Below are 54,727 nucleotides of genomic sequence, written 5' to 3' on the forward strand. Positions count from 1 at the left end.
CCCCGTCCTGGCTGGGCCGAGCAGCGCAGACGGAGGAGGGATAAGGGCTGGCGTTGTTTGAGCGAAGCGCAGCGTAGCGAGTTTAGCCAGACCCCCTCCGCAGTCGAGCAGCGCAGGTTGCCCGTAGCGCAGCGAAGGGACCCAGACTGCGGGTCGCCTTTTCTTTTGCTTACTTTTCTTTTGGCGAAGCAAAAGAAAAGTGAGTAGCTGCCGGGCTACCCCCGGCTCCGGAACTCAAACACCCGCAAGCGCCGCTAAGCCCCACTCAATCAGCAACCGTCACAACGTTATTGGCAAAACTGATCCGGTTGCCGACATCCGGCACCAACTGAATAGCCGGTACGTTGGCCAGCGTGATCGGATTGGCAACAGTACCAGTCTGCCCCCGCGGCACAGTCCGCACCACCTGGCTGCCCGGCAGCGGCGCGCCGCTCTTCAAATGCGCATACATCATGTCCATGGCCTGGATGAAGTAGCGGTGCAGCGGCACCAGGCGCGCGCCGTACCCCGGAAATCCCAAAAAGGCATCAAAGTGCTGGGCGTTGGTGACTTCGATGTAGGAGAGCTTGCTGGCTTGGCCTTCGACCATTTTGTTGAGGCCGAAGTAAGGCCGTGAGGTCAGGGCCACCGGCACCAGGGTGTCGGAGCGGCCGTGCACGATGAGGGCCGGCTTGCCTTGCAGGTTGGCGGTGCGCAGCACTTGCTGTATGCCTTCACGCACGCGCAAACTTGCGGGGCTGTTGCCGGCCACCAGGGCGCGCAGGCACAGTGCGCCCTGGCTGTTGTAGTCCTGCACATTGCCGGCCGATACCGAGGCTGCGTCCAGCAGCGGGCCGCCCACGCTGAGGTTGTTGACGATGCTGACGCCGGCCGTGGGCGGCACGCCGTTGCCGGTGCCGAAGGAAGTCGCCAGCGCGGCGGGGGACACCGGCACCGGCACATTGGGTGTGGGTGTGGTGGCCGGGGCCGTGGCGGCAAAGCTGTAGCCGCAGAGGTTGTCCTGCACGCCGAAACGGCCATAAGCATTGGCATAGGTCAGCGCCACCGGCAAGGTGGCGAATGAATAGTGCGAGGCCTGCAGGTCATTGCTTTCGGGCTGCCAGCCCGCGGCCTGCAGCACCGCCATGGCACCTGCCGCCTGCTCGGCCGGGGTGTTGCCGTTGACGAGGCCCTGGGCCTTGAGCGCCGCGCAGCGGTTCGCGGCCATCGCCGGGTTGATGGTGTTGAACACATTGGTCGCGGGCGAGAGCAGCGCGGCGCAGGGTTGCAGCAGATTGGCCAGCGTGGTGTAGTCATACAGCGGCCGGCCGGTGCCGGCCAGCGTGACGTTGCCGCGCCGCACGCTGAGCCGGTTGTCGGGCACCAGCTGCACCTGCGGCTCGCCGACCGCCACACCGCTGATCAGCCCGCGCGTGTCGAGCTCGGCCGCGGCCAGCGCCGCGCCCGCGCCGTTGGACACGCTGGAGGCAATCACAATCGTGTTGGCCGGTGTCAGCGTCCGCAGGCGCGACACACCATCGCGCGCCGGCGCGCCATAACGCTCGTTGAGCACGTAGTAGGCAAACTCCACCGCCTGCAAGGTAAAGCGGCCCCAGTCTTTTTCGGAGTTCTGCTGCGAATGCGCATGCTTGACGGCAAAACGGTTCGGCGTGGCCGCGTTAAAGGCCGTGCGTTCGGCCGGGCTGATGGCGGCCGTGAAGTTGGAGGTGATGCCCGCCGCCACCGCGTCGGCGCGCAGGCCGTTTTGCAAATGCACCGTGTTGTTCTGCAGGTCGTGCATGCCGCTGCCCGTGCCCTTGTCGGTATAGGCCACGGCGCAGCCGTTCTTCAAGCCCCATTCGCCCGAAGAGCCAATCGCGCCGTAAACACCGCGCGAGCCGCTGGAGGTGCCGGTCACGATGCAGGCGCTGGCCGGGTTGAAGCTGGCCGGCACCTGCACCATCATGGTCACGTTGTGGCGGCCGCTGCCGTCGTCCGAGTAGGCGATGTATTCGCTGCCGGGGATCTTGCCTTCGCTGGTGGTGGCCACGCCGCGCGCATCCACATTCGGGCCGTAAAGCGTGCCGTAGCCGCCGGCCGGCGAGATGTCGAGAATCGCGCGGTAGTTGTTGTAGATCGCGATGCGCCGCAGCTCGGCCGGCGTCGGCTTCAGCGGGTCCACCGGCTGCGGCGCCGCGCCGCCCAGGCCGGTCTTGCCCAGGCCCGCGGTCAGCAGGTCGTCATTGCCGCCGTCGTACACACCGACGCTGATGGGGCCCAGGTAGGCCGGCTTGGTGTTCTTGGGTTCGCCCGCGCCGCTGCCGCAGCCGGCCAGCAAGGCGGCCGCCGTGAGCAGGCCCAGGCCTGTGGTGATGGTGTTTTGCATCTCGTCCTCCGTGGTGTTGTCCGGCTGCTGCCGCGACCATCATCATCGGGTCAAGCGCCGTGATTTGCACGACGGGGACGATTTGATTTGTAAGGGTTTTGCCTCTGTGCGATGGCCGGGCCGCCAACTACCCGCCGCCGAATCCCTACTTCGCGTCGCTGTACACGGTCGCCCGCGACACCCCCATGTGCGCGGCCGCAATTTCCGCGCCGCGGCGTATCTCCAGGTAGCCGGCCTTCTTCAGGTCCTGCACCAGCTGCTTGCGGTCCGCCGGCCGCAGCGATCGCGCGGTCGTCGCGCGCGCGGCGGCGAACTCGTCTATGCACTGCTGGATGCGGTCGGCATTCGCCGCGTCCAGGGTCTCGGTCACGGCGCTGCTTTCAATCGCGGTGAACTGCCCCATCGCGGCCTGGAAGCCGTTGAACAGGGTCAGGTCCACATTGAGGCAGATGGCGGCCACATAGTCGCCTTCCTCATTGCGTATGCCCACCGAGGTGCTCTTGACCTTGCGGCCGTCGGCGAACTGGTTGGCGTAGTTGGCGATCACCGCCGGGTAGTCCGGGTCCTGGATGCGCGCCAGGCCCAGCTCGGTCGCGGGCTGGCCCACGCGCCGGCCGCTCAGGTTGTTTTCAATCGCGAGGATGGCGTTCTTCGGATGCGTGAGGTCGTGCACCACCACCTCGCAGAAGGGCGCAAAAGTCTTGCCCAGGCCTTCGGCGATGTTTTTCAGCTCGGCGAGCAGGTGCTTGTTGCTGGGCTTGCCGGCGGGCTGGGGGGGCTTGGCGGGTGCTTTGGGCATGGCGGTGGTTTTCAGAATTCAGACAAATTGTCTGGCTTTGATCGTATCCCAGCGCCTCTGCCTTGGGGGAATATTTGACGATTTATCCAATATTGGATATATTTTCCAATACATGGACAAACCCCTCAAGTCCGCGAAAGCCCCATGCAAGCCCACTACCTAGACCCCCGCACCGGCAAACACTACCCGCTCAGCGACCGCCGCTGGCGCTCCGACGCCGGCAACCCACTGATGCTGAGCGCGCTGCCCGGCATAGGCCGCGACGAGATCGACACACGCGAGCGCTCCCTCTGGCGCTACCGCGCTGCCTTGCCGCTGGCCATCGACAGCCGCGCCAGCATGGGCGAAGGCTGCACGCCCCTGGTCGAAAAATCCTGGGGCGGGCTCTCGCCCCTGTTCAAGCTCGAATGGTTTAACCCCACCAGCAGTTTTAAAGACCGCGGCGCGAGTGTGATGGTGTCCTTCCTCAAGCAATTGGGCATCAGCCACATCCTCGAAGACAGCTCGGGCAATGGCGGCGCGGCGATTGCGGCCGCGGGCGCGGCGGCCGGCATCCAAGTCAAGATCCTCGCACCCAGCTACACGCCGCTTCCGAAGGTCGCGCAGATACGCGCTTTCGGCGCCGAGGTGCAGCTGGTCGAAGGCCCGCGCGAAGAATCCGAATACGAGGCGATTCGCCAGTCGGAAAACATCTTCTACGCCAGCCACAACTGGCACCCCTTCTTTTTGCAGGGCACCAAGTCCATCGCCTATGAACTCTGGGAAGACCTGGGCTTCAAGGCGCCCGACAACATCATCATCCCGGCCGGCGCCGGCAGCAATGTGCTGGGCTGCCATATCGGTTTCAGCGAGCTGCTGGCCTCGGGCCAGATCAAGAAGCTGCCCAAACTCTTCGCGGCCCAGCCCCTCAATTGCTCGCCGATAGATGCCAGCTTCAGGGCCGGCAGCGACGGCCCCGTGGAGCGCGCCGTCAAACCCACGATTGCCGAAGGCACGGCCATCAAGCGGCCGATACGCCTGCTGGAACTGCTCAAAGCGATTCGCGAATCGGGCGGCGGCACCGTGGCCCTGACAGAAGAGCAGATCGCCGCGGCCGTGCGCCGCCTGGCCGGCATGGGCCTGTATGCCGAACCCACCAGTTCCTCGGCCGCCGCGGCGCTGGAGGTCTTGCACGCCTCGGGCGCCATCCAGGCGAATGAAACCACGGTGGTGCTGCTGACGGGGACGGGTTTGAAGTCCACGCAGTTCATGACGGAGCTGTTTGCCGGCTAGCGCCCCCGGAAAAACCCCTCCACCCCATGCCCCAATTCCCTCATAATTTCCCTGTCTACTAAAGGACTACAAACGCCAGCGTGGGGCCCAACCCGCGCGGCGATGACAACAACACCATTTCCTTGGAGGGAAAGAACCATGATGACTTTGGGATTGAAGGCGCTCGCCGCCAGGCTGGCGCTGGGCATGTTTGTTTTGTTCGCGGGCGGCCAGGCCCTGGCCGCCGGCTCGCTGGCCATCGATTCGCTGCAGGGCGAAAAATACGGCTTCTCGTTTAACCACCCCAGCACCGACCAGGCCGACGCCCGCGCCATGCGCGAATGCGGCACTGACTGCGCCGTCGTGCTGCGCTTCGGCGGCGGCCAATGCGGCGCCTATGCCGCCGACCAGGCCAAGGGCTCCAACGCTTATGGCTGGGGCACGGCCGCCAACAGCTCCAACGCCCAGGCTCGCGCCATGTCTGAATGCCGCGAAAGAGGCGGCTCCAGCTGCAAGGTGCGCTCCTGGGGCTGCGATGCCACCAAGACCTCGGTAGACGCAGCATCCACCCCCCAGGGCAACAACAACAGCAATAACAACAGCAAGCCGGCCGCCGGCGGCTTTGCCATACTGGGCGAATGGCTGGTGGACTACGTCTCGCCGACCGGCTACACCGCCAACGGCAGCCTGCGCGTGACCCAGAGCACCGGCAGCAACAGCTACCGCGGCGTGCTGGTGCAGGCCTTTGTCAACACCGAAGGCATCGCCAAACGCGTGCAGCAGGATGTGGCCATTACCGTGCAGGGCAACACCGTGATCGTCAATGGCAGCAACCCGGTCTACCTGCAGGGCACGGGCGTCTACAACGCCGACAACTACACGCTGACCATCGCCAGCCCCAACCTGATGCGCGGCAGCAACTCCGACGCCAAGGGTGTGGGCGGCGCGGTAGTCATTAGCCGGAAATAGAGCCCCCACGCTTTTCACTGCGTCTTCGACTTCGTGTAATGCGCTGCCCCCCGAGGGGGCCGCTGCGCCTGCGGCCCGGCAAAGCCGGTTCCGCGGCCCCGGCTGGCTTGAAGAGCCCGCCTTCAATCGCCGCGCCCGACCCCGCGCCTGTGGGGAAAGGGGTAGTGCTCCCTCCCGCGATTTGCGAAAAAAGTCTTAAAAAAAGAGGCCGCGCACGCGCAACAAACCGCCTCAACAACAAGCAAACGCAAACACGCTTTTGCCCCTCTTGAAATTCGCGGGCGAATTCCTAATTCCTCCATCCGGGCGCCGAGCCGCCGGTCCGGCGCCATTCATGACCATGTTCAACCTGAATGGAGGTAATCGCCATGTTTCGATCCCTGTTTCCCTACGACATGTTCGGGGAGATGGACCGCCTGCAACGCGAGATTCAGCAGGCGCTTGAGCTGTCTCCCAACATACGCGGCTTCGGCCGCGGCGGCTTTCCCGCCCTCAACATAGGCGGCACACCGCAGACCGTGGAGGTCTATGCCTTCGCCCCCGGCGTAGACCCCAAAACCCTGGAAATTGATTTAGAGCGCGGCATGCTCACCATCGCCGGCGAGCGCAAGTCCGAGCTGCCCCAGGCCCAGGCCGGCGCGCAGTCCACGCTGCACATCAACGAGCGTTTTGCCGGCAGCTTCCGCCGCGTGATCAGCCTGCCCGAAGACGCCGACCCCGACGCCGTCGAGGCCAGCTTCAAGGACGGCCTGGTCCACATCAGCATCCAGCGCCGCGCGGCCGCACAACCGCGCCGCATCACCATCCACTAACTCGCACACAGATTGGCAAACAAGGAAAGGAGGCCAACCATGTTCGGCAGCAAATCCACCCAAAGCACTACCAGCACCACCCGCAACGGCAACGCCGCCATGCAACACGGCGACCCGTCCACCGAGCTCACGCAGCAGCAAGGCCGGCAGCCGGCGCGTTATGCCAATGCCACGCTCACGCCGCCCGTCGACGTGATCGAAGACAGCACCGGCATCACCCTGTATGCCGACCTTCCCGGCGTGCCCAAGGAAAACCTCAAGCTGCAGGTCGAGGCCGACACCCTGACCATTGAGGCCGACTCCGCCCTGGCCGCACCCGAAGGCTTGCAGTCCAGCCACACCGAGGTGGGCCTGGGACGTTTTCACCGCGTCTTCAGCCTCAGCAAGGAACTCGACACCGAGAACGTGAGCGCCGAGCTCGCCCAGGGCGTGCTCAAGCTGCGCATTCCCAAGGCTGCGCACGCGCAGCCGCGGCGCATCAACGTCAAGGTGGCTTAAGCGGAAAGAAAGGGGCGGGGCGCTCGCCCTGTCCCCTCCCTTGATTGACTTCCCTCTCCCTCTGCGGAGAGGGAGTTCTCCCGGCTAAGGCTTCTTGGCCCCCGGTTCCGCCAGCGGGTCCGCATGCCGGTGCACCAGCTTCCATGCATCACCCTCCAGCCGAAACACCTCGGTCACCCGCAAGGTCATGGGAATGGTTTTTTCCTGGCCCTTCATATGGGCCTGCGCCTTCTGGTAGCCCGTCCAGTAGGCAACGGTGTCACCCGCCGCCATGTCCAAAATTTCAAACTCCGTCGTGCTGCCCGGCTCAAACAGCTGGGCATCGTGCTCATAACGCGACCACACCGCGTCCGCGCCCTGCACGGTACCGCCACCCGGCCCCATAAACGTGGCCGGCGACGCATGCGCCACCACACGCGCAAGCGGCGCGGCATTGCCGCTGACATACGCGCTCGCGGCATGCTGGCGCGCTTTCATAAAGGATTGGAAGTCCTGGTGCTGGCTCATGGCTTGTCCCCTTAAAAGGAGCACCGTAAGCCGGGCGTGCGGGCCATGGCGTAGGACAAAGGATGAGGGGGAAAGCGGAGAAGTCGGACGGAGGCGGGAGTTTTGGTGAATATTCACATCTGAAATCCGGCCAAATTCGTACGTTCCACCTATCGGCCCGCAGAAGCACTCTAGCTCTGCGCATATTTAACCGTCATGATGGTTGTCACAAACTGTTAGTGAGTTAGTGACTTCTGCATGGCGACTCTTATTCCCTCGATCGGTAGCTGCATCTCCCGGATGACCAACGGCGAGAAGCGATTGGCGGAGCGGCTGGAGCAAAAGCTCGACGACGACTATTTGCTCTGGTACGACGTACCGGTTGGTCCCAAGTACGCACACCCTGATTTTGTGGTGATGCACCCCCGGCGCGGCTTGATGGTGTTGGAGGTTAAAGACTGGCGGCTGAGCACCATCCTGCGAGCCGACAAACAGACCTGGGAAATCCTTCAAGACGGTATTCCCAAAAATGTCCTGAGCCCTCTGGAGCAGGCGCGCCAACATACACACCAGGTGATCGATGCCTTACAGCGCGACAAACAGCTGGTGCACGAAGACGGCAGATACAAAGGCAAGCTGGCCTTTCCGTGGAGCTACGGCGTAGTATTTACCGGCATTACCCGTAAGCAGTTCGATGATGCAGAACTCGGCAATGCCATAGAACCTCACCGCGTGATCTGCCAGGACGAGATGCTGGAGTCGGTGAGCGCGGAAGAGCTTCAAAGCCGGCTATGGGACATGTTCCCCTACATGATGGGCGGCGTCATGTCGCTGCCGCAACTGGACCGCGTGCGCTGGATCATGTTTCCCGAAGTACGCGTGCAAACGCAGGGCGCACTCTTCAACGACAGTGATGAAGAAGCCGAGTTGCCCGACATCATGCGCGTGATGGATTTACAGCAAGAGCAACTTGCCCGCAGCCTAGGCGACGGCCATCGTGTGATTCACGGCGTGGCCGGCTCAGGCAAGACCATGATCCTCGGTTACCGCGCCGAATACCTTGCCAAGGCACATACACCAACGTCAAAGCCCATCCTCGTCCTGTGTTTCAACGAGCCGCTGGGCGTAAAGCTCCACAGCGTGATGAACGCCAAAGGTTTGAGCGGCAAGGTGCACGTGCGTCACTTCCATAAGTGGTGCCGCGACCAATTGGTAGCTTTTGGGCAAACCCTGCCGGGACAGCTGGGCCGCAATCAGTTTGTGGAAGAGCTGGTGCAGCGTGTAATTAACGCTGTAGACCGCAAGCACATTCCAGGTGGCCAGTACCAGGCGGTCATGATTGACGAGGGCCACGACTTTGCGCCTGAATGGCTCAAGCTCATCACGCAGATGGTCGACCCGGCCACCAACAGCTTGCTACTGCTCTTTGACGATGCGCAAAGCATTTACGACCGCAGCCGCAGCCGCAGCAAACAGTTCAGCTTCAAAAGTGTGGGCGTGCAAGCACAAGGCCGCACCACCATCCTGAAAATCAACTACCGCAACACCAAGCAGATCCTGCAAACCGCCAATCTGATTGCCGCCGATTTGCTGACTGCGGACGATCGGGATGACGACGGCATTCCGCTGCTCAAGCCCATCAGCTGCGGCCGCGATGGCGAAGCGCCGCTCATCATTCGCTTACCCACGCTGCGCGATGAAGCATTCGCCATTGCCGACCACCTAGCCAACTCCCACAAAGACGGCTTTGCCTGGGGAGATATGGCAGTACTGTGCGCGGACACGAAGACACGCGACCTGTGCGCACAGGCGCTGGCGCAACGCAAGCTGCCCGTGGAGAACCGGCTTGGCCCTGGAGACTTCGACCCCACCAGCAACAAGATCAAGGTCATGACCATGAAGGTTAGCAAGGGTTTGGAGTTCCCCGTGGTCGCGTTACTCGGCGTGGGGAACATGCCCGCGCCAGGGGAAGACGAGAAGGAGGCAGCGCGGGTGTTTTATGTCGGCGCCACGAGGGCGACACAAGCACTGCTAATCACATTAAGTGGCACCGCGAATTTTGCAAAACGACTCACGACACAAAATTAGAGGGAAAAAATGGCAACCATACCGAAAGACCGTTTCCGACAATTGCTCGCGCAAATAAGGCAAAAATACTCTCTAAGCGAGCTGAGGGCGATTCTCAAAGAAGAAGGATTGGTCACTGCTGTTGGTTGGGATCAATTAGCTGAGCGATTTGAGGAGGGAGATGCCGCCCTGCAAATCAAGGGAGAAAAAATTCTCAAGCAGATTCATGGTGACCTAATTTTGGGGGGAACCAAGGATGTTCATATTTTTGATCTTCAGAAGGGAGAGGCATCTAAGATTGCTGAAGTTCTAAAAGACATCGAGCCTGCCTCGCCCAGCTACGGAGCAATTTATCCGTTGGCATTGTCAGAAACAGCTCTTCGCGAGCTTCCTTATGACTATGAATTGGCCGGCAAAGTGGCGTACCCGAATGGCGATATCTCGTTGGTCTACTGCGCAAAAAGGACCGTTGAAGAACAGGTGCGATACGGCACAAACGAGGTTGCCGCTGCGGTACGTGATGCCTTTGCTGGCTTCGATGAGTTTATTGCGATCCGCAAGATGGACTTTCAAGTATTCGACGTTCTGACTGTGCGCCCCAAACTCGATCGAATTGAAATTTTGATTGATTACCCGGATCGAATTCGAGGACCGGAAACATCTGAGGGGCGCTGCCTCTCAATACTGGGGCGTACAGTGACGCTAGTCCCAAGCTTAAACTCCACCTACGAACACAATAAACCGCTAAACCTCCTTGCCTGCATAAATAATCTTTATCAGAAAAAAAACGAGGGTCGCGTCTCTCGCCTTCTTTTCCGATCCCCAACGGACTCCGTAAAAAAGGAATCGATGACTTCATCAAAGGATCTGCGAATCGAAACTTTTCACGCTGCAGGAGTCGTGGCAGTTGGCACAATCACTCCTTACGATGTCACTGTAACTTGGGACAAACTTATTGGCGTGCAGGGAACAGTGGGAGTGCGGGTTGGCACTCCGATATCCAGCTTGTCTTCCGAAGAGCCTTACGTGAGAACTGCACGAATCTTTGATGCTCGATCAGATGCGGCAATTCTTGCTGTCGTAAATAAGCTCGTTAGCTATTCAACCTAACCATGGCGACTACCGCCCAACTGTTAGATCGTCTGGAGCGAACGTTCGGAGTGGGCACCGAGCGCTTAATCGCCATTTCACTCCTCGATTTTCTCGCTGCTCATGCGGGAACGTCCCATATTAACTTGCAGTTGGTGCGTCAGCTAACGCCGCAAGCCGAGTCCGGAAATCTTGATCACGTAATTTTGCGCACGTTGCAGTTTCTCGCTGGAGACGCAATCGGCATTTTGGACACCAGGTTTGAAATCTTTGATGAAGACCAGCACCCCCATGGGCTGGAGAAAAGCATGGTCAAAGAAGCTCTCTCATCACAAATAAATCCACTAACTGGAGACGCAGATCCAGAAGTGTCGAGAAAAATTTATATGTTCTTCACTCCAGTGCCGGAAGCCTTGAGTTTGCTTTCCGAACTGCCCCGGTAGAACAGATTCAATATGCAAGCTTCCTTTTCCTTAGCCGCAGTGGAAGAAGCCGCCAAGAACGACTTCTACGTAGCAAATCTGTTGCGGCGAGTTACCGTTTCGACGTACGACGAATTTCTTGATGTTTTGTATGACGACGTAAAGCTAGTTATCGAACGACTGGAGGATAACCCTCAGAACTACCCTGACGAATCAGAAGACGCGACGACACAACGCATAGCCGACATTCTTTGGGGTATGCAGTATGACGCCAGCCATAACACTCAAGCCGGTGGAAATGTTGACCTCACTGTAAGTAACCCACGGAGGCAGTTCAAATGGATTGCAGAGGCGAAGAAGTTTGCCGATATCGGGGATATGCGTGAAGGATATCTTCAACTAGCCACCAGATATCGGCCTGGAATGGCACCCGGCGGAGTGATGTACGGAGGACTTATCGGATACCTACACCGACCGAACGCTGCCGAACATATTAGGAGCTGGAGAGATGCTTTCGCAAGCCTACCAGTGGCAAGTGGGAACGTCTTAGCAGACTGCGCTCGTCGATACGCGCTTGGATTCAATTCAGAGCACAATCATCAAACCTTTGGTATCCCATTGCGTGTTTGGCACACATGCGTCGTCCTTCACTTTGCGCCCGAAGACAGAAGCGGTCGCACGGCCAAGCGATACAAAGCCAAGTAGAGGCCTCAGGGTATGAGCGACGGAGTGTGAGAGGCCGGTTCATTTGGATTTTCATTTTTTTTGAATAGCTAAGCCAACCTACCTAGCGGGGTCACATACAGTCGGCCATTCCAACCGAAGTTTCGCCCAAGATCGACCTCATGCCCCACGCCGTCTCCCGCCTGCGCACAGCCCGCCTGGCGCGCGCCTCCAAACCTTTTTTAGCCCGTGGCGGGCCGCGCAACGTTCGTTGTGCCGGCTGCCGGCTGGTGCCCAGCCATTGCATGTGTGCTTTGCGGCCGGTGACGCCGGCTGTCAATGCCGGTGTGTGCCTGGTGATGGCGGATATCGAGGCGCTCAAGCCCAGCAACACGGGCTGGCTGATTGCCGATGTGGTGGCCGACACTTACGCCTTTGGCTGGGCGCGCACCGAAGTCGAGCCCGGCTTGCTGGCTTTGCTGGCGGACCCGCAGTGGCAACCTTATCTGGTCTTCCCCGGCGAGTTTGTGGCGGCGGAGCGGGTGGTGACGGAGTTGCCGGCCAGCATCGCTTCAGCCGATGGCAGCAACAAACACAAAGCCAAACGCCCGCTGTTTGTGCTGCTGGACGCGACCTGGCCCGAAGCGCGAAAAATGTTTCGCAAAAGCCCTTACCTGAATCATTTGCCGGTGCTGAGTTTGCAGAGCGAGCAGCTGTCGCGCTACAAGCTCAGGCGCTCGCAGCGCGATGAACATTTCTGTACCTCGGAAGTCGCGGCTTTGTGTTTTGCGCTGGCCGGTGAGGCGCAGGTGGCCGAGACGCTGGAGGCTTATCTCGACGTGTTCACGAATCACTATTTAAAAGCCAAGCAGCAGCAACCGCTGGACCTGGAAGACGCGGCGCACCAACGTTTGCGCGGCTTACGTTTGTAGACAAGTCTCGGGTGGCGAACACTGGCAGGCCGGCGCCTGCCCGGCGCACAATGGTGGCCCTTCGAAAGGGTCACGCCCATGGTGAACGAAGCCTCTTCCTCATCTTCTTCTTTCCGGACGATCTGCTGGCAGCCCACATGGAACCCGGCTTCGCGAGGCCTGGGGCTGGAGCATTTGCTGCTGGCACAAGGCCAGGCTGACAGCGTGGTGCTTGCGGTCGACGAACACCAGCAGCCCTTTCGCCTGGCCTACCGGCTCTACTGGGACGAGGCCTGGCAGCTTCGCAGTGCTGATTTTTTTGTAGCCAAAGCCGGCATCAACCGGCTGCTGAGCCTGCGCACGGACGGCAAGGGTCATTGGCAGGATGGCGAGGGCCGGCCCCTGGCCGAACTGGACGGATGCCTGGACATCGACATCTGGCCGACGCCGTTGACCAACAGCTTTCCTATCCTTCGTGAGCCCATGGCCGTGGGGGAGCGGCGCAGCTTCCGCATGGCCTGGGTTGACGGGACTGCCTTGACGGTGAAGGCCCAGGCACAGGCCTACACACGCGTGGGCGAGAGGCTCTACCTTTTTGAGAGCCTCGATGGGAGCGGCTTCAAGGCCGAACTGCGGGTGGATGAAGACGGCCTGGTGCTGGACTACCCGGGCTTGTTTCGGCGCGTGAAGGCCTGAAATACTGAGACAGGCGTTCGCCCTTGCACCCGGGCGCGCGAGCCGGTAAGGGCTGCGCGCGCCGCTGTAATACAGTCACTGGCTTATCTACCCACCGCAGGACCTCATGCGCCCAAGCTTCTTTTTTGCTCCTTCCGCAACCCTTGCCACCTTCACCCTGAGCTTGCTGCCCTTCGCCGCCGCGCAGGCGCTGACCGAGGCCGAGAAGCCCTATGTGGGCGGCTACACCCAAGGCTCGGTGGATTCGCGGGCGCAGCTGATGCTGCTGGACGACAACACCTTTTGTTTTGCCTTTATGGGCGGCTCGCTCGACATGCTGGCCGGCGGGCGCTGGAAGGCCGAGGGCAATGGCGTGCGCCTGGAGGAAGTGCGGCAAATCGGCTCCGTCTTCCCCGCCTTTGGCCGCGCGGCGGTTGAGCAGAAGGCGAGCGTGGCGTTTGACTTTCATGGCAGCTCGCTTTCTGACGCAACGTCACCGGTGTTTGCCACCTCGGGCGACGAAGCGCTGCCCACCACGATGCGCCCGCTGTTCAACGCCGACCACAACGGCTGGTCTTCAAGCTACAAGCTGCCGCCCATGCCGGCGGCGCAGGTGCGCTACTTCTACATGGGCGACGTGGAAGGCGATGACATGCGCCAACCCAAGCGGCTGCGCGTGGTGCAGTACCGGCGTGGCGATGTGAACATGCTGCGCGTGGGCTACAACCGGGCGTTTGGCAGCCCGCCGCTGGACTTGCGCGCCACACTGAAAGACGACGAGGTGCTGCATGTGGACGGCCGCCGCTTTGGCGTGCGCAAGGAACTGCCCGAAAAAGCGCTGCAAAGGATTCGCAACGCCTGCATACAGCCAGCGCTGGCCGAGGCCAAACGCCCCAGCGATGAAGAAGCCGCAGAGATAGCGGCCGGACGCGCGACATCCGTGAAACCGCCGCCACTGGTGCCGGTGAAAACTTTTTATCTGCCACTGACGGCGATACAGGGCGCGCCTTACTTTCCCGGCACGGACAGGTAAACAAGCGATCGGCCAGGCTGCTTGCCTGGCTTTTTTTTTGCGCGCGGCCTCATTCATCGCTTGCGCCCGCGCGCCGCGCCGGGCTTGCCGGCCCATGCGCCCAGAAAGTACATCGCAAAAAGCGGCAAAGCGGGCGGGGCGCAGGGCTCGCGCTTGAGCGGGCGTGGGCTTGTTTCGGCGCGGGCAAGAACGGCGGGCCTGGCGGCCGCCGAAGGGGAAAGGGCGGCGTCAGGGCGGGTTTGGCGTTTTGTCATCCTGGTGTGTCCGGTTTCAAAAAAGGAAAGGAAAAGGGAAAGCAATAGCGGTGATGGTGGGCGCTGGCTGTCGCCGGGATGTCGCGATGCGTGTTTTGCCGCCGCGACATCTCCGCGACAGCGGGGCGGCACAGTGCGTGCAGCCCGGCGGTCCGCCGGCGGCCTTTTTCCAGAAACCGTCCAGGAGGAGTTCCCTATGAAGCGCAAGTCTGTTGTTGTTCCCGCCGCTGTGGTGTTGCTGTCGGCATTGACGGGCGCGTATGCGCAGCCCAGGCCCGAGCCCGGGGACTCACCCTGGGGCCTGGGGCTGGGCGTGGCGGCCAGGACCGACATTTACGCGGGGGAAAGCGCCAGGCTTCGCGCGGTGCCGCTGGTCAGCTACCAGGGCGAGAAGTTCTTCTGGCGCGGGATCAGCGGGGGTTACCACCTGCTCAGCCGCGACGGGTTCACATTCGATGCCACCCTGGGCGCCCGGCTGGGCGGCATCAAGAAAGAGGATTTCGGCGCGGCCGAGCTTGCAGCCCGGGGCATCAACCGCAGCCTGCTGGAAGACCGCGACAACGGACTGGACCTGGGGATTGCCGGGTCCTTCAAGGGCGGGATGGGCGTGGTGGAGCTGGCGCTGAAGGCCGATGTGTCGGGCGCCAGCAAGGGCTACGAGGCCTCGGCCAAATACGGCTATCCACTGCAGTGGGGGCCGGCCACGATCACGCCCCACGTCGCGGTCAGCCATTACTCCAGCAAGCTGGCCAATTACTACTACGGCACGCTGGATGCGGAAGTGGCGCGGGGTGTGGTGAATTACAAGCCGGGCAGCGCGGTGATTCCGCGTGTCGGGGTGGACGTGATGCGGCCCTTCGCCGACAAGTGGATTCTGGCGGGCGGCCTGTCTTACAGCGCGCTGCCGGGCAAGATCCGCAACAGCCCCTTGGTGGACAGGGACGCCAAGGGCGTAACCTCCGTGTTTGTCGGCGTTACCCGGAAATTCTGAAGCCAGCGGGCGCCGGACCGATAGGGGACCGAGATGAAGGACCGAGATGGAGATGATTGAAGGCCCGCTCAGCATCCTGATCGTTGAGGACAACGCGCCGATGGCGGCGAACATCTACGACTACCTGGAAGCCTGCGGCCACAAGCCCGACGCCGCGCCCGACGGCAGGTCGGGCCTGGGCATGGTGCGGGCGAACCACTACGACGCGATCGTGCTGGACTGGATGATGCCGCGCATGGACGGCCTGGCCATGCTGACGCAGCTGCGGGACGAACTCAAGTCGAGGACGCCGGTGATCATGCTGACGGCGAAAGACCAGCTGGACAGCAAGCTGCAGGGCTTTGAAGCCGGGGCCGACGACTACCTTGTCAAGCCGGTCGCGCTGCCCGAACTTGAGATGCGGCTGCGGGTGCTGGTGACGCGCAGCCATGCGGCGCAGGCCCCGGGGCAGGTGCTGCAAGCCGGCGACCTGCGCTTTAACCTGCAGTCGCTGGTGATCACCCGGGGAGACCGCGAGCTGTCGCTGTCGCCGATACGGCGGCAGATACTGGAGGTCTTGATGCGCCGCTCGCCGCATATCGTGAGCCGCGAACACCTCGAAGCGCAGATCTGGGGCGAGCGGACCCTGGACAAGGACATCCTGAGGTCGCACATGCACTTGCTGCGAAAGGAAGTCGACGGCGAGGGGGACCGCAAAATCCTGCACACCGTGTTCGGGCAGGGCTACAGCATACGGGTGCAGGATGGCGAATAAAACACGCCTGTTCGACCTGCACTGGCGCATCAGCGCGCTGTTTGTCGCGTTCGGTGTGCTGCTGGCCGTGGGCGTCACCGTCTCGGTGGGCTTCGGCCAGGTGATGATCACCCACCCGGTGTGGGAGCAGATACTGCGCTCGACCACCCAGCATTACATAGCCGGCAGCACGGGCCACACGGGCAGCGCGCCCGTCTCCTTGCCGACGCAGGGGGCCTACAAAGGATGGCACGTCAGGAACGGCACGGCCTTGCCCGCCGACATGCCGCCCTACCTGGCCACGCTGCCCGCCGGGTTCTACAGCGAACAGGACCTGGACCGGTTTGACGAGCACGACTACGCGGCCCTGGTGACGCCGGTCGCGGACGGCCGCGTGGTCACCGTCATCGACATGACCGACATCGAGCAGCTGCAGAACAAGGTCGGCGTCGGGGGCTTGATCTTTGTGCTGGTCAACCTGGCGCTGGTGGGCGCAACGCTGCTGTGGCTTCACGGCAGCCTGCGCAAGCCGGCCAGGGCGCTGGCGCAGCGCATGGAGGCCCTGGACCCGGAGCAGCCCTCGCAGCGGCTGTCGGTCGACTACCCGCAGGCGGAGCTGCACGACATCGCGGTGCAGGTCAATCGCCACCTGGAAAGGGTGGAGCGCTTTATCGAGCGGGAACGCAGCCTGCTGGACCAGGCCAGCCATGAGTTCCGCACCCCGGTCGCGGTGATCAGCGGCGCGGTGGACGTGCTGGCCCGGCAAACGCTGCCCGCACAGGCGAAAGGCCCGCTGGAGCGGATTCGCGGCACGGTCGACAACCTGACCGAAACCATGGGCGCGCTGCTGTACCTGTCGCGCGAGCCGGATGGCAACGCGAGGATGGAAAGCACCCGGGTCGACCTGCTACTGCAGGAGCTGATGCAGGACCATGAACACCTGCTGGCCTTCAAGCCCGCGCGCTTTGTGCTGGTGGAGTGCGTGAGCCTTTCGGTCAACGCGCCGGAAGCGATGGTCAGGATCGTCATTGCCAACCTTTTGCGGAACGCGGCCGAGAGCACCCAGAAGGGGGACGTCACGGTCAGCCTCACGCCGCAAAGGCTGCGGGTGAGCGACTCCGGCGAAGGCTTCGACGCGGTGGAGGCCGCGCGCAGCTACAGCGCGGCCTTGCAAACCTCCATGAAGCCCGGCGGCGGCCGGGGGTTGGGGCTGTTTTTGACGAAGCGGATTTGCGAGCGCTTCAAATGGTCGCTGGCCATTTCATCGGCGGTGAGCAAAGGCTCGGTGGTGGATATCCGCTTCTAGCGGGCTGTAGGAACACCCCTATTGGCACTCACTTCGTGTAGTGCCCTTTCCCCTTGCAGGGGACAGGCGCCTGCGGCCTGGCAAAGCCAGTTCCGCGGCCCCTGCTGGTGAAGGTGGTTCAGACGTTGACCAAACCCAAAAACGACGCCGGATAGCGCAAACCGGCGGCGGCATCGGGCGGGAAAGCCTTGTCCAGCTCGGCCAGTTCGGCGCCACTCAGCTTCACATCGAGCGCGGCGATGTTCTGGTCCAGATAGCTGCGGCGTTTGGTACCAGGAATGGGGATGATGTCTTCGCCCTGGGCCAGCACCCAGGCGAGTGCGACTTGCGAGGCGGTGACGCCCTTGGCCGCGGCCAGGCTTTTGACGGCGTCGACGAGGGCGAGGTTGCGCTTGAAGTTTTCTTCGGCAAAGCGCGGCGAGAACTTGCGACGGTAGTCGTCGGCGGGCAGGTCTTCAGGCTTGCTGAAGGCGCCCGTGAGGAAGCCGCGGCCCAGCGGCGAGTAGGCGACAAAGGCCACGCCGTTTTCGCGGCAGGCGGCCAGGGTGCCTGTGGCCTCGGGGTCGCGTGTCCACAGCGAATACTCGCTTTGCAGCGCGGCTATCGGGTGGACCTTGCAGGCGCGTGTGAGGGTGGCGGCCGAGGCTTCGGACAAGCCCAGGTAGCGCACCTTGCCGGCCTTCACCAGCTCGGCCATGGCGCCCACTGTCTCTTCAATCGGCACGGTTTTGTCGACGCGGTGCTGGTAGTAAAGGTCTATCTGCTCAATGCCGAGGCGTTTGAGGCTGGCCTCGCAGGCGGCTTTGACGTACTCGGGCCGGCCGTTGACGCCGCGCACCGCGTCATTGGCCGGGTCGCGGGTGATGCCGAACTTGGTGGCGATGAACACATCCTTGCGGCGGCCGGCGATGGCCTTGCCTATCAGTAGCTCGTTGGTGTGCGGGCCGTAGATGTCGGAGGTGTCGAGGAAGTTCAGGCCTTTGTCCAGCGCATGGTGAAGGGTGGCGATGGATTCGGTGTCGTCGCGGTTCGCATAAAACTCGCTCATGCCCATGCAGCCCAGGCCGATGGCGGAAACTTGCGGGCCGTTTCGGCCCAGGGTACGGGTTTTGATCATGGTGTGTGTCCTTTGAGTGGGTTGAGTGGATAGGGTTATGGGGTTCAGGCGCGTTTTTTGGCAGGCTTGGCTTCGGTGCGCATCTCTTCATAGAGGCGGATTTTTTTGCGTATATAGGCCAGGGTTTCGCGCTGGGTGCGGATTTCGGCCTCGAGGCGTTCGGCGTGGGCCTCCAGCAGGGCCTGGCGTTCGGCCGTGCTGGCGGCGGAGGTATTGCCTATGCGTAGCAGCTGGGCATAACGCTGCATGTCGCGCATGGACATGCCGGTGGCGCGCAGCCGCACCAGAAAGTCCAGCCAGCGCATGTCGGCATCGTTGTAGCGGCGCGCGCCGCTGCGCCTGTCTATGGGGGCGATCAGGCCTATCTGCTCGTAATAGCGCAGGGTGTAGGCGCTCAGGCCCGAGGCCTGGGCGGCTTCGGCGATGGTCAGGGAAACAGTGGGGAGTGCGGCAGTCATGAGGGGACTGTAAGACTTCGAGCGCGCTCGAAGTCAAGCGGGTCCCCGCATAAAACCCTGCTGGCGGTGTGGCACCGCCTTGCGTTTGTTCAGCGCGTGATCACCACCAGCACACTGCAGGGCGCATGCGCGATCAGTGATTTGGAGACCGAGCCGCGCCACCAGCGGGCGGCCCAGCCTTCGAGGTGTTTGTGGCCGACGACGATCAGGTCGGCGTCCATCTGTTTGGCGTAGTTGACGATTTCATCGACGGTTTCGCCGTAGAGCACTTCGCCCTGGGCCTCATGGCCGGCTTCGATGAGCCGGCGCAGGCCGTCGTTGAGGACGCCCTGGTACCTGGCCTTGTCTTCCTCGATGATGCTTTGTTCGTAGATGACGCCTTCGGCGGCGACCACCCGCCGCTGCAAGGACATCACGGCGACCAGCGTCAGGGAGGCGCCGCTCCACTGCGCGATCTCGCGGCAGTCCAGCAGGGCTTTCTGGCCGGGTTCGGAACCGTCGTAAGCCAGCAAAATTCGTTTGTACATGATGTGTCTCCCGAATGAAGTGACTGGGCGATTCCAGAATAGGCCCGCGCCCGGAGCCGGTCAAATGATCGCCCCTGCGCCAGAAGGGTCGCCGCGCTGGCGGCGGGGAAACACACAGGCGACAATCGGAACCCAGCCCCGATTTTTCCCGACCCCACAAAGCAGCCCATGACCCAAGACCCCCAGCGCGCACAGGAACTCAAGAAGATGGAGCTTTGCGATTCCTGCGCGGGCATACAGCGCCATTGGCGCAAGGCGCCCGGCCACCCGGAGCTGGTACAGGGCGACCCGCGCCACGAAACGCGCCGCCATGGCCTGATCACCATCACGCGCTACAAATGCGACCGCTGCGGCACGGCCTGGGAATACGAGAACGACAAGACCAACCAGAAGGCCGGCTGGTCTGTGGTGGGGCGGTAAACAGGTATTTGCCTTCCGGCGGGGCCAGGCATTGGCTGACGCGGGAACCCCTGGGCGGACCGCATCATCGAAGCGATGATGAAAGCACAGTCTCCACAACATTCCCCGCAACGGCGCCGCCTGCTGGCCGCCTCCACACGCCTGGCGATAGGCGGCGCGGCCTGGTTCGCCTTGCCTGGCGCGCAGGCCCAGCCCAGCTACACGGTGACGACGGCGCAGCTGCAAGACGCAGTTGCCAAACGTTTTCCACTGCGCAAGCGCGCCAACGGCATCCTGGACATCACGGTGCAGGCGCCGCAGTTGCGCATGATGCCCGAGCAGAACCGGCTGGGCGCGGTGATGGCCGTCGAAGCCGGCGGCCCGGCGCTGCGGCGCGCCTACCCCGGTACTTTTGACCTGGACTTCGCGCTGCGTTATGAGGCCAGCGACATGACCATACGCGCGCACGAGCTGCGCGTGAACACGCTGCAATTCGAGGGTGTGCCGCCGGAGGTCTCCATGCTGCTGGCCAGCTACGGGCCGCAGCTGGCCGAGCAGGCGCTGCAGGGCGCGGTGCTGCACACCCTCAAACCGCAAGACCTGGCGCTGCCCGACAGCATGGGCGTGCAGCCGGGCAGCATCACGGTGACGGCCAGGGGGCTGGTAATAGCGTTTGTGAACAAGCCCGTGAGCTGAGTCCCGTTTTTAAAACTCAAAGCGCGGCGAAGCCCGGCTCAACAACTGAATCCTGGGCTCCGCGGGCCAGGCGGCCGCCAGCTCCTGCGCCAGGGTGTTGAGCAAGCGCGCCACATCTTCGGCCGCCGAGGCGTGCAAGGCTTCGGCCACGATGAGCACGGTGCGTGTGCCCGCGCTGACGGCGGACAGGCCGCTTTGCCGATTCGTCCAGCGGCGCGCATGGGCCTTGGGGACTGGTTCGGTGGCGTCGGCGAAGATCACCTCGCCTGGTTCCGGGTGCTCCATCTCCCCGCCAAAAGTCTGGTAGTTCTCGGCGCCCGTGGCGTAGCGCACTTCAAGCTGCTGTGACACCTTCGCGATGTCAAACACGGCAATCGGGATCGCGAAGGCCAGCGAGATAGCGTTGCACAAATCCACCAGCGGATGCAGCGGAGGCAGGGCGCTCTCCTTGCGAAAGCGCCGCAGCAGCGACTCGGAGGCGCAGCGGTATTGCGTGGGCTTGAGGCCCATGCTGGAAAACACGCGCCGCCAGGCCTGCACTTCCGGAAACTCGCTTTCGGGGCCGGCGGCCAGCCGGGCTTGCGCGATGGCGTTAAAGCGGGCGACTTGCGAAGCCACGTCCACATTCGCGCTGATGCCGCCGGCGTGCAGCACGCCGGGCACCAGGTTGGGGTAGTCGGCCCAGAGGGCATCTGAATGGCGAAAGAACATGCGTGGCGCTCCATGAATCCAGGGGTGAAACACCGCGCAGTCTGCCCCGGCGCCGGGCCGGCGTCTTGAACGTTATTGCAGGTCGGCCGTGCGCGCCGTGGCCTGCTGCCAGGCGCCGGGCGTGAAGCCAAACTGGCGTGTGAAGAGGCGCGTCATATGGCTCTGGTCGGCAAAGCCGCAGGCGGCGGCCGCCTGGGCCAGGCCGGTGCCGCCGCGTATCAGGCCGCGCGCGCGTTCTGCGCGCTGCTGCAGCAGCCAGGCATGGGGCGTGAGGCCAAAGGCTTTTTCAAAATGCCGCAGCAGCTGGAAGCGGCTCAGGCCCGCCATGCGCGCCATCTCGGCCAGCGTGGGCGGCGCGAGCAGCTCGGCGGCGATGCGCTCGCGCACCTGGTGGATGTGCGGGTTGATGGCGGTGACGGCCGTGATGGGTTTGGCGGGGCGTTGCGCGGCCAGGATGTGGCGCTGCGTGAGCCGTTCGCAGACGCGCGCCAGCGACTCTTCGCAGGCGAGCGCAGAGTCGCTCGCCCTGCCGCCGCTCCATTGCTGCAGGCGCTGCAGCAGCTGCTCCAGCGCCAGCCTGAGCCGCGCGTCCTGGGCGACGGGGCGGGTCAGCTCTATCGCGGCCGCGTCAGGCGCGCCTATCGCGGCGGCCATGGCGGCGGGCTCCAGGTACAGCATGCGCCAGCGCCGCGAAGGGCCGCCCAGCGGCTGGCCGTCATGCACCTCGCCGGGGTTGCACATCAGGATGTCGCCCGCATAAGCCTCCACCTGCCCGCGGCCGCTGGCCGAGGTTTGCGCGCCTTGCTGCAGCCAGCCCACGCCAAACACGGCATGCGAATGGCGGCGGTAGTGGCGCGCGCTGTCGATGTGTGTGCCGTAGACGCCGTCCCAGGGCGTGGCCAGGACGCGGCATTGGTGCGGGGGCGGGGCGGGCATGGAGTGGATGATGCCACCCGCCGGGCCGGTGCGCCATGCCTTGCGCGGCCGCGGCTTCAGCGCCGCTGCAGCTGCTCAAGCGCCCCGTGCCAGTCTTCCACGTGGTAGCTCAGCACGATTTTGTTGTCCTCGACGGTGTGGATGTCGATGGCCATGATCTCGAAGCCGCGGCCCGTGAAGGGTGCCCCCATGAAGGGCGCGACAGGCGTCGCCGTGGCACGGCCGCGAACCACAAAACGATTGCCGGCCTGCAGGATTTCCTCGACCTTCCAGCTCAGGTTGGGGAGGGCGGACCCCACCCGCTGCAGTTGCGCGAGGAACTGGTCGCGCGTCTTCACCGGGCTCGCGTAGTCGCCAATGCTTTGCCAACCGGGCGAGAGCACCTTGTCCATGCGTGCCGAGAGGTCGGGGCTGGTGGTGGCGCTCAGCACCTCGCTGTAGAGCGCCTGCACCACATCGCGGTCGGCGGCCTGGGCCGTGCCGGCCAGGCCGCTTGCCAGGGCGAGGGCGGTGAGTGTTTTTTTCATGTGTGGACTCCGTGTTGTGGGTGAACAAGCCGTTCAGTGCGATGCCCGCACGATGACCTTGCCGCGGGCATGGCCGCCCGCCACCTGCTCCAGGGCGGCGCGTGCATCGTCGAGCGGATGGATGGTGTCCAGCACGATCTGCAACTGCTTGGCCTTGAAGCTTTCCAGAATGCCGGACAGGGCCTCGGCATCGTGCTGGAAGAACACAAAGGCGCCCGCTTGGCTGCCGCGAGGCTTGACGGCGAAGTCGACGGTGCTGACCACCGCGCCCCGGGGCGCGAGCACCTGCCATGAACGCTCGAGCGTGTCGCCGCCCACCGTGTCGAGGACCAAATCCACCCCGCGCAGCAAGCCGGCGAAGTCCTGGCGCTGGTAGTCAATCACCTCGTGGGCGCCCAGTTCCTCGGCCAGGCCCAGGTTGCGCGCCGAGGCGGTGGCGACAACATGCGCCCCGGCCTGCCTGGCGAACTGCACGGCAAAGCTGCCGACACCGCCCGCTGCCGCATGGACCAGCACGCGCTGCCCGGCTTGCAGCTTGCCGGCGCCGAACAGGGCCAGCCAGGCCGTGCCCGCGGCCGTCGGCAATGCGGCGGCCTGCTCGAAACTCATGTCGGCCGGCATGAGACTCAGGGCTTGCTCGGGGACAACGGCCGCCTGCGCGAACGCACCGCCGGCGGTAGGCTCCAGGCGGCCCACCACGCGGTCGCCGGGCTGGAACCGGGCCACGCCGGGGCCTGCCTGCAGGACCACGCCGGCCAGGTCGGTGCCCAGCGTGTAGGGCAGGCTCACCGGAAACACCTGGCGCATATGGCCGGCCAGCATCTTGAGGTCCAGCGGGTTCACGCTGGCGGCTTCTATGCGCAGGGACACCTGGCCCGGGCCCGGTTCGGCCGGCGCGAGGTCTTCAAGCACGGCCAGGCTGGGATTGCCGAATTCGTGGATACGCAGCGCTTTCATGCAGTGCCCTCGCCGGCCTGGTTACCGAGTGCCGGAAAAGCGCCTAGCTGCTGGAACAGGCCGAACCAGTCCTCCATATGCCAGGTCCGCTTGATGCGCTCGCCCTCGAATTCGTGAAACTCATGGATGCGAAAGCTGACCTTCTTGCCGGTGGCCGCAATGCCGAAGAGAGGCCCCAGGTGGGTGCCCGTGATCTCGGCGCGCACCGCGGCGCGGCCCTGGTCCATCAACACATCATGGGCCGTGATACGCACGTCGGGCAGCGCTTCGATAAAGCCGCGAATGATGGGCTTGAGGCCTTCGGGCCCGGGGCCCTGGCCGGGCGCCAGGGGGATGTCGTCCCAGTCAGCGGTAACGGCGGCATCCAGGAGGTCGGGGTTCTGGTCGCTGAACGCGCGGTACAGCAGGTCTATGGCCTCGCGCCGCGCCTGCTCCTGCGCGCTGGGGTTGCCGGGGTTTGAATGGCTCATGAGGGTGATCCTTGTGTGACAGTGAAGTAGTGAAGCAATGGCGGAATTCTGGGCATCGCGCTACCATCTGTCCAACAAATGATCTGTATAAATGAGTATTTGATTTATGGATTTTCATGGGATAGACCTGAACCTGCTGGCGGCCTTTGATGCGCTGGTGGAGGAGCGCAACGTGACCCGCGCCGCAGTGCGCATGGGCGTGAGCCAGCCGGCGATGAGCGCCGCGCTGTCGCGCCTGCGCACGCTGTTTGAAGACCCCTTGTTCTTGCGCAGCGCCGAAGGCCTGCTGCCCACGCCGCGCGCCAGGGACCTCGCCGGGCCCGTGTCGGATGCGCTGCGGCGGCTGGAGGCGGCGCTGGTGAAAAAGCCCGAGTTCGAGCCGGCCCAGGTGGCCATGGATTTCACCCTGGGCCTGTCGGACTATCCGGCCTTTGTGCTGCTGCCCGCGCTGTTGAATGCGCTGGAGAAGAAGGCGCCGGGCATCTCGCTGAGCGTGCGCAGTTTCAGCAGCCGGGACAGCGCGGTCGACCTGCTCGACGCCGGTTTGATCGACGCGGCGGTCGGCGTGCCGCCCACGCAGGCGGAAAGCCGGATACTGACCCGCCCCATCCTGCACGACGACTTCGTCACCATCGTGCGCCGCGACCATCCTGATGCGCGGCGCGGCATGAGCCTGAAAACCTTTTTGTCGCTGCCGCATGTGCTGGCCTCGCCCGAAGGCGACCGCCACGGCCTGGTGGACGAAGCGCTCGCGCAGCTCGGCAAGCGCCGCAAGCTGGCGCTGAGCCTGCCGCAGATGTTCGCGGTGCCGGCGGTGGTCGCCCAGACCCGGATGACCGCTACCGTCATGAAGCGGGTGGCCCTGCATTCACCGGCCCGGCGCATGCTGGTGCTGTTTCCGCCGCCCGTCGCGCTGCCGCAAGTGCAGTTCGACCTTATCTGGCACAGGCGCAGCGAAACCAACCCGGCCCAGGCCTGGCTCAGGGCATTGATCGAGTCGCTGGCGAAGTCCTTGTAGCCTTGCGCCTTCCCCTGCCGGGGAAGGGCCGGCGGCCCGCGGCGCAAAGCTATGATCCACCGCAGAGGGGGCGCACCGCCACAGGCCAGGCCTGCGGTGCGCCGGAGGGCAAGTGAAGCAGGACCCGGGCGGCCGGGCCGGCCACAACACAAGAACCATGATGAAAAGAAACACCAAACTGGCCCTGGGGGCCGCGGGGGCCGTGCTGCTGCTGGCGGTGGCGACGGCCGTGCTGATCAGCGTGGACAGCCGGGCCTGGCGCGGCAAGCAGGACAAGGCGACAGCGGCGGCCGTGGCGACTGCAGTGACCGCGCCGCCGGACACCAGCAAGATTCTTTCAGGCATGCAGGAGGTGCTGGCCGGCTACCGCAAAATCATTGTGCTGTTTGCCGATGAAAAAAGTCTGGGCACGAACGAGCGCGCCATGGCCAACCAGGTGGGCCAGGGCCTGTTCCATGAAAACCGCGAGCGTGTGGCCGCGCTGGAGGCGCAGATGGCGGCGCTGGCGGCCTCGGGGAATGCGCAGCGCTTTGACGCGATGGCCGGGCTGCTGGACTACATCGAGAGCGACAAATCCCTGTTCGACGCGGACCGCCTGGCCTTTCGCGAGCTGCTGCGCAGCCTGCAGGCCGCGGTGGCGGCGGATTCCTCGCTGCCGGCCATCAAGCTGCACAAGCGCATAGGCGAGGACCTGGACGCGCTGCAGGAAATAGAGCGCACTTACGAAAAAGAAATCCGCCTGGTGTTCGGCCGCTTTGAGCCGCGCGCGATCGACTTGAAACGCGAGCGCTGGGAAGACTATGTGGCCAGCCTCAAGAAGCTGTACACGCGCGCGCAGATTCTGAAAGACTTCGGCGTGGTGATGCCCTACCCGGCGCCCAAGGCGCCGACGCGCAAGGCCAAGGGCGAGGAAGAGGGCGAGGTCTTCGGCTACAGCCTGCCGCCCAAGACGGTGGTGCTGACCTTTGACGACGGCCCGCACGGTGTATACACGGCGGAGATCGCGGCCATCCTCAAGCAGTACGGCGCGCCGGCCATCTTCTTCCAGGTGGGCAGCAACCTGGGCACGGTGGCGGCCGACGGCAAGACCAAACTCGGCCCGCGTGCCGAGGTAAGCCGCAAGCTGCTGGAGGCGGGCCACACGCTGGCCAACCACAGCATGACGCATGCGCAGCTTTCCAAACTCAAGGGCGATGGGCTCAAGTCGGAAGTGCTGGGCACCGACGAGCTGCTCAAGGCGGTGGATGCGCGGCGTTCGCCGCTGTTTCGTTTTCCGTATGGCGCGCGCAATGACGAGGGCCTGGACCTGCTGTCGGGCGCGCAGCTGCGCTCGGTGATGTGGAACATCGATTCGCTGGACTGGGCCGACCCGGTGCCCAGCTCGATTGTGGAGCGCGTGCTGCGCACGGTGGAGAAGGAAGGCCGCGGCATCATCCTGTTCCACGACATCCACGAGCGCACGGTCAAAGCCCTGCCGGCCATCCTGGATCGGCTGGTGGCCGAGGGCTACCAGTTCGCGAACTGGGATGGCAGCGGTTTCAGCATCGCCAAGGGCGCGGCGGCGGCGCCGGCCCCGGTGGCGGCCAACCCGGGTTACAGCGATTCATGGGCCGTCGTGATCGGCATTGATGACTATGCCCACTGGCCCAAGCTGCAGTATGCGGTGCGCGACGCGCGGGCGATCCGCGAGACGCTGGTGCAGCGCTTTGGTTTCAGCGCCGAGCATGTGCTATCGCTGGAAAACCGGGAAGCGACACGCGCCGGCATACTCGCGGCCTTTAACGACAAGCTGGCGCGCAGCGGCATGAAAAAGAACGACAGGCTGTTTGTGTTCTTCGCGGGCCACGGCGCGACGCGCCAGCTGACATCGGGCCGCGACCTGGGCTACATCATCCCGGCCGATTCGGACCCGAACAAGCTCGCGACCGACGCGGTGCCCATGACAGAGCTGCAGAACATCGCCGAAAGTGTGACGGCCAAACATGTGCTGTTTGTGATGGACGCCTGCTACAGCGGCCTGGGGCTGACGCGCGGCGCGGGCAGCGGCAACTTTTTGCGGGACAACGCCAAGCGCCTGGGCCGGCAGATGCTGACTGCCGGCGGCGCCGACCAGCTGGTGGCCGACGGCGGGCCCAACGGGCATTCGGTGTTTACCTGGACGCTGCTGCAGGCCATGGCCGGCAAGGCCGACCTCAACGGCGACGGCCTGATCACCGCGACCGAGCTGGCCGCGTACGTGGCGCCGGCGGTGTCGGCTGTGTCGCGCCAGACGCCGGCCTTCGGCAGCCTGCCGGGTTCGGAAGGCGGCGACTTTGTGTTCGCGCTGCCGGTGGAGGCGGAGTTTTTGAGCGCGCAGACCGGCCAGCTGTCGGTGGACGCGATTGCGCTGAACAGCAAGCTCGATGCGACACGGCCGCCGGTGCCGGCGACTGCGGCCGCGCCTGCCGCTGCCGACAGCCCCGCCGCGCTGCCGGTGTCGGCCACCGTGGTGGTCAAGGATTTGCAGGGCGGCGAGCAGAAGATCGTCACGCCGCTGGCCGTGCCGAGCTCGGCGCGCCAGCTCGCGCAGCGCGCCAACGACCGCGGCCTGCAGCTCTACAAGGAAAAAAATTATGCCGAGGCGGAAGCCCAATTCACCGAAGCGCTGAAGCTGCGCCCGGATTTCGCGCTGGCCGCGAACAACCTGGGCTTTGTCTACTTCAAGCAGGACAAGTTCAAGGAAGCGGCGCGCTGGTTTGAGAACACGGTGAAGATGGACCCTTCACGCGCGATTGCCTACCTGAACCTCGGCGATGCCCATGCGAAGGCGGGCGACGGCGAGAAGGCCAAGAAGGCCTTTCGCGCCTACCTGGAGCTCGCGCCCACGGGACCGGGCGCGGGCCATGCGAAGCAGGAGCTGGAAAAGGGCTGAGCCGCGGCAGACCAGGCGGAAAAACAAAAAAGGGGCAGCTGAAACAGCTGCCCCTTTTTTTGCGCGCTTGCTTACTTGCTTGCGGCGGCTTTCACGTCGGTCTTGGCTTCGGCCTTGGTGGCGTTGGTGTCGAGCTTGGCCTTGGCCTTGTCGGCGCCGGTTTCCACTTTCAGCGAGTCGACCTTGGCGTTGGCATCGATCTTGGTGGAAGCGGCCTTGGCGTCGGCCTTGATGCCGGTCTTTTCAGCCTTGGCGTTGGCCTTGGCCTGGTCGTCAGCGTCGGCCTTGGAAGCTTTGGCTTCGGCCTTGGCTTTCACCTTGGCAGCCTTGGCATCGGCCTTGGCGGTTTTTGCGGCGGCTGCGGCTTCGGCCTTGGCGACTTTGGCATCTGCCTTGGCATCGACCTTGGCTTCGCTCTTCACGGCGCCGGCAACGGCTTTGTCGGCCTTGGCGTCCGCCTTGACTTCAGCTTTGGTAGCAGCCGAAGCGGCAGGTGCAGTGGGTGCGGGAGTTTGTGCGGAAGCGATGCCAACGAACAGGGTGGCGATCAGGGTAGCGAGCAGTTTGTTCATGAGAGAGTCCTTTGGATATGGAAGGTTGAAACGTTGATAGCACGTAGCCTCGTGTTCAACGGCGTGCACGCGGCCTTGTTGACCCGGGACACACAAGCTTGCATTTGCGGCGGGCGCTTTACATCCTTTGTCGCTGTGCGGCGACAAACACGCGCCTTGCTTGCCTGCCATGTAGGATGTGGCGCATCGAGACTGCAGGACAAGAACAGACGGCATGCGCAATACAACAACTCCCCAAAAAATCGTCATCGCGGGCGGCGGCGTGATCGGCAGCGCGATCGCCTACTTCCTCGCAAGCCACCCGCGCTTTGCCGGTGAGGTCACGGTGATAGAGCGCGACCCGACCTATGCGCAGGCTTCATCGGCGCTATCGGCCAGCTCGATACGCCAGCAGTTCTCGCAGCCGGTGAACATCGCGGTCTCGCAGTTCGGCATAAAGTTTCTTCGCCACATCCACCAGCACCTGGCCGTTGACGGCAGCGTGCCCGAAATCGGTTTGGCCGAGCGCGGCTATCTTTATCTGGCAACCGATGCCGGCGCGGCCACCTTGCGCGAGAACCATGCAACGCAGCGCGCCATGGGCGTGGAAGTCGCGCTGCTGGAGCCCGCGCAATTGCGGCAGCGCTTTCCGTGGCTGAATGTGGACGACCTCGCGCTGGGCTCTTTGGGCCTGGCGGGCGAGGGCTGGTTTGACGGCTACGGCCTGCTGATGGCCTTTAAACAAAAGGCGCGCAGCCTGGGCGTGCAATATGTGAAGGCCGAGGCCACGGGCTTTGTGCACAGCGCCGGCCGTGTGACGGCGGTGAGCTTGCAGGGCGGCGCGCAGCTGCCTTGCGACTGGGCGGTGAACGCTGCGGGCGCCTGGGCGCGGCCGCTGATGGCAAACACCGGGCTGGACCTGCCGGTGTACGGGCGCAGGCGCTGCGTCTACGCGTTTGCCAGCCCCGCGAAGACGCCGGGCTGCCCGCTGGTGATAGATAGCAGCGGCCTGTGGTTCCGGCCCGAGGGCGAGATCTGGATCTGCGGCCTGCCGCCCGCTGAGGACAAGGACGACAACGATGCACCGCTGGACGTGGACCACGAACTCTTCGACCAGGCCTGGCTGACGCTGGCGCACCGCGTGCCGGGTTTTGAGGCGCTGCGCCTGCAGCGCGCCTGGGCCGGTTATTACGAATACAACACGCTGGACCACAACGCGCTGCTGGGACCGCACCCGCTGCTGCCGAATTTGCTGCTGGCCAATGGCTTTAGCGGCCACGGCCTGCAGCAGTCGCCGGCCGTGGGGCGGGGCCTGGCGGAATGGATTTGCGAGGGGGCTTACACCAGCCTGGATTTGTCGCCGCTGGCGGCCGAGCGGCTGGTGAGCGGTGAGGCCCTGGTTGAGAAGAATGTGATTTAGGCAGCGGGCAAGGGAGAAAAAGCGCGTTTTGAGCCGCATTTCCGAAAATACGGCTCATTTTTTGAGCCGTATTTGCTTGCGCTTTACTTTTCGCTGTCCAAATGCGCCATCTGCTCAGCCCCATACCGCGTGCCTGCCACCGCATCGGCCGGCAGCGCGGCTTCAATGCGCTGGAGGTCTTCGCTGCCCAGCGTGAGCTTGAGCGCACCCAGCGATTCACCCAGCTGCTTCAAGGTGCGCGAGCCGACCAGCGCCACCATGTCCACGCCCAGGGCCTTGCCGCGCGCGAGCACCCAGGCAATCGCGACCTGCGAGGCCGTGGCACCCAGGCCGGCGGCGAGTTGCTGCAGCACGTCGACGAGTTGCTGGTTTTTGGCGGCGTTGTCGCCGGTAAAGCGCGGCAGGTGGGCGCGGAAGTCATTCGGCCCCGTGGGTTTGGAGCCCGACAGCAGGCCGCGTGAGAGCACACCGTAGGCCGTCACGCTTATGCCCAGCTGCCTGAGCACGGGAAAGATGTCGGCCTCGGGCCCGCGGCTGATCAGCGAGTACTCGATCTGCAAGTCCGTGATCGGGTGCACGGCGTGGGCTTTCTGGATGGTGTCGACACCGACTTCGCTCAGGCCTATGTGGCGCACAAAACCGGCTTTGACCATGTCGGCGATGGCGCCAATCGTGTCTTCAATCGGCACGTTCGGGTCCAGCCGCGCGATGCGGTAGATGTCGATGTGGTCGGTGCCCAGGCGCTGTAGGCTGTGGGCCAGGAAGTTTTTGACGGCGGCGGGCCGGCCGTCCATGCCTATCCAGCCGGCGCTGGGGTCGCGCAGCGCGCCGAACTTGACGGAGACCAGTGCCTCGTCGCGCCGGCCCTTGAGCGCGCGGCCCAGCAACATCTCGTTATGGCCCATGCCGTAGAAGTCGCCGGTGTCTATGAGGTTGATGCCGGCGTCGAGCGCCGCGTGGATGGTCGCGATGCTTTGCGCTTCGTCGGCCGCGCCATACATGGCGGACATGCCCATGGCGCCCAGGCCTATGGCGGAGACGGATTGCGGGCCTTTGGCGCCCAGACGGGTTTGGGCAAGGGTGGTGGTGTTCATGGGGAGCCTTTCGGTGAATTTGGAGTCAGTGCATGGATGCTTGGGTAGAAGGACTGTATTGATTTCAATTACAGGAATAAACTGCCAATCACTTAAATAACTGTTACCTGATTCAAGAACAATAAGGCTGATTTCATGAGTGTTGACCGCTACAAAGCGATGGAAGTGTTTAACCGCGTGGTCGAGCTGGGCAGCTTTACCGCGGCGGCCACGGCCCTGCACATGCCCAAGGCGCGCGTGACGACGACGGTGCAGGAACTGGAAGCCCACCTGGGCGTGCGGCTGCTGAACCGCACCACGCGGCGGCTGAGCCTGACGGACGACGGCGCGCTGTACCACCAGCGCGCGCTGGCCATGCTGCAGGACATGGGCGAGCTCGAGGGCGCGCTGCGCCGCTCTGTGGCCACGCCGGCCGGGCGGCTGCGCGTGGATGTGCCGGCCGCCGTGGGCCGGCATGTGGTCTCGCCGGCGCTGCCGGAATTCTTCAAGCGCTACCCGGACATGGTGCTGGAGCTGGGCAGCAGCGACAGGCCGGTAGACCTGGTGGCCGAGGGCGTGGACTGCGTGATTCGCGGCGGCCTGCTGCACGACGAGACCCTGGTCGCTCGGCCGCTGGGCCGGCTCAAGGTGGTGACCTGCGCCGCGCCTTCCTACCTGGCGCAGTACGGCACGCCGAAAACCCTGGAAGACCTGGAGCAGCACCGCTTTGTGAACTTCCACTCTGCCAAGACCGGCAAGATATTTCCATTCGAGTTTTCAAAGAACGGCGAGCTGCGGCAAATCAACCGCCCGCACTGGGTGACCTGCAACGACGCCGACAGCCATATGGGCGCGGTGCTGGCCGGCCTGGGCCTGGCGCAGCCGCCGCTGACGCGGCGCACCTGCGCGCTGCTGGAGAGCGGTGCGCTGGTGCGCGTGCTGCCCGACTGGCAGCCCGAAGACCTGCCCATGGTGGTGATGTACCCGCGCAACCGCCACCTGACGGCCAAGGTCAGGGCCTTTGCCGACTGGGTGGCCGAGGTCTTCAAGGCGGAGTTCGCGGCGGGCGCGAAGCTGTACCCGCAGTAGCGGCGCGGCCTCAGGCGGCCGCGCGGCTCAGCTTGACGGGGGCGAAATCGACCGGCACCGCAAACGCCACATTGACGTAATTGGTGAAGAGGTTGAGCGCCACATGCGCGAGGATCTCGACCACCTGCTCATCGCTGAAGCCGGCCTTGCGAATGGCCTGCACGTCGGCTTCGGAGACATTGCCGCGTTCGTTCACGAGCTTGAGCGCAAACGCGAGCGCCGCGGCGGTGGCCGGGTCGGCGGATTCGCCGCGCTGCGCGGCGGCCATGCCCTCGGCGCTGACGCCGGCCTTGCGGCCCAGCGCGGTGTGGGCGGCCAGGCAGTACTCGCAGTCATTGCGGTCGGCGACCGCAACGGCAATCTGCTCGCCGAGTTTGGCGCCAATGCTGCCGCCGCCCAGGGCGCCGAAGAAGCCCCACATGCTTTGGAGCGCGGCCGGCGAATTGGCAACGGCCTTGAACATATTGGGCGTGGCGCCGAAAGCCTGCTGGACCTGGTCGAGCAGGGCTTTGCGGTCTGCGCTGGTGGCGCTGCGGTCTATCAATGGGATGCGTGACATGGTGGAGTCCTTGAAAAGTTGGAAGTGAAGGGCTGAACATTTCGTGCGGTGGGCTAGACGCCACTGGCTGCACGGGATGCAGTTTCCCGCGACAATCTGGACTGATTGGATCAATTCATCCATCAAATCATCCTTATCGTCCAGGCACGCCCTCAACCCCACACTTCCCCATGAACCCAGGACTGGACCGGCTTTCCGCGCTGATGGAGCGCTTTCGCGTGCGGGCCCATCTGTTCCACAACGGGCCGCTGTGCGGCGTCACACACTTCACGCCCGAAGCCGGGCTGGGGTTTTTGCATGTGATGCGGCGCGGGACCATGGTGGTGACGCACCGCGCGGGCACAGGTGCGCCGTGCCGCGTGGAGGTGAACGAACCCAGCCTGGTGTTTTACCCAAGGCCTTTGGCGCACGACTTTCACAATGCGCCGGTGGAAGGCGCCGACTTCACTTGCGCGACGCTGGCCTTTGACGGCGGCGCCGGCCACCCGCTGGCGCGTGCCCTGCCGGCGCTGGTGGTGCTGCCGCTGGCGCGCGTGCAAGGGCTGGAGCACACGCTGGCGCTGCTGTTTGCCGAAACCGAGCAGGTGCGCTGCGGCCAGCGCCTGCTGGCCGACCGGCTGTTCGAGGTGCTGCTGCTGCAGTTGCTTCGCTGGCTGCTGGACCACCCACCCGAAGGCGGCGCGCCCGAGGGCTTGCTGGCGGGCCTGGCCGAACCGCGCCTGGCGCGCGCGCTGGTCGCGGTGCATGAAAAGCCCGGTGAGGCCTGGAGCCTGGAGCGGCTGGCGCAAGCCGCCGGCATGTCGCGCAGCGCCTTCGCGCTGCTGTTCAAGCAGAAAGTCGGGCAGACGCCGGCGGACTACCTGGCGACCTGGCGGCTGGCGATTGCCCAGGCCGAGCTGCGCGGCGGCCAGTCCCTCAAAGCCATTGCCGCGCGGCTCGGTTATGCGAATGCTTCGGCGCTGTCGCGCCTGTTCGTACAGAAGACGGGGGTCTCGCCGCGTGACTGGGCCAAGGCAGCGTAGTTCCGCTGGCCCGTTGCCAGTCTGCGGCGCAAACTCCAGCCGCTAACATCGGTAACCATGTCCCTACCACCTGATCCAAGCGCTGAACCGGCTGCGGCGACTGTACCCGGCAGGACGGCGCACCAACACACCGTGCCGCCCAGGCTCCATGTTTTGCTTGCGCGGGATTCATCGAAGGCGGTGATCATCCGGCGGGGGCCGACACGCTATACCTCGGTCATCGGCTGGGACAGAAAGTCCGACAAGTTCCAGGTCGGCCAGTGGTTGTATGGCCGCATTTACGAACGGCGCTCCGACCTGTCGCCTGACGGCAAGCACATGATCTACTTTGCGATGAATGGCCGCTGGTCTTCCAGCGTCAAAGGTTCGTGGACCGCGATATCGCGCGCGCCGTACCTCAAAGCCGTCTCAATTTTCGCCAAGGGCGACTGCTGGCACGGGGGCGGACTGTTTCGCTCGCCCTCCGAATACTGGCTGAACGACGGCTACGGGCACGAACTACAAGTAGAAGATCACCGCTTGAAGCGCACTCTGGAGTACCCATGGCATGAGCACTATGGCGGCGAGTGCCTCGGCGTCTATTACGTCCGGTTGCAGCGCGACGGCTGGAAAATGCTCTACGTCGCTCCCGATGGAGCGGGCGGCCACGTCACCCGGTTCGAGAAACGCATCAACGGCCACTGGGTGCTTCGAAAGAATGCGCACGCAAGCGCTCACCATCCGGTCGGAAGAGGCGTCTACTACGACACGCACGAACTGTTCAACACCAGAACAGAAGAGACAGTTATCAAAAAGGCCTGGGAGTGGGCCGAAATGGACGGTGACCGCCTGTTGTGGGCCGCGGAAGGCCGCATCCATTCAGGCCGGGTGAATACCATCGGCCTGAAGGACGAGAAGATGCTCCATGACCTCAATCCCATGCAACCTGAAAAGTTGATGGCGCCGTATTAAACATACAGCGCAAAGCCTCGCCCCGGGGATTTTCAATGACCGCGCGGCACCAAGGCCAGCAGCACAAAACTACCGGCCAGCGCGAGGTTCTTGAAGAAATGCAGGACCTGGTTGCGCAGCGCTTGCGGCGTGGCTGCCCAGAAGTTGTGGGCGATGAAAGCGTCGGCCAGCAAAAAGGTCGCGGCGGCCAGCGCGAACCAGCGCAGCTGCCAGCCGAAGGCGAGCGCCAGGCCGGCGGCGACCTCGATCGCGCCGATGGCGGCGCCCACGTAGTTGCGCTGCTTTGCCGAATCGAGGAAATGTGAGGCACCGGGGCCTATGAAGGCCAGGGCCATCAGCGTGCGGGCCAAGGCCACGATGAGAGCGGGGTTCATGGTGTGCTTTCTGAAGAGATTTGAGTGAGGGGCGGGGTGCGGCTTGCGCCACCCGCCCCGGCGCGAGCCTCAAGCGGCCCGGCGCACCGCAGGCTTGAGCATGTCGGCGATGCCTATGCGCTGGGCGAAGTCCTCGCGCACGCGTTCGGCCACCACGGTGACTTCAGCGGCGCCGTCGTCGATGAAGTCGATCACCGAACGGAAGGGCCGCGTGCCGGCGGGCAGGCCGACGATGCGGGTGATGTCGTCGGCCACGGCCTGCGGGTCGGCATCGGCGGGACTCAGGGCCGAGAGGCGTTCGCCGATCTTGTCCATCACGCCGTCATAACGCGCATAGGCGGCGGCGAGGGCCGCGTCTGCCGGCTTGCCGGCGCTGGGGAAGTGGTCCGTGCCCTTGGTTAAGGCGCCGGGCACGACGATGGAGGTTTCGATGCCGAAGCGGGCAAGCTCATAGGACATGGTGACGGCCATCGAATCCATGGCGGCTTTCGCCGCGGCGTAAGGGCCGAGGAAGGGCGGGAAGCCGCCGCGCACCGTGCTGCTGCCGACCCACAGCAGCAGGCCCGCTTCCGCCTTGCGCATGGCCGGCAGCGCGGCGCGGTTCACGCGCTGGCTGCCCAGGAAGTTGGTGTCCAGCACCTTGATGATTTCTTCGGGCGTGTAGGCCTCGGCAGGGCCGACGACCAGGTGGCCGGCGTTGTGCACGACGACGTCGAGGCGGCCCTGCTCGGCCAGGATGTGGGCCACGGCGGCGTCGGCCGAGGGCTGCGACAGCACGTCGAGTTCAACAGCGCGCAGGTCAAAGCCGTTGGCAAAACTCCAGTCGCGCAGCTCACGCACCTTGGGCGCGTTGCGGCCTTCGATGTCGCGCATGCTGGCATACACGGTGTGGCCGGCCCGGGCCAGCGAGCGGGCGGAGAGATGGCCAATGCCGGTGGCGGCGCCGGTGACGAGGATGACGGATTTCATGGTGTGTGTCTTTCTGGAAAGGGGTTGAAACTTGGAAAATGTTTTGTTGAACTGACGAAAGGGCGCGCAGATTTCGTAGCGAGCGGCCCGAGGTCAGGTCGAGCACCGCAGCCGTACACCCGTACGGCGAGGAGCGCAGGCCTGAGATCGGGACGCGCAGTAGAAAGCTGCAGCCCTTTCAAACCACGCCGCCGTTGGCGCGGAGCGTTTGGCCGTTGACCCATGCCGAGTTGTCGCTGACGAGGAAGGCGACAGCACTCGCGATGTCCTCAGGCGTGCCGAGCCGTTCCAGCGGCGCCATCTTGGACATGCGCTCCACCGTCTCGGGCGTCTTGCCGTTGAGGAAAAGGGCGGTGGCCGTGGGGCCGGGGGCGATCGCGTTGATGCGGATGTTTTTGCCGCGCAGCTCTTTGGCCATGATGTGGGTGAAGGTTTCCACTGCGCTCTTGGTCGCGCCGTAAACCGCGTAGCCGGGCAGGGCCAGGCCGATCACGCTGGTCGAGAAATTGACGATGCGACCGCCGGACTGCAGGCGCGCGACGGCTTCACGCAGGGTGTTGAACGTGCCCTTGACGTTGACGGCGAACAGGCGGTCGAAGGTGTCGTCGTCGGTGTCGGCCAGCGCGGGCAGGCTGGGCGGCATGATGCCGGCGTTGTTGACCAGCACGTCGACGCGGCCGAAGGCTTTGATGCTTGCGTCGAACAGGGCTTTGACGGCGGCGGAACTGGCGACGTCGGCCTGCACGGCTATGGCCTTGCCGCCGGCGGCGGTGATGGACTGCACCACGGCCTGGGCTTCTTCGGCCTGGCCGGCGTAGTTGACGACGACGGCGTAGCCCTCTTGCGCAAGGCGCTGGGCGACGGCCGCGCCTATGCCGCGCGAGGCGCCGGTGACGAGGGCAACTTGGGTGGATGCGGAAGCGGTCATCTGGAACTCCTGAAATTGATAAAGGTTGGTTTGTTCTGACTGCCCGCGGCGCCTGGTTTGTTTGCGCTTTTGGTGAGCCAGTGACGCCATTGTTCTATTCAATTCATACCTCATAAATACCGTAAACTTGCCTTCACTGTTCAATCAACGCCAACAATTAGGTGGCAACAAAATGGATAGGTTTCATTCGATGCAGCTGTTCACGCGAATCGTGGAGCTGGGCAGTTTTACGAAGGCGGCCGACGACCTGCATCTGCCGCGCGCAACCGTGACGCACGCGGTGCAGCAGTTGGAAAAACGCCTGGGCGCGCGGCTCTTGCACCGCACGACGCGCCACGTAAGCCCCACGCAGGACGGCGCGGCCTATTACGAGCGCTGCCTGCGCCTGCTGACGGACCTGGAAGAGGCCGAGTCGGCGTTTGTGAACGTGGGCAGCAAGCCGCGCGGCAAGCTGCGCGTGGACTTGCACGGCACGCTGGCCAAGCATTTTTTGCTGCCGGTGATCGGCGATTTTTTTGCGCGCTACCCGGACATCGAACTCGAAATCGGCATGGGCGACCGGCTGGTGGACCTGGTGCGCGAGGGCGTGGACTGCGTGCTGCGCGTGGGCGAGCTGGCCGAGTCCAGCATGGTGGGGCGGCGCGTGGCCTTGCTTGAACAGGTGACCTGCGCGAGCCGCGAATACATCGCCAAACACGGCAAGCCTGACACGCTGGAGGCACTGCGCGCCCACCGCGCGGTGAATTTTTTATCCAGCCGCACCGGCAAGGCGCTGCCTTTTGATTTCATGGTCGACGGCGTGCCGCGCCAGGTGCAACTCAAGGGCTCGGTCGCGGTGACGGACGCCGACGCCTACAAGGCCTGCTGCGCCGCGCACCTGGGTTTTATCCAGGTGCCGCGCTACCACCTGGCCGCGCAGCTGGAGGCGGGCGCGCTGGTGGAAGTGCTGGCGCAATTCAGGCCGGCGCCCATGCCGGTGTCTGTGCTGTATCCGCACCACCGGCAACTCTCACCGCGCGTGCGGGTGTTCGTAGATTGGGTGGCCGACGTCATGGCCCAGGCGCGCTGAGAACTCAACGCGCCAGTGGCAGCGCATAAGCGCGCACATAGTCGCCCGCCCGCGTGCCCAGCGAGCCGTGGCCGCCGGCCACCACCAGCACATACTGCCGGCCGTCAGAGCCGGTGTAGCTCATGGGCGTGGCCTGGCCGCCGGCGGGCAGGCGGGACTTCCAGAGTTCGTCGCCGGTGTTGACGTCGTAGGCGCGCAAATAATCGTCCAGCGTGCCCGAGAGAAAAGCGACGCCGCCGGCCGTGGCAAGCGGGCCGCCCAGGTTGGGCACGCCCATGCGGAAAGGCAGCGGCACGGGCGAGAGGTCGCGCACCGTGCCGTTTTTGTGCTGCCAGGCGATGGCGCCGGTGACGAGGTCGGCGCCGGCCACATAACCCCAGGGCGGCGCCTGGCAGGGGATGCCCAGCGGCGACAAAAAGGCGCTGAGCTTGACGGCAAAGGGCGCGCCGAAGTTTTCATTGAGCGAGGGCAGGCTGCCTTCGGGCCGCTGCTTGCCCTGGACCATCAGCGTCGTGTCGTCAGTACGCGGCACCAGCTTTGACACAAAGGCCAGGTAGGTCGGCGTGCTGAACACCATCTGCCGCACCGGGTCGACGGCCACGCCGCCCCAGTTGAAGACGCCGAAGTTGCCGGGGTAGACCAGCGTGCCCTGGGTGGACGGCGGCGTGAAGCGGCCTTCATAGCGCAGGCGCTGGAAGGCGATGCGGCAATACAGCTGGTCGAACATCGTGGCGCCCCACATGTCGCGGCCGGTCAGCGGCGGCGGGTTGAAGGACAGCGCCGACTGGGGCTGCGTGGGCGCGCTGCGGTCGCCTTGCGCGGCGCCCTGCGGCGCGGGGACTTCGGTGACGGGCAGCAGCGGCGTGCCGGTGCGGCGGTCCAGCACAAAAATCTCGCCCTGCTTGGTAGGCTGCACCAGGGCGGGCACGCGGTTGCCGTTGATGTTGATGTCCAGCAGGCTGGGCTGGGCCGGCACGTCGTAGTCCCAGAGGTCGTGGTGGACGGTCTGGAAATTCCAGCGTACCTTGCCGGTGGCCAGGTCCAGCGCGACGACGGAAGAGGAATAGCTTTCCACCGCCGGGCTGCGGTTGCCGCCCCACTGGTCGGGCGGCTGGTTGCCCAGGGGTACGTAGACCATGCCCAGCGCCTCGTCGACGCTGGAGATGGCCCAGCTGTTGGGCGAGTTGGCGGTGTAGCTCTGGCCGGGCGCGAGCGGCGCGCTGCTGTCGGGCCGGCCCGAATCCCAGGCCCACACCAGTGCGCCGGTGTTGATGTCGAAGGCGCGTATGACGCCGGACTGCTCCTTGGTGGAGACGTTGTCGAGCACGGTGCCGCCGACGATGATGAGGCGGGACGTCACCACCACGGGCGAGGTCGAGTAATAGGCGCCGGGCTTGCGGTTGGGCATGCCGGCCCAGAGGTCTATCTGCCCGGTGCCGCCGCCGAAGGCCGTGCAGGGTTTGCCGGTCTCGGGGTTCAGCGCGATCACGCGCCCGTCGGCCGTGGGCATAAAAAGTTTGGCCGCGCAGCCACCGCTCGCGGCCGGCACGGGTGCGGCCGGCGGCGGCTGGTAGGACAGGCCGCGGCAGGTCAAATGCTGCAGCGCGAGCTGGCCCTGGATCTCGGGGTTGAAACGCCAGGCCTCGGCGCCGGTGGTGGCGTCGAGCGCGATCACCGACTGGTGCGGCGTGCACAGGAACAGCCGGTTGCCGACTTTCAGCGGTGTCACCTCGAAGGTGGTTTCCTCGGGGTCGCCGGGGCGGCCGCGCATGTCGCCGGTGCGGTACTGCCAGGCCATCTGCAGCTGCTCGACGTTGTCGGGCGTGATCTGCGCCAGCGGTGAATAACGCTGGCCCTGGCCGGTGCGGCCATAGGCATGCCATTCACCGGCCGGCACGCTGTCGGCCGGCGCCGATGCGGCGCCCAGCGGCGGCAGGGGCAGCATGCCCACCAGGCGGTTGTCGTCATGGAACCAGGTGACGACCGCCGCGACCAGGAAGGCGCCCAGCACCGAACCCAGCGCCCAGCGTCCGCCGCGCATGCCCCAGGCGCCCTCGTGGCCCGCCGCCCCTATGGGCCAGGCACTGGCGGTCCAGGGTGCCGCCAGGAACAGGCCGATGAGAAACACCACGCCGCCGCGCGCGGCCAGCGGCCACCAGTCCAGCCCGGACTCCCACAGCGCCCAGGCCAGGGTGCCGCCCACCAGCACGGCAAACACCCACAGCCCGGCCGGGCTGCGGCGCATCAGCAGCACAGCGGTAAGCACAAAGCCCAGGCCCGCGAGCAGGTAATACCAGCTGCCGCCCAACACGCCAAGCCAGGCGCCGGCCAGCAGCACCGGCACGCCGAGCAACAGCAGCACAAAGCCCGTGACCCAGGACGTGCGCGAAGAGGGAGCGGCGCGGTAATGCATTTTTGTTCTTGGGATGCGCGCATTTCAGCCGGGCGGCACAGCGTGCCAGAACCAGAAAAACGCAGCGGCTACAGAGCAATCTAGCCCGCGCGCGCGGCGCCGGGCGTCAGCCTGCGGCTGACAAGGCTGTAGGAAGCCTGTGGCGGACCGCCGCCGGGTGGGTGCATTCCTACATGCGGCGCCGGAAATGCCCGGCGCGGCAAACCTGCCGCAGGCCTGATCTTGGGGATTCGGCGGTGTTCCGCGAGCCACATGTGCGCGCACCGCATTTCTCTTGTCAACTTGTCCGCAAGGAGTTTTCCATGCCCATCAAAACATCCACACCCCGATCCGCACTTCGCAGCGGCGGCCTGGCGCTTGCCGCCGCCGCGGCCCTGGCGCTGTCGGCCGCGCCCCCCGCCTGGGCGCAAAGCGGCGGCACGCCGGCGCCCGCCACCACCCAGTCCGACGGTGATTCCAAGCTGGACCGCAGCGACCGCAAGCTGCTGCAGGACCTGGCGCAAGGCAATATGGCCGAGGTCGATGCCGGCAAGATGGCGCTGGAAAAATCGCAGAATGCCGAAGTGAAAAAGTTCGCGCAGCAGATGATCGACGACCACGGCTCGGCCCTGGCCGGTGTGCAGGCCTTGGCCCGGGCCAAGAACGTCACGCTGCCGGATGGCGCGGGTGCCATGGCCAAAACCAAGGCCACCGCGCTGAAGGCCTTGTCGGGCAATCTGTTCGACAAGGAATACGCCAAGCGCTCGGCCGTGAGCGACCATGAAAGCACCGTCAAGCTGCTGCAGAAGATCCAGAAGGATGGCAAGGACAGCGACCTCAAGGCCCTGGCCGACAAGATGCTGCCGGCGGTGGAACACCACCTGGAGATGGCCAGGGAACTGGCGGCCTCGACCGCCGCCGCCAAGTCCTGATGCCCGGCCTCGGCCCGCATGCGGGCCGGGTGCGTTAACGCCGGCTGCGCCTAAGCCGGTCCCAGCGCGATGGAATGCAGGCTGCAATCGAGCAGCGCCGGGTCGACCTCGCGCTCCAGCGCGTAAAACATGCTCTCGACAAAGTCCATGAGGCCGTCGGATGCGGCGATGGCCGAGTCAACATGGCCGTTGGCGACCGCGTCGATCACCGCGACATGCCCGTCCACCGTGCCCTGCAGGTTGGCATGGTTGGCCGTCTGCATGTGGTAGATCCAGCCTATGCGGCGGAAGATGGTGTGCAGCGGCCTCAAGGTGCTTTCGACAAAGGGCTCGTTGGCCGCGGCCAGGAACAACTGGTCGATGCGCCGGTCAATCGCATTGAACTGGTCTATGGTCATGTCCGCGCCGTGCTCCATGAGCTGGCGCCGGATGTGCAGCATCTGGTTGCGCTGCGAGGCGCCCGAACGCTCGGTGGCCAGGCGGATCACAAAACGCTCCATGTCGCGGCGCAGGCGCAGCAGCACGCGCTCGCGGGTCAGGTCGATGGGCGCGATCTGGATGCCGTGGCGTGGTGACACCAGCACCAGCGTGTCGGCGGCCAGGCGGCTCACGGCCTGGTGCACCGGCGTGCGGCCATAGCCGACCAATGTCTGCAGCTCGTGCATGGCCAAAAAACGGCCCGGCTTGAGTTCGCAGCAGATCAGCAATTCCTCCAGGCGCTCATAGGCCAGGTCCGACAGGTTGACCTGGCTGCGGCGGCGCGGCGCTTCCGGGGCCGGCGCGGCGGCAACCAGTGTGGGACGGCGACGCGGTGAGGTGGCCATGGAGTTCCTTGAAGTACCGACGGATTGAAGCAAAAACAGCTCAAAGCATACCCTGATATGCAAGCTTTGGTGTATCCGGAAGAAGTGATTTACCTCTAGATTGAAGCAATTTTTGCCGATTTTCCACGAAAGAAAAGCTTCGGGTAATTACTTAGGCTTTTTGTGAAATATCACAGTATTCTTCCTTTCAACCGCAGGCAAATGCCGCAATACCGCGAAGCATCCCACCATGTCACACCCCCTTTTTGACCTTTCCGGCCGCACGGCCCTCGTCACCGGCTCTTCGCGCGGCCTGGGCCATGCGATTGCCGAAGGGCTGGCGCAAGCCGGTGCCCGGCTGGTGCTCAACGGCACGGATACCGAACGCCTGGCGCTCAGCGCGGCGGCCTTGCGGGCCAAAGGCCACCAGGTGGAAGAGGCCGCCTTCGACGTGACGGACGAAGCCGCGGTCTGCGCGGCCTTTGCGCGCCTGGACGCCGCCGGCATCGAAGTCGACATCCTGGTCAACAACGCCGGCATCCAGCTGCGCAAGCCGTTGGTCGAGCTGTCGATGGCCGAATGGGACAAGGTGCTGAGCACCAACTTGACCAGCGCCTTCCTGGTCGGCCGCGAGGCGGCCAAGCGCATGATCGCGCGCGGCCGCGGCGGCAAGGTCATCAACATCGGCTCGCTCACGAGTGAAGCGGCGCGCGCCACGGTCGCGCCCTACACGGCGGCCAAGGGCGGCATCAAGATGCTGACGCGCGCCATGGCGGCCGAATGGGCGGAGCACGGCATCCAGGCCAATGCGATAGGCCCGGGTTATATGGCCACCGAGATGAACACCGCGCTGCTGGACAACCCGGCCTTCGATGCCTGGGTCAAGGGCCGCACGCCGGCACGCCGCTGGGGCCGGCCTGACGAGCTGGCGGGCACAGCGATCTGGCTGGCGTCCCAGGCATCGGAGTACGTCAACGGCCAGATCATCTACGTCGACGGCGGCATGCTGGCCGTGCTCTGAATTGCCCCTTTCCTGTTGCCCCGACCCATCAATAAAGAAACCAAAGAGAGACAAGCCATGAAATTTCTGCGCACGCTCCTTCCCGCCGCCGCGGCTTCGCTCGCGGCCCTGACGCTTTCGGCCGCGGCCATCGCGGCGGACTACCCAACCCGGCCCATTGAAATGGTCGTGCCGTCGACCGCGGGGGGCGGCACCGACATCATGGCGCGCCTGTTTGCCGAGACCGCCAAGAAATACGTCACCCAGCCCATCGTGGTGAGCAACAAGCCCGGCGTCAGCGGCGGCCTGGCGATGACCGAAGTGCAGCGCGCGGCGCCTGACGGCTACAAGATAGGCGTGCTGATCTCCGAGCTCGCGATCATCCCGCACCTGGGCATGACCAAGGTGACGACCAGCGACTTCATCCCGCTGGCACGGCTCAATGGCGACCCCGGCCTGATCGCCGTGCGCGCCGAGTCGCCTTACCAGTCCATCGACGAACTGCTGGCCGCCGCGCGCAAGCAGCCCGGTACGGTCACCATGGGCAATGCCGGCACCGGAACCATCTGGCACCTGGCGGCCGCGGCGGTGGAAGAAAAAACCGGCGTCAAGTTCAACCACGTGCCCTTCCAGGGCGCGGCGCCCAGCGTGATGGCGCTGGCCGGCGGCCACGTCGATGCGATCACGGTCAGCCCCGCCGAGATCGGTTCCTTCGTCGCGGCGGGCAAGGTCCGCGTGCTGGTGTCCATGGCCGACCGCAAGCTGCCCGCGCCTTACGACAAGGTGCTGAGCTTCAAGGACAAGGGCGTGGACCTGGTCGTCGGCACCTGGCGCGGCCTGGGCGTGCCGCTGAACACGCCGCCCGAGGTGGTGCAGTACCTGCGCGAAGCCAGCCGCAAGACCGGCGAAGACCCGGCCTTTCGCGAAGCGCTGCTCAAAGCCAACCTGCAGCCGGCCTACCTGGACGGCGAGCAGTTCCAGGCCTTCATGAACAACCAGTCCGCCTACTTCAAGAAGCTGCTGGCCGGGCTCAACCTCCAGAAATAAACCGTGCGCAAGGAGGGTCCGCGCGGCTCTCCGTCTTTTTTGCGATACCAACCCCCCGACTCCCCGAAACCCATGGCCACCCTGATCACCGACGTCAAAGTCATCCCCACCGCGCCCGAAGGCATCAACCTCATCGTCGTGAAGATAGAAACCAACCAGCCCGGCCTGCATGGCCTGGGCTGCGCGACCTTTGCCTACCGGCACCTGGCGGTGAAGTGCCTGGTCGAGGAATACCTCAGGCCCCTGCTGATAGGCCGCGACGCCGAGGCGATCGAGGAACTCTGGCAGCTGATGCACCAGAACGCCTACTGGCGCAACGGCGGTATCGAAAACAACGCGATCTCGGGCGTGGACATGGCGCTCTGGGACATCAAGGGCAAGCTGGCCGGCATGCCGCTGTACCAGCTGTTCGGCGGCAAGGTGCGCGAAGGCGTGCCCATCTACCGTCACGCGGACGGCCGCGACCTGGCCGAACTGTGCGACAACATCCAGAAGTACCGCGAGCAGGGCATCACGCACATCCGCTGCCAGAACGGCGGCTATGGCGGCGGGGGCTTCGGCGCCGCGCCGGCCGGCGCGCCCCGGGGCGCACCCGACGGCATTTACCTGGACAGCCGCAAGTACATGCGCGAGACGCTCAAGCTTTTCGAAGGCATACGCAGCAAGGTCGGCTTCGAGGTCGAGCTTTGCCACGACGTGCACGAGCGGCTCAAGCCGGTCGATGCAATCAGCTTTGCCTGCGAGCTGGAGCGCTTTGAGCTGTTTTTCCTGGAAGACGCGATCCCGCTTGAGGAGGGCAACTGGCTGCGCCAGCTGCGCGCCAAGACCAACATCCCGCTGGCGCAGGGTGAACTCTTCAACAACCCCTATGAGTGGAAGTTCCTGATCACCGAGCAGCTGATCGACTACATCCGCGTGCACCTGAGCCAGATAGGCGGCATCACGCCGGGCCGCAAGCTGCAGATTTTTGCCGAGCAATTCGGCGTGCGCACCGCCTGGCACGGGCCGGGCGACATGTCGCCGCTGGCCCACGCGGCCAACATCCACATCGACCTGGCCGCGCGCAACTTCGGCGTACAGGAATGGTCGGGCACCGAGCCACCCAACTTTGTGATCCAGGAACTCAAGGGACCGCGCGAGGCACTGCTCGACGTCTTCCCGGGCCTGCCGGAATTCCGCCGCGGTTATGTCTACGCCAACGACAAGCCAGGCCTGGGTGTGGAGCTCAACGAGGCCGAAGCGGCCAAATACCCCTGCGAGAACACCGTCACCACCTGGACGCAGACGCGGCTGGCCGACGGAACGCTGCAAACACCCTGAGGCCCGTCCATGAAGATCACCCGCCTGAGCACCTACCGCGTCGCGCCGCGCTGGATGTTTCTCAAGATCGAGACCGACGAAGGCATCAGCGGCTGGGGTGAACCGGTCATCGAGGGGCGCGCGCGCACCGTCGAGACCGCCGTGCAGGAGTTCGGCGAACTGCTCATCGGCAAGGACCCGTCGCGCATCAACGACCTGTGGCAGACCATGTACCGCGGAAACTTCTACCGCGGCGGTGCGATCCTGATGAGCGCGATCGCGGGAATCGACCAGGCGCTCTGGGACATCAAGGGCAAAGCGCTGGGCGTGCCGGTCTATGAACTGCTGGGCGGCAAGGTGCGCGACAAGATGAAGGTCTACAGCTGGGTCGGCGGCGACCGCCCCGGCGATCTCGTGAGCGACATGCAGCGCCTGCTCGAAGCCGGCATCGACACCTTCAAGCTCAACGGCTGCGAGGAGATGGCGCCGCTCGCCTCGCCGCGCGCCGTCGACGCCGCGGTGGCGAAAGTCGCGGCCGTGCGGGATGCGCTCGGGATGAGCGTGAGCTTCGGCCTGGATTTTCACGGCAGGGTGTCCGCCCCCATGGCCAAGACCCTGCTCGCGGCGCTTGAGCCTTACCGGCCCCTCTTCGTCGAAGAACCGGTGCTGGCCGAATTGGCCGAGCACTACCCGAGGCTTGCCGCCGGCACCTCCATCCCCCTGGCTGCTGGGGAGCGCATGTATTCGCGCTTCGAGTTCAAGCACGTTCTTGAGGGCGGGGGCATCGCGATTCTGCAGCCCGACCTCTCGCACGCCGGCGGCATCACCGAATGCCACAAGATCGCGGCCATGGCCGAGGCCTACGACGTCGCCTTCGCCCCGCACTGCCCGCTGGGCCCGGTCGCCCTGGCGGCCTGCCTGCAGGTCGACTTCGTGGCGCACAACGCGGTGCTGCAGGAGCAAAGCATGGGCATCCACTACAACCAGGGAGCAGAACTGCTCGACTACGTCATCAACAAGGATGACTTTCGCATTGACGCCGGCTACATCCATGCGCTGCCCAGGCCGGGCCTGGGCGTGGAGGTCGATGAGGAGCGCGTTCTTCACGCGAGCCGCAACCCGCCCGACTGGCACAACCCGGTGTGGCGCCACCCGGACGGCAGCGTGGCCGAGTGGTGAGCGCCAGGCCCTTATTCCCTGATTGCATCTTTCACCCAACCCAACCAGAACGGAGACTTGAGATGAACACACGACGCACAACCTTGCACACCACACGCCGCCTGGCGGTCGCGACGCTCGCGGCGCTGGCGATGAGCTCCACCGGCGCTTTCGCCGAAGTCAAGGCCAAGATCGGCCACGCGATGCCGGAGAGCCACCCGCAAGCGGTGGCGATGAACAAGTTCGCCGAACTGGCCGGCACCTACACCAAGGGCAATGTGAAGGTGCAGGCCTATCACAGCGGCGTGCTGGGCAGCGACGAAAAGCAGCTGCAAGCGGTGCAGGCCGGCACGCAGGAGCTCTACATCGGCACGCTGGCGCCGCTGTCCACCCGTGTCAAGGAAGTCCAGGTCTGGGACCTGCCCTTCATGTTCCAGAACGTGCGCGAGGTCTATGCCGTGCTTGACGGCGCTTCATCGAAGAAGATTTTCGAGAAGATCGAGCCCGCCGGCCTGGTGGGCCTGACCTGGACCGGCATGGGCTTTCGCAACTTGTCCAACAGCAAGCGCAGCGTCACCCGGCTGGAAGACGTCAACGGCCTGAAGGTGCGGGTGATGGCCAACCCGGTCGCCCTGGAGACCTGGAAGACCATAGGCGCCAACGCCGTGCCCATGGCTTTCGCCGAAGTCTTCCCGGCGCTGGAGATCAAGGCGCTGGACGGCCAGGAGAACCCGCTGGTGCACATGTATGCCAACAAGATGCAGGAAGTGCAGAAATACATCTCGGTGACCAACCACGTCTACACGCCGGTGGCGCTGGTGGCGTCCAAGAAGTTCTGGGACAGCCTCTCGCCCGCCGACAAGGCCGGCGTGCAGAAGGCCGCCGTCGAAGCCGGCCTGCTGCAGCGCAAGCTGCTGGACGAAGGCGATGCCGACGTCATCGGCAAGTTCAAGGCCGCCGGCGTCACGGTCAATACCGTGTCCCCCGCCGAGCTGGCCCGCATCCAGGACAAGGTCAAACCGGTGGTCGCGAAGTTTTCGCCCATCATCGGCGAAGACTTCGTCAAGGATTTCTACGCCGAAATCGACAAGGCGCGCGCCGCGAAGTAAGCGGCAGTCGGGGGCCGCCGAGACCACTCCGCGGCCTTCCCGCCTGTTTTCGCGTCATCCCGCAACCCAACCAGGTGCCTCCATGGCAAAACTTCTCAAGAATATGGCCGACGCCTTCACGCGCGGGCTCGAGTTCACGATGGTCCTGTGCATCGCCGTCATGCTGGCGATGGTGTTCGGCAATGTGGTGCTCAGGCTTTTCTTCAACACCGGCATCGACCTGTCCGAGGAGATACCGCGCTTCGCTTTCGTCTGGATGACCTTCCTGGGCGCCATCGTCGGCATGCGCCGGCGCGCCCACCTCGGTGTGGACCTGCTGGTCCAGTCGCTGCCCGTGCTGGGCCGCAGGGTCTGCTGGGGCATCAGCCAGGCGATCATGCTGGTGTGCTGCGGCTACATCGTCTACGGCACCTGGCTGCAGCACGACATCATCGCGGGCAATGCCTCGCCGGTCGCGCAGCTCAGCATGCTGTGGGTGTTCGGCGTGAGCTACCTGACGGGCACCGCGATCGGCATCATCTGCCTGTCCAACCTGCTGCGCCTCGTGGCCGGCAAGGTCGCCGACGAGGAGCTCATCGACGTGCACGAGGAGGGCATGGCCGAAGCGCTGGATGCCCAGCACGAAATGACCGAGCAGCAGGCCCGTCATACGGGCGCCCCGGGAGCCAAAGCATGACCATCTTCGTTTTTGTCGGTTCACTGTTGGGGCTGATGGCCCTGGGCATGCCGGTGGCCTTCGCCCTGATCGGCTGCGGCCTGGCCATGATGTTCTTCATGGGCGTCACCGATCCGCAGATCGTGGTGCAGAACATGTGGGACGGCGCGAACAGCTTTCCGCTGCTCGCCGTGCCCTTCTTCATGCTGGCCGGCGAGTTCATGAACGCCGGCGGCATGACCCGGCGCATCATCATGATGGCCATGTCCTGGGTCGGCCATATCCGCGGCGGCCTGGGTTATGTCGCGGTGGCCGCGGCCGTCATCATGGCTTCGCTGTCCGGCTCCGCGGTGGCCGACACCGCGGCGCTGGCCGCCGTCCTGGTCCCGATGATGCGCAACGCCGGTTATGACGTCAATCGTTCATGCGGCCTGATCGCCTGCGGCGGCATCATCGCGCCGGTGATACCTCCTTCGATCGCCATGATCCTGTACGGCGTGACCGGCGGTGTTTCGATCACCAAGCTGTTCATCGCCGGCATCGTGCCCGGCCTGCTGATGGGCCTGGCCATCATGCTGGCCTGGCGCTGGTCCATCGGACGCGACAAGGTCCAGGTCGAACCCCGGCGCAGCATGGCCGAGCGCCGCACCGCCACGCGCGAGGCGCTGTGGGCGCTGGTGCTGCCGGTGGTGATCGTCGGCGGCCTGAAGTTCGGCTGGTTCACGCCGACGGAAGCCGCCGTGATTGCCGCCGTTTATTCGCTGTTCGTCGGCCTGGCCGTCTACCGCGAGATCAAGCCGGCCCAGCTCTACCGACTGTTTTACCGTGCGGCGGAAACCACGGCCATCATCATGTTCCTGGTGTCGGCGGCGGGCGTCTCTGCCTGGCTCATCACCACGGCGAACATTCCGCAGCAGCTGGCCGAGCTGGTGGCGCCGCTGATGGACAACAAGATGCTGCTGACCTTCGCGCTGATGGTGCTGGTGCTGATCGTCGGCACGGCACTGGACTTCACGCCCACCGTGCTGATCATGACGCCGGTGCTGATGCCGGTGCTCAAGCAGGCCGGCATAGACCCGGTCTACTTCGGCGTGCTGTTCATCATGAACAACGCGATCGGGCTGGTGACGCCGCCCGTGGGCACTGTGCTCAACGTGGTCTGCGGCGTCGCCAAGATCCCCATGAGCGGCGCCATCAAGGGCGTCATGCCCTTCATGATCGCGCAGACCATCGTCATGTTCCTGCTGGTGGCCTTCCCGCAGATCGTGATGTGGCCCCTGCAGATGATGACGCGCTGACACACACCTTCGCCTTTTGAGGAAACCGATTATGGAAGCTCTTGTCATTCACGCGCCAGGCGACCTGAGGGTCGAAAACATCCCGACTCCGGACGTCGGTGCCCATCAACTGCGTGTGCGGGTTCGCTGCGGCGGCATCTGCGGTTCCGACCTGCATTACTACCAGCATGGCGGCTTCGGCACCATACGGATCAAGGAACCCATGGTGCTGGGCCACGAAGTGGCCGGTGTCATCGAAGCCGTGGGCAGCGGTGTCACCGCTTTTTCCCTCGGTGAGCGTGTTGCCGTCAGCCCCAGCCAGCCCTGCGGGTTGTGCCGCTATTGCCAGCAAGGCCTGCAAAACCACTGCCTCGACATGCGTTACTACGGCAGCGCGATGCGCACGCCGCATGTGCAGGGCGCTTTCCGCCAGGAGATCGTGGTCGAGACACACCAGGCGCACCGGCTGGCCGCCAGCGTGAGCGACAGCGAAGGCGCGATGGTCGAGCCCCTTTCCGTGGCCCTGCACGCGGTGCGCCGCGCCGGGCCGCTGCTGGGCAAAAGCGTGCTGGTCACCGGCTGTGGGCCGATAGGCGCGCTGGTGATCGTCGCCGCGCGGCGCGCGGGGGCCACCCACATCGTCGCCACCGACGTCAGTGCCTACACATTGGGCAAGGCGCTCAAGGTGGGCGCCGACGAGGTGATCAACGTGGCCGAGGAAGCCGACGGCCTGTCACGCTTCACGGACGGCAAGGGCCAGTTCGATGTCCTGTTCGAAGCCAGCGGCAACGAGCGCGCGCTGCGCGGCGCCTTCGACGTGCTGCGGCCGCGCGGCATCATCGTGCAGGTGGGACTGGGCGGCGAAATGACTTTGCCGATCAACACCATCGTGGCCAAGGAATTCGACCTGCGCGGCGCATTCCGCTTTCACGAGGAATTCGCCACGGCCGTGGAACTGCTTAACAAGGGGCTGGTGGATGTGAAGCCGCTGATCTCGGCCACACTCTCTTACCGGGACTCGGCCAGGGCTTTCGCGCTGGCCGCCGATCGCTCGCAGGCGATGAAGGTGCTTCTGAACTTCGACTGAAGACGCCGGGCGCCTAGCGGCCAGCCCGCTTGCGGGTGGCGGGCGTCTTTGTCGCCTTGGCGGGACGCAACTCATGCGGCTCCAGGAAAAACTGCGTGTTGCCTACCAGCCGCTCGACCGCCAGGTCGATGAAGGCGCGCGCCCGCGCCGGCTGCGCGTTGCGGCTGCCGTAATACACATGCAGGCCCAGGTGCTCGGTGACGTGCTGCGTGAGCAGCGGCACCAGCTTGCCGGCGCGCACCAGCGGCGCGGCGGTCACGCCTATGAGCTGGCCCACGGCCTGGCCGGCGACCACGGCGCGGGCTTCGAGGTCCACGTCGTTGCTGAGGAAGGAGGTCGCGACGCTGCGGGCCACCACCTCTTCACCGACCTTGAACTCCCAAGGCATGGTCTTGCCGGTGCCCGTGTGGTGAAAGCCGGTACAGCGGTGGTGGGCCAGGTCTTCAATCGTCTGGGGTGCGCCGTTCTGCGCGATGTAGGCCGGTGAGGCGCAGACGACGAGCTGCAGCGGCAGGATGCGCCGCGAGATGATGCCGCCCTCGGGCGGCGAGCCGGCGCGAAAGCCGACGTCGACGCGGTCTTCGACCCAGTTGCCTATGCGGTCGTCCATCTGGATGTCGGGCTCGACCTGCGGATGGCGGCGGCAGTATTCCTCAAGCACCGGCCACAACACCTCCAGCATGATGGAGCGCGGCGCGACGATGCGCAGCGGGCCGGCGATCTCCTCGCGGCCGCGGCGCGCGCCGTGCAGGGCGCGCTGCAGGGTGGACAGCCCGGGCTGCGCGGCCTGCAGGAACTGCTGGCCTTCTTCGGTCAGGCTCAGGCTGCGCGTGGTGCGGTGAAAGAGGCGCACGCCCAGGTGGCGCTCCAGCTGCACCAGCGCCTGGCTGGCGGCCTGCGGCGTGATGGCCTGGGCCGCGGCGGCCTGGCGCAGGCTGCCGAGTTCGGCCGCCTTGACGAAGGTGGCGATGGCGCGCAACTCATTCAAGGCCATGCGGCTTCTCCCTGGGTGGATGGCGATTATCACGATTTGCTTGATTATGAACTCAGTGACTGCCTGCTATTCAACGCCTAATGGAAATCCTACATTGCCCTCCTCAACAACTTTTTTTCAAGGGGCAAGGCCATGAATGCAAAGACAAATTTCAAACGTGTGTGGATGATCACCGGCGCGGCGCGCGGCATAGGCGCGCGCATCACCGAAGCGGCGCTGGCACGCGGCGAGGCGGTGGTGGCGACCTCGCGCGACGCGGCTTCGCTGCAAAAGCGCTTTCCTGAAAGTGATGCGCTGCTGGCCCTGCCGCTGGATGTGACCGACGAGGCCCAGGCCGCCGCGGCGGTGCAGGCCGCGCTGGCGCGCTTCGGCCGCATCGACGTGCTGGTCAACAACGCGGGCTACGGCCTGCTGGGCGCGGTGGAGGAAGCCACGGCCGACGAGGTGCGGCGCCTGTATGACACCAATGTGTTCGGCCTGCTCAACGTGACGCGCGCCGTGCTGCCGGCCATGCGCGCGCGCCGCAGCGGCCACGTCATCAATATTTCCTCGCTGGGCGGCTACCAGTCGGGCCCGGGTTTTGGCGTGTACTGCTCGACCAAGTTCGCGGTCGAGGGCCTGAGCGAAGCGCTGCACGGCGAGCTCGCGCCGCTGGGCATCCATGTGACGGTGGTGGAGCCCGGTTATTTCCGCACCGACTTCCTGGACAGCAACTCGCTGGCAGTGTCGCCGCGCATCCTGGACGACTACGCCGCCAGCGCCGGCCAGGTGCGCGTGGCCGCCACGCGCATCAACCACAACCAGGCCGGCGACCCGCTGCGGCTGGCGCAGGCCATGCTGGCGCTGGTGGATGCAAACGCCCCGCCGCTTCGCCTGCCGCTGGGCACCGACACGCTGCAGACGATTGCGGACAAGCATGCATTTGTCGAGGCCGAGGTGAAGGCGTGGAGGGCGCTGTCGGCGTCGACGGACTTTCCCAAAGAAGCGCTGGCGGCCTGAGCTGCACTGCTCACCCGGGACAGGGTTCTGATTTCTTCGGTGCCCTGTTTACTTCAGGCCGAATGCTTTCCTCAGGCTTGCATCCACAGGACCTGCAGGCATGAAGCGGCGCAATTTGCTCAAGAGGGATGCTTGTCCGGCTGGCGTGCAGCGCATACGCCATCTGCCAAGTGCCGCTTCCACGATTGTGTTTGCCACCTCCGAAGGTTCGGGTGCGCCGTTGATGCTCGCGGCGAGTGAGCGCGAGACAATGTCACGTTCATGGCCATAGTCCTCAATTTGCAATTTTGCCTGCGGCGAGCTGGTTTCCAGGTTGGTCCTGGTGTGGGAAGGCTCGACCAGTGCCACGCGGATGCCGAACTGACGCACCTCATGGTCCAGGGTTTCAGATAACCCTTCAACAGCATGCTTGGAGGCCGAATAAATCCCCATGTACGGTGCCGGGAGAAAGCCGAGCACGGAGCTGACATTGACGATCCTTCCGTGGCGTTGCGCCCGCATGTGGGGGAGGGCCGCCTGTGTGGTGCGCAATATGCCGAATACGTTGGTTTCGAACAGGGCTGTGGCCTCGCTGGTTGTTGTTTCCTCCACCGCGCCAATCATGTTCATTCCCGCGTTGTTGACCAGCACGTCGATGCGGCCGGCCTGGGCGACGATGGATTGGATCGCATGTCGAACGGAAACGTCGTCGCGAACGTCCATCTCAATGAGTTCGATGCCAGGCAGTGGTTTCGCTTTGGCAATGCTGCGCACGGTGCCGAACACCTGGCATCCTCGTTTGGCGAACTTTTCTGCGGCGGCACGCCCGATGCCCGACGACACGCCAGTAACAACGACAACGGTGGGTTTCGACATGGCAGATCCTTTTTGATGGGTGAATGATGATGAAGAGAAATCAGCGCGGATCTGCTTCTGTTGCCGGTCGGATCTTGAACCAGATGGAGTACATGGCTGGCAGGAACACCAGCGTCAGCACCGTCCCGGCGAAGGTGCCGCCGATCAGCGTGTAGGCGAGCGTCCCCCAGAACACCGAATGGGTCAGCGGTATGAAGGCCAGCATCGCCGCCAATGCGGTCAACACCACCGGCCGGGCACGCTGCACGGTGGCCTCGACAACCGCGCGAAACGGCTCCAACCCCGCCTGCTCGTTATGCCGGATCTGGCCGATCAGGATCAGCGTGTTGCGCATCAGGATGCCCGACAGCGCAATCAACCCGACCAGCGCATTGATGCCAAACGGCTGCCGGAACAGGATCAAGGTCGGCACCACGCCGATCAGCCCCAGCGGGCTGGTCAGGAAGACCATGACCATCGCCGAGATTGAACGCGTCTGAAAGATGATGATGAGCAGGGTGATGGCCAGCATGATCGGGAACAACGGCAACATCGCCGTCATCGCCTTGCCTGATTCTTCGATGGCGCCTGCCTGTTCGATGCGGTAGCCGCCCGGCAGCTTGTCCATGATGGGCTGAATTTGCTGGCTAATGGCTGCCGACACGTCCGGTGGCTGCAAGCCGTCGGCGATATCGCCCCTGACCGTGATCGTCGGCATGCGGTCGCGCCGGCGCATGATCGGCTCCTCCGCGCGCACGTCAACCTTGCCGACCTGCGACAGCGGTATGCGTTGCCCGGTGGCGCCGGTCAATGTGAAGTCCGCGATCCTGGCCGGGTCGAGCCGGATGTTGCCGGCCGAGCGGGCTGTGACCTGCACGGTGCGAATGTCCTCACGCACGGCGGTCAATGGAACACCGCTCAGCAAGAACTGCAGCTGTTGCGCCACGGCGCTGGAGGTCAAGCCCACGGCCTGCAATCGGTCTTGCTGCAAGGTGAAGTGCAGCGCGGGTGTGCGCGTTCCCCAATCATTGTTGACGGTGCGCATCGTCGCACTGGCATGCATGACCTGCTCCACTTCGGCCGCG

The 54,727-nt window shown here is 64.7% G+C and carries 55 protein-coding genes (1 of these 55 cut by a window edge); 33 read left to right on the plus strand and 22 right to left on the minus strand.

Going from position 1 to position 54,727, the window contains the following annotated elements:
- Window positions 1–265 precede the first annotated feature (265 nt).
- On the minus strand, window positions 266–2,365 hold the full coding sequence (locus BLQ85_RS22705) for a D-(-)-3-hydroxybutyrate oligomer hydrolase (RefSeq protein ID WP_074580239.1): 2,100 nt from the start codon (window positions 2,363–2,365) through the stop codon (window positions 266–268).
- Between the two features lie 145 nt (window positions 2,366–2,510).
- Window positions 2,511–3,164 carry a helix-turn-helix transcriptional regulator gene (locus tag BLQ85_RS22710; protein WP_074580240.1) on the minus strand — a complete coding sequence of 218 codons (654 nt, stop codon included), beginning with the start codon at window positions 3,162–3,164 and terminating at the stop codon, window positions 2,511–2,513.
- Between the two features lie 144 nt (window positions 3,165–3,308).
- On the opposite strand from BLQ85_RS22710, the gene BLQ85_RS22715 reads away from it, so the two are divergent.
- The 4 genes from BLQ85_RS22715 (at window position 3,309) to BLQ85_RS22730 (ending at window position 6,694) form a co-directional block, all read left to right on the plus strand.
- The gene (locus BLQ85_RS22715; protein ID WP_074580241.1) at window positions 3,309–4,436 is read left to right on the plus strand and encodes a threonine synthase; all 1,128 of its coding nucleotides are present in this window, start codon (window positions 3,309–3,311) and stop codon (window positions 4,434–4,436) included.
- A gap of 141 nt (window positions 4,437–4,577) precedes the next feature.
- Window positions 4,578–5,384 (plus strand): DUF4189 domain-containing protein, encoded by an 807-nt coding sequence (locus tag BLQ85_RS22720; protein WP_217631844.1) that lies wholly within the window; start codon window positions 4,578–4,580, stop codon window positions 5,382–5,384.
- A 368-nt stretch (window positions 5,385–5,752) separates the two neighbouring features.
- Entirely contained in the window at window positions 5,753–6,196 is a 444-nt protein-coding gene (locus BLQ85_RS22725) for an Hsp20/alpha crystallin family protein (protein WP_074580293.1), read from the plus strand.
- A gap of 39 nt (window positions 6,197–6,235) precedes the next feature.
- A complete protein-coding gene (locus BLQ85_RS22730; protein ID WP_175456180.1) occupies window positions 6,236–6,694 on the plus strand; it encodes an Hsp20/alpha crystallin family protein in 459 nt (152 codons plus the stop codon).
- An 84-nt stretch (window positions 6,695–6,778) separates the two neighbouring features.
- Here the strand turns inward: BLQ85_RS22730 and BLQ85_RS22735 are convergent, their stop codons facing one another.
- Window positions 6,779–7,201 carry a YybH family protein gene (locus tag BLQ85_RS22735; RefSeq protein WP_074580243.1) on the minus strand — a complete coding sequence of 141 codons (423 nt, stop codon included), beginning with the start codon at window positions 7,199–7,201 and terminating at the stop codon, window positions 6,779–6,781.
- Between the two features lie 237 nt (window positions 7,202–7,438).
- Here BLQ85_RS22735 and BLQ85_RS22740 point away from each other — a divergent pair, with 237 nt between their 5' ends.
- From BLQ85_RS22740 to BLQ85_RS22780, 10 genes are all read left to right on the plus strand, one after another.
- Window positions 7,439–9,268 carry a DEAD/DEAH box helicase gene (locus BLQ85_RS22740; RefSeq protein ID WP_175456181.1) on the plus strand — a complete coding sequence of 610 codons (1,830 nt, stop codon included), beginning with the start codon at window positions 7,439–7,441 and terminating at the stop codon, window positions 9,266–9,268.
- 9 nt (window positions 9,269–9,277) lie between these two features.
- On the plus strand, window positions 9,278–10,357 hold the full coding sequence (locus BLQ85_RS24435; protein WP_139201096.1) for a hypothetical protein: 1,080 nt from the start codon (window positions 9,278–9,280) through the stop codon (window positions 10,355–10,357).
- A 2-nt stretch (window positions 10,358–10,359) separates the two neighbouring features.
- Complete coding sequence (locus tag BLQ85_RS24440) at window positions 10,360–10,779, plus strand: hypothetical protein (protein ID WP_139201097.1); 420 nt, start codon at window positions 10,360–10,362, stop codon at window positions 10,777–10,779.
- Window positions 10,780–10,791: 12 nt separating this feature from the next.
- Complete coding sequence (locus BLQ85_RS24445; protein ID WP_074580245.1) at window positions 10,792–11,463, plus strand: hypothetical protein; 672 nt, start codon at window positions 10,792–10,794, stop codon at window positions 11,461–11,463.
- Between the two features lie 140 nt (window positions 11,464–11,603).
- Window positions 11,604–12,353 (plus strand): tRNA-uridine aminocarboxypropyltransferase, encoded by a 750-nt coding sequence (locus BLQ85_RS22750; protein WP_074580246.1) that lies wholly within the window; start codon window positions 11,604–11,606, stop codon window positions 12,351–12,353.
- A 78-nt stretch (window positions 12,354–12,431) separates the two neighbouring features.
- Window positions 12,432–13,028 carry a putative glycolipid-binding domain-containing protein gene (locus tag BLQ85_RS22755; protein WP_083336963.1) on the plus strand — a complete coding sequence of 199 codons (597 nt, stop codon included), beginning with the start codon at window positions 12,432–12,434 and terminating at the stop codon, window positions 13,026–13,028.
- A gap of 106 nt (window positions 13,029–13,134) precedes the next feature.
- Window positions 13,135–14,040 carry a hypothetical protein gene (locus BLQ85_RS22760; RefSeq protein ID WP_074580247.1) on the plus strand — a complete coding sequence of 302 codons (906 nt, stop codon included), beginning with the start codon at window positions 13,135–13,137 and terminating at the stop codon, window positions 14,038–14,040.
- A gap of 450 nt (window positions 14,041–14,490) precedes the next feature.
- Window positions 14,491–15,285 (plus strand): MipA/OmpV family protein, encoded by a 795-nt coding sequence (locus BLQ85_RS22770; RefSeq protein WP_074580249.1) that lies wholly within the window; start codon window positions 14,491–14,493, stop codon window positions 15,283–15,285.
- Between the two features lie 46 nt (window positions 15,286–15,331).
- Complete coding sequence (locus tag BLQ85_RS22775) at window positions 15,332–16,039, plus strand: response regulator transcription factor (RefSeq protein WP_083336964.1); 708 nt, start codon at window positions 15,332–15,334, stop codon at window positions 16,037–16,039.
- Window positions 16,029–17,324, plus strand: coding sequence for a sensor histidine kinase (locus tag BLQ85_RS22780; RefSeq protein WP_074580250.1), 1,296 nt, complete (start codon window positions 16,029–16,031; stop codon window positions 17,322–17,324). The genes BLQ85_RS22775 and BLQ85_RS22780 overlap by 11 nt, the downstream gene beginning before the upstream one ends.
- 118 nt (window positions 17,325–17,442) lie before the next feature.
- Here BLQ85_RS22780 and BLQ85_RS22785 read toward each other — a convergent pair whose 3' ends face one another.
- The 3 genes from BLQ85_RS22785 to BLQ85_RS22795 form a co-directional block, all read right to left on the minus strand.
- On the minus strand, window positions 17,443–18,441 hold the full coding sequence (locus BLQ85_RS22785) for an aldo/keto reductase (protein WP_217631845.1): 999 nt from the start codon (window positions 18,439–18,441) through the stop codon (window positions 17,443–17,445).
- A gap of 44 nt (window positions 18,442–18,485) precedes the next feature.
- Window positions 18,486–18,899 carry a MerR family transcriptional regulator gene (locus BLQ85_RS22790; protein ID WP_074580251.1) on the minus strand — a complete coding sequence of 138 codons (414 nt, stop codon included), beginning with the start codon at window positions 18,897–18,899 and terminating at the stop codon, window positions 18,486–18,488.
- Window positions 18,900–18,988: 89 nt separating this feature from the next.
- Entirely contained in the window at window positions 18,989–19,426 is a 438-nt protein-coding gene (locus BLQ85_RS22795) for a universal stress protein (protein WP_074580252.1), read from the minus strand.
- 168 nt (window positions 19,427–19,594) lie between these two features.
- Between BLQ85_RS22795 and BLQ85_RS22800 the strand changes: the two genes are divergently transcribed.
- Entirely contained in the window at window positions 19,595–19,846 is a 252-nt protein-coding gene (locus BLQ85_RS22800; protein ID WP_074580253.1) for a hypothetical protein, read from the plus strand.
- Window positions 19,847–19,921: 75 nt separating this feature from the next.
- Entirely contained in the window at window positions 19,922–20,521 is a 600-nt protein-coding gene (locus BLQ85_RS22805; RefSeq protein WP_074580254.1) for a DUF1439 domain-containing protein, read from the plus strand.
- 9 nt (window positions 20,522–20,530) lie between these two features.
- Here BLQ85_RS22805 and BLQ85_RS22810 read toward each other — a convergent pair whose 3' ends face one another.
- From BLQ85_RS22810 to BLQ85_RS22830, 5 genes are all read right to left on the minus strand, one after another.
- Window positions 20,531–21,232: a B3/B4 domain-containing protein gene (locus BLQ85_RS22810; RefSeq protein WP_074580255.1), complete on the minus strand. Its 702-nt coding sequence runs from the start codon at window positions 21,230–21,232 to the stop codon at window positions 20,531–20,533.
- Window positions 21,233–21,304: 72 nt separating this feature from the next.
- Window positions 21,305–22,168: an AraC family transcriptional regulator gene (locus BLQ85_RS22815; RefSeq protein ID WP_074580256.1), complete on the minus strand. Its 864-nt coding sequence runs from the start codon at window positions 22,166–22,168 to the stop codon at window positions 21,305–21,307.
- Between the two features lie 56 nt (window positions 22,169–22,224).
- On the minus strand, window positions 22,225–22,695 hold the full coding sequence (locus tag BLQ85_RS22820; RefSeq protein ID WP_074580257.1) for an ester cyclase: 471 nt from the start codon (window positions 22,693–22,695) through the stop codon (window positions 22,225–22,227).
- Window positions 22,696–22,728: 33 nt separating this feature from the next.
- Window positions 22,729–23,652 (minus strand): NADP-dependent oxidoreductase, encoded by a 924-nt coding sequence (locus BLQ85_RS22825; RefSeq protein ID WP_074580258.1) that lies wholly within the window; start codon window positions 23,650–23,652, stop codon window positions 22,729–22,731.
- A complete protein-coding gene (locus BLQ85_RS22830) occupies window positions 23,649–24,122 on the minus strand; it encodes an ester cyclase (protein WP_074580259.1) in 474 nt (157 codons plus the stop codon). The genes BLQ85_RS22825 and BLQ85_RS22830 overlap by 4 nt, the downstream gene beginning before the upstream one ends.
- A gap of 106 nt (window positions 24,123–24,228) precedes the next feature.
- On the opposite strand from BLQ85_RS22830, the gene BLQ85_RS22835 reads away from it, so the two are divergent.
- Both BLQ85_RS22835 and BLQ85_RS22840 read left to right on the plus strand, forming a co-directional pair.
- Window positions 24,229–25,140: a LysR family transcriptional regulator gene (locus tag BLQ85_RS22835; protein ID WP_074580260.1), complete on the plus strand. Its 912-nt coding sequence runs from the start codon at window positions 24,229–24,231 to the stop codon at window positions 25,138–25,140.
- A gap of 160 nt (window positions 25,141–25,300) precedes the next feature.
- Complete coding sequence (locus BLQ85_RS22840; RefSeq protein WP_254806507.1) at window positions 25,301–28,051, plus strand: polysaccharide deacetylase family protein; 2,751 nt, start codon at window positions 25,301–25,303, stop codon at window positions 28,049–28,051.
- Between the two features lie 71 nt (window positions 28,052–28,122).
- Here the strand turns inward: BLQ85_RS22840 and BLQ85_RS22845 are convergent, their stop codons facing one another.
- Entirely contained in the window at window positions 28,123–28,623 is a 501-nt protein-coding gene (locus tag BLQ85_RS22845; protein WP_074580261.1) for a hypothetical protein, read from the minus strand.
- A gap of 214 nt (window positions 28,624–28,837) precedes the next feature.
- On the opposite strand from BLQ85_RS22845, the gene BLQ85_RS22850 reads away from it, so the two are divergent.
- Window positions 28,838–30,022 (plus strand): NAD(P)/FAD-dependent oxidoreductase, encoded by a 1,185-nt coding sequence (locus BLQ85_RS22850; protein ID WP_074580262.1) that lies wholly within the window; start codon window positions 28,838–28,840, stop codon window positions 30,020–30,022.
- Window positions 30,023–30,105: 83 nt separating this feature from the next.
- Here the strand turns inward: BLQ85_RS22850 and BLQ85_RS22855 are convergent, their stop codons facing one another.
- A complete protein-coding gene (locus tag BLQ85_RS22855; protein WP_074580263.1) occupies window positions 30,106–31,116 on the minus strand; it encodes an aldo/keto reductase in 1,011 nt (336 codons plus the stop codon).
- A 135-nt stretch (window positions 31,117–31,251) separates the two neighbouring features.
- Here BLQ85_RS22855 and BLQ85_RS22860 point away from each other — a divergent pair, with 135 nt between their 5' ends.
- On the plus strand, window positions 31,252–32,184 hold the full coding sequence (locus BLQ85_RS22860; RefSeq protein ID WP_074580264.1) for a LysR family transcriptional regulator: 933 nt from the start codon (window positions 31,252–31,254) through the stop codon (window positions 32,182–32,184).
- Window positions 32,185–32,194: 10 nt separating this feature from the next.
- Here BLQ85_RS22860 and BLQ85_RS22865 read toward each other — a convergent pair whose 3' ends face one another.
- The gene (locus BLQ85_RS22865; protein ID WP_074580265.1) at window positions 32,195–32,743 is read right to left on the minus strand and encodes a carboxymuconolactone decarboxylase family protein; all 549 of its coding nucleotides are present in this window, start codon (window positions 32,741–32,743) and stop codon (window positions 32,195–32,197) included.
- 170 nt (window positions 32,744–32,913) lie between these two features.
- Between BLQ85_RS22865 and BLQ85_RS22870 the strand changes: the two genes are divergently transcribed.
- On the plus strand, window positions 32,914–33,765 hold the full coding sequence (locus BLQ85_RS22870; protein ID WP_074580266.1) for an AraC family transcriptional regulator: 852 nt from the start codon (window positions 32,914–32,916) through the stop codon (window positions 33,763–33,765).
- Window positions 33,766–33,822: 57 nt separating this feature from the next.
- Entirely contained in the window at window positions 33,823–34,716 is an 894-nt protein-coding gene (locus BLQ85_RS22875; RefSeq protein WP_175456182.1) for a hypothetical protein, read from the plus strand.
- Window positions 34,717–34,748: 32 nt separating this feature from the next.
- Here BLQ85_RS22875 and BLQ85_RS22880 read toward each other — a convergent pair whose 3' ends face one another.
- From BLQ85_RS22880 to BLQ85_RS22890, 3 genes are all read right to left on the minus strand, one after another.
- On the minus strand, window positions 34,749–35,090 hold the full coding sequence (locus BLQ85_RS22880; RefSeq protein ID WP_074580268.1) for a hypothetical protein: 342 nt from the start codon (window positions 35,088–35,090) through the stop codon (window positions 34,749–34,751).
- 69 nt (window positions 35,091–35,159) lie between these two features.
- Window positions 35,160–36,059 carry an SDR family oxidoreductase gene (locus BLQ85_RS22885; protein ID WP_074580269.1) on the minus strand — a complete coding sequence of 300 codons (900 nt, stop codon included), beginning with the start codon at window positions 36,057–36,059 and terminating at the stop codon, window positions 35,160–35,162.
- Window positions 36,060–36,237: 178 nt separating this feature from the next.
- Window positions 36,238–36,987, minus strand: a complete 750-nt coding sequence (locus BLQ85_RS22890; RefSeq protein ID WP_074580270.1) for a glucose 1-dehydrogenase — start codon at window positions 36,985–36,987, stop codon at window positions 36,238–36,240.
- Window positions 36,988–37,159: 172 nt separating this feature from the next.
- On the opposite strand from BLQ85_RS22890, the gene BLQ85_RS22895 reads away from it, so the two are divergent.
- Entirely contained in the window at window positions 37,160–38,056 is an 897-nt protein-coding gene (locus BLQ85_RS22895; protein WP_074580271.1) for a LysR family transcriptional regulator, read from the plus strand.
- A gap of 4 nt (window positions 38,057–38,060) precedes the next feature.
- Here BLQ85_RS22895 and BLQ85_RS22900 read toward each other — a convergent pair whose 3' ends face one another.
- Window positions 38,061–40,469, minus strand: coding sequence for a glucose/quinate/shikimate family membrane-bound PQQ-dependent dehydrogenase (locus BLQ85_RS22900; RefSeq protein WP_074580272.1), 2,409 nt, complete (start codon window positions 40,467–40,469; stop codon window positions 38,061–38,063).
- 302 nt (window positions 40,470–40,771) lie between these two features.
- Here BLQ85_RS22900 and BLQ85_RS22905 point away from each other — a divergent pair, with 302 nt between their 5' ends.
- Window positions 40,772–41,380: a DUF4142 domain-containing protein gene (locus tag BLQ85_RS22905; RefSeq protein ID WP_074580273.1), complete on the plus strand. Its 609-nt coding sequence runs from the start codon at window positions 40,772–40,774 to the stop codon at window positions 41,378–41,380.
- 50 nt (window positions 41,381–41,430) lie between these two features.
- On the opposite strand, the gene BLQ85_RS22910 is transcribed toward BLQ85_RS22905, so the two are convergent.
- A complete protein-coding gene (locus BLQ85_RS22910) occupies window positions 41,431–42,204 on the minus strand; it encodes a GntR family transcriptional regulator (protein ID WP_074580274.1) in 774 nt (257 codons plus the stop codon).
- Window positions 42,205–42,433: 229 nt separating this feature from the next.
- Between BLQ85_RS22910 and BLQ85_RS22915 the strand changes: the two genes are divergently transcribed.
- From BLQ85_RS22915 to BLQ85_RS22950, 8 genes are all read left to right on the plus strand, one after another.
- Window positions 42,434–43,204, plus strand: coding sequence for an SDR family oxidoreductase (locus tag BLQ85_RS22915; protein WP_074580275.1), 771 nt, complete (start codon window positions 42,434–42,436; stop codon window positions 43,202–43,204).
- A gap of 57 nt (window positions 43,205–43,261) precedes the next feature.
- A complete protein-coding gene (locus tag BLQ85_RS22920) occupies window positions 43,262–44,230 on the plus strand; it encodes a tripartite tricarboxylate transporter substrate binding protein (protein ID WP_074580276.1) in 969 nt (322 codons plus the stop codon).
- A 72-nt stretch (window positions 44,231–44,302) separates the two neighbouring features.
- Window positions 44,303–45,550, plus strand: a complete 1,248-nt coding sequence (locus BLQ85_RS22925; RefSeq protein WP_074580277.1) for an enolase C-terminal domain-like protein — start codon at window positions 44,303–44,305, stop codon at window positions 45,548–45,550.
- Between the two features lie 9 nt (window positions 45,551–45,559).
- Window positions 45,560–46,708, plus strand: coding sequence for a galactonate dehydratase (dgoD, locus tag BLQ85_RS22930; protein WP_074580278.1), 1,149 nt, complete (start codon window positions 45,560–45,562; stop codon window positions 46,706–46,708).
- A 62-nt stretch (window positions 46,709–46,770) separates the two neighbouring features.
- Window positions 46,771–47,796, plus strand: coding sequence for a TRAP transporter substrate-binding protein (locus tag BLQ85_RS22935; RefSeq protein ID WP_074580279.1), 1,026 nt, complete (start codon window positions 46,771–46,773; stop codon window positions 47,794–47,796).
- A gap of 82 nt (window positions 47,797–47,878) precedes the next feature.
- Window positions 47,879–48,472 carry a TRAP transporter small permease gene (locus BLQ85_RS22940; RefSeq protein WP_074580280.1) on the plus strand — a complete coding sequence of 198 codons (594 nt, stop codon included), beginning with the start codon at window positions 47,879–47,881 and terminating at the stop codon, window positions 48,470–48,472.
- Window positions 48,469–49,749, plus strand: a complete 1,281-nt coding sequence (locus tag BLQ85_RS22945; RefSeq protein ID WP_074580281.1) for a TRAP transporter large permease — start codon at window positions 48,469–48,471, stop codon at window positions 49,747–49,749. Before BLQ85_RS22940 ends, BLQ85_RS22945 begins: the two co-directional genes overlap by 4 nt.
- Window positions 49,750–49,780: 31 nt before the next feature.
- On the plus strand, window positions 49,781–50,815 hold the full coding sequence (locus tag BLQ85_RS22950; protein ID WP_175456183.1) for an L-idonate 5-dehydrogenase: 1,035 nt from the start codon (window positions 49,781–49,783) through the stop codon (window positions 50,813–50,815).
- Window positions 50,816–50,828: 13 nt separating this feature from the next.
- On the opposite strand, the gene BLQ85_RS22955 is transcribed toward BLQ85_RS22950, so the two are convergent.
- Entirely contained in the window at window positions 50,829–51,809 is a 981-nt protein-coding gene (locus tag BLQ85_RS22955; RefSeq protein ID WP_074580282.1) for a LysR family transcriptional regulator, read from the minus strand.
- A 132-nt stretch (window positions 51,810–51,941) separates the two neighbouring features.
- On the opposite strand from BLQ85_RS22955, the gene BLQ85_RS22960 reads away from it, so the two are divergent.
- Entirely contained in the window at window positions 51,942–52,808 is an 867-nt protein-coding gene (locus BLQ85_RS22960; RefSeq protein ID WP_074580283.1) for an oxidoreductase, read from the plus strand.
- A 48-nt stretch (window positions 52,809–52,856) separates the two neighbouring features.
- On the opposite strand, the gene BLQ85_RS22965 is transcribed toward BLQ85_RS22960, so the two are convergent.
- Together BLQ85_RS22965 and BLQ85_RS22970 are read right to left on the minus strand one after the other, a co-directional pair.
- A complete protein-coding gene (locus BLQ85_RS22965) occupies window positions 52,857–53,663 on the minus strand; it encodes an oxidoreductase (RefSeq protein ID WP_074580284.1) in 807 nt (268 codons plus the stop codon).
- Window positions 53,664–53,703: 40 nt separating this feature from the next.
- Window positions 53,704–54,727: the end of an efflux RND transporter permease subunit gene (locus tag BLQ85_RS22970; RefSeq protein WP_074580285.1), read on the minus strand. It continues 2,051 nt past the right edge of the window; only the last 1,024 of its 3,075 coding nucleotides appear in the window; the start codon falls outside the window, past its right edge; it ends in the stop codon at window positions 53,704–53,706.

Origin of the sequence: Polaromonas sp. JS666 (genome assembly GCF_900103405.1) — a bacterium.
Taxonomy (GTDB): domain Bacteria; phylum Pseudomonadota; class Gammaproteobacteria; order Burkholderiales; family Burkholderiaceae_C; genus Polaromonas.

Excerpts from the sequence above, each read along its gene's own strand:
- BLQ85_RS22935 (WP_074580279.1), top strand. The coding sequence starts at position 46,771 with ATGAACACACGACGCACAACCTTGCACACCACACGCCGCCTGGCGGTC.
- BLQ85_RS22750 (WP_074580246.1), top strand. The coding sequence starts at position 11,604 with ATGCCCCACGCCGTCTCCCGCCTGCGCACAGCCCGCCTGGCGCGCGCC.
- BLQ85_RS22825 (WP_074580258.1), bottom strand. The coding sequence starts at position 23,652 with ATGAAAGCGCTGCGTATCCACGAATTCGGCAATCCCAGCCTGGCCGTG.
- BLQ85_RS22775 (WP_083336964.1), top strand. The coding sequence starts at position 15,332 with ATGGAGATGATTGAAGGCCCGCTCAGCATCCTGATCGTTGAGGACAAC.
- BLQ85_RS22790 (WP_074580251.1), bottom strand. The coding sequence starts at position 18,899 with ATGACTGCCGCACTCCCCACTGTTTCCCTGACCATCGCCGAAGCCGCC.
- BLQ85_RS22730 (WP_175456180.1), top strand. The coding sequence starts at position 6,236 with ATGTTCGGCAGCAAATCCACCCAAAGCACTACCAGCACCACCCGCAAC.
- BLQ85_RS22840 (WP_254806507.1), top strand. The coding sequence starts at position 25,301 with ATGAAAAGAAACACCAAACTGGCCCTGGGGGCCGCGGGGGCCGTGCTG.
- BLQ85_RS22945 (WP_074580281.1), top strand. The coding sequence starts at position 48,469 with ATGACCATCTTCGTTTTTGTCGGTTCACTGTTGGGGCTGATGGCCCTG.
- BLQ85_RS22880 (WP_074580268.1), bottom strand. The coding sequence starts at position 35,090 with ATGAACCCCGCTCTCATCGTGGCCTTGGCCCGCACGCTGATGGCCCTG.
- dgoD (WP_074580278.1), top strand. The coding sequence starts at position 45,560 with ATGAAGATCACCCGCCTGAGCACCTACCGCGTCGCGCCGCGCTGGATG.
- BLQ85_RS22860 (WP_074580264.1), top strand. The coding sequence starts at position 31,252 with ATGAGTGTTGACCGCTACAAAGCGATGGAAGTGTTTAACCGCGTGGTC.
- BLQ85_RS22755 (WP_083336963.1), top strand. The coding sequence starts at position 12,432 with ATGGTGAACGAAGCCTCTTCCTCATCTTCTTCTTTCCGGACGATCTGC.
- BLQ85_RS22810 (WP_074580255.1), bottom strand. The coding sequence starts at position 21,232 with ATGTTCTTTCGCCATTCAGATGCCCTCTGGGCCGACTACCCCAACCTG.
- BLQ85_RS22715 (WP_074580241.1), top strand. The coding sequence starts at position 3,309 with ATGCAAGCCCACTACCTAGACCCCCGCACCGGCAAACACTACCCGCTC.
- BLQ85_RS22855 (WP_074580263.1), bottom strand. The coding sequence starts at position 31,116 with ATGAACACCACCACCCTTGCCCAAACCCGTCTGGGCGCCAAAGGCCCG.
- BLQ85_RS22780 (WP_074580250.1), top strand. The coding sequence starts at position 16,029 with ATGGCGAATAAAACACGCCTGTTCGACCTGCACTGGCGCATCAGCGCG.
- BLQ85_RS24445 (WP_074580245.1), top strand. The coding sequence starts at position 10,792 with ATGCAAGCTTCCTTTTCCTTAGCCGCAGTGGAAGAAGCCGCCAAGAAC.
- BLQ85_RS22830 (WP_074580259.1), bottom strand. The coding sequence starts at position 24,122 with ATGAGCCATTCAAACCCCGGCAACCCCAGCGCGCAGGAGCAGGCGCGG.
- BLQ85_RS22770 (WP_074580249.1), top strand. The coding sequence starts at position 14,491 with ATGAAGCGCAAGTCTGTTGTTGTTCCCGCCGCTGTGGTGTTGCTGTCG.
- BLQ85_RS22955 (WP_074580282.1), bottom strand. The coding sequence starts at position 51,809 with ATGGCCTTGAATGAGTTGCGCGCCATCGCCACCTTCGTCAAGGCGGCC.
- BLQ85_RS22890 (WP_074580270.1), bottom strand. The coding sequence starts at position 36,987 with ATGACCGCTTCCGCATCCACCCAAGTTGCCCTCGTCACCGGCGCCTCG.
- BLQ85_RS22960 (WP_074580283.1), top strand. The coding sequence starts at position 51,942 with ATGAATGCAAAGACAAATTTCAAACGTGTGTGGATGATCACCGGCGCG.
- BLQ85_RS24435 (WP_139201096.1), top strand. The coding sequence starts at position 9,278 with ATGGCAACCATACCGAAAGACCGTTTCCGACAATTGCTCGCGCAAATA.
- BLQ85_RS22845 (WP_074580261.1), bottom strand. The coding sequence starts at position 28,623 with ATGAACAAACTGCTCGCTACCCTGATCGCCACCCTGTTCGTTGGCATC.
- BLQ85_RS22950 (WP_175456183.1), top strand. The coding sequence starts at position 49,781 with ATGGAAGCTCTTGTCATTCACGCGCCAGGCGACCTGAGGGTCGAAAAC.
- BLQ85_RS22710 (WP_074580240.1), bottom strand. The coding sequence starts at position 3,164 with ATGCCCAAAGCACCCGCCAAGCCCCCCCAGCCCGCCGGCAAGCCCAGC.
- BLQ85_RS22805 (WP_074580254.1), top strand. The coding sequence starts at position 19,922 with ATGATGAAAGCACAGTCTCCACAACATTCCCCGCAACGGCGCCGCCTG.
- BLQ85_RS22760 (WP_074580247.1), top strand. The coding sequence starts at position 13,135 with ATGCGCCCAAGCTTCTTTTTTGCTCCTTCCGCAACCCTTGCCACCTTC.
- BLQ85_RS22925 (WP_074580277.1), top strand. The coding sequence starts at position 44,303 with ATGGCCACCCTGATCACCGACGTCAAAGTCATCCCCACCGCGCCCGAA.
- BLQ85_RS22905 (WP_074580273.1), top strand. The coding sequence starts at position 40,772 with ATGCCCATCAAAACATCCACACCCCGATCCGCACTTCGCAGCGGCGGC.
- BLQ85_RS22795 (WP_074580252.1), bottom strand. The coding sequence starts at position 19,426 with ATGTACAAACGAATTTTGCTGGCTTACGACGGTTCCGAACCCGGCCAG.
- BLQ85_RS22835 (WP_074580260.1), top strand. The coding sequence starts at position 24,229 with ATGGATTTTCATGGGATAGACCTGAACCTGCTGGCGGCCTTTGATGCG.
- BLQ85_RS22895 (WP_074580271.1), top strand. The coding sequence starts at position 37,160 with ATGGATAGGTTTCATTCGATGCAGCTGTTCACGCGAATCGTGGAGCTG.
- BLQ85_RS22720 (WP_217631844.1), top strand. The coding sequence starts at position 4,578 with ATGACTTTGGGATTGAAGGCGCTCGCCGCCAGGCTGGCGCTGGGCATG.
- BLQ85_RS22740 (WP_175456181.1), top strand. The coding sequence starts at position 7,439 with ATGGCGACTCTTATTCCCTCGATCGGTAGCTGCATCTCCCGGATGACC.
- BLQ85_RS22705 (WP_074580239.1), bottom strand. The coding sequence starts at position 2,365 with ATGCAAAACACCATCACCACAGGCCTGGGCCTGCTCACGGCGGCCGCC.
- BLQ85_RS22725 (WP_074580293.1), top strand. The coding sequence starts at position 5,753 with ATGTTTCGATCCCTGTTTCCCTACGACATGTTCGGGGAGATGGACCGC.
- BLQ85_RS22865 (WP_074580265.1), bottom strand. The coding sequence starts at position 32,743 with ATGTCACGCATCCCATTGATAGACCGCAGCGCCACCAGCGCAGACCGC.
- BLQ85_RS22885 (WP_074580269.1), bottom strand. The coding sequence starts at position 36,059 with ATGAAATCCGTCATCCTCGTCACCGGCGCCGCCACCGGCATTGGCCAT.
- BLQ85_RS22910 (WP_074580274.1), bottom strand. The coding sequence starts at position 42,204 with ATGGCCACCTCACCGCGTCGCCGTCCCACACTGGTTGCCGCCGCGCCG.
- BLQ85_RS22965 (WP_074580284.1), bottom strand. The coding sequence starts at position 53,663 with ATGTCGAAACCCACCGTTGTCGTTGTTACTGGCGTGTCGTCGGGCATC.
- BLQ85_RS24440 (WP_139201097.1), top strand. The coding sequence starts at position 10,360 with ATGGCGACTACCGCCCAACTGTTAGATCGTCTGGAGCGAACGTTCGGA.
- BLQ85_RS22920 (WP_074580276.1), top strand. The coding sequence starts at position 43,262 with ATGAAATTTCTGCGCACGCTCCTTCCCGCCGCCGCGGCTTCGCTCGCG.
- BLQ85_RS22785 (WP_217631845.1), bottom strand. The coding sequence starts at position 18,441 with ATGATCAAAACCCGTACCCTGGGCCGAAACGGCCCGCAAGTTTCCGCC.
- BLQ85_RS22850 (WP_074580262.1), top strand. The coding sequence starts at position 28,838 with ATGCGCAATACAACAACTCCCCAAAAAATCGTCATCGCGGGCGGCGGC.
- BLQ85_RS22915 (WP_074580275.1), top strand. The coding sequence starts at position 42,434 with ATGTCACACCCCCTTTTTGACCTTTCCGGCCGCACGGCCCTCGTCACC.
- BLQ85_RS22900 (WP_074580272.1), bottom strand. The coding sequence starts at position 40,469 with ATGCATTACCGCGCCGCTCCCTCTTCGCGCACGTCCTGGGTCACGGGC.
- BLQ85_RS22820 (WP_074580257.1), bottom strand. The coding sequence starts at position 22,695 with ATGAAAAAAACACTCACCGCCCTCGCCCTGGCAAGCGGCCTGGCCGGC.
- BLQ85_RS22735 (WP_074580243.1), bottom strand. The coding sequence starts at position 7,201 with ATGAGCCAGCACCAGGACTTCCAATCCTTTATGAAAGCGCGCCAGCAT.
- BLQ85_RS22815 (WP_074580256.1), bottom strand. The coding sequence starts at position 22,168 with ATGCCCGCCCCGCCCCCGCACCAATGCCGCGTCCTGGCCACGCCCTGG.
- BLQ85_RS22800 (WP_074580253.1), top strand. The coding sequence starts at position 19,595 with ATGACCCAAGACCCCCAGCGCGCACAGGAACTCAAGAAGATGGAGCTT.
- BLQ85_RS22940 (WP_074580280.1), top strand. The coding sequence starts at position 47,879 with ATGGCAAAACTTCTCAAGAATATGGCCGACGCCTTCACGCGCGGGCTC.
- BLQ85_RS22875 (WP_175456182.1), top strand. The coding sequence starts at position 33,823 with ATGTCCCTACCACCTGATCCAAGCGCTGAACCGGCTGCGGCGACTGTA.
- BLQ85_RS22870 (WP_074580266.1), top strand. The coding sequence starts at position 32,914 with ATGAACCCAGGACTGGACCGGCTTTCCGCGCTGATGGAGCGCTTTCGC.